Source organism: Klebsiella sp. GL120222-02, from assembly GCF_003097195.1.
GTDB lineage: Bacteria > Pseudomonadota > Gammaproteobacteria > Enterobacterales > Enterobacteriaceae > Klebsiella > Klebsiella variicola.
Map to the genome: position 1 here is coordinate 341,527 of NZ_QEQO01000003.1, position 56,469 is coordinate 397,995.

Genomic DNA, 56,469 nt, shown 5'->3' on the forward strand with positions numbered 1-56,469 from the left:
GTAGTGCCCCGGGCGGATCCTCCACGATCCGCCGCGACTTTATCACCAAAAACTATCGCAACAGACGAACCATAAATATGGTAAATTGCACTCCTTTTTTTTGGTTTACCGGTTGATAAAGTCGCATAATGTCTAAAATTTGGTCTAAAGAAGAAACTCTATGGAGTTTTGCCTTATATGGCACTGCAGTAGGCGCTGGGACGCTATTTCTACCGATCCAGCTGGGTTCGGCTGGCGCCATTGTCCTGTTCATCACCGCGCTGGTCGCCTGGCCGCTCACCTACTGGCCTCACAAAGCGCTAAGCCAGTTTATTCTCTCGGCCAATATCGCGCCGGGAACCGGGATCACCGGCGCAGTCAATCACTACTATGGTAAGAAAATCGGCAACCTGATCACCGGCCTCTATTTCCTCGCCTTCTTCGTCGTGGTGCTCATCTATGCCGTGGCCATCACCAACTCGCTGGCCGAGCAGGTGGCGCATCGTACGCCGGTGACCCCCACGCTGCGCGCGCTGCTGAGCCTGGGCGTTGTGCTGGTCCTCAACCTGATCTTCCTCATGGGTCGGCAGGTCACCATCAAGGTGATGGGCTTTCTGGTCTTCCCGCTTATCGCCTGCTTCCTGTTTCTCTCCCTCTATTTAATCCGCGACTGGCATCCTGAGCACCTCACCAGCCAGATGCAGTTCAGCACGCACACGCTCCATCAGATCTGGATCTCCATTCCCGTGATGGTTTTCGCTTTTAGCCATACGCCGATCATTTCTACTTTTGCTATCGACCAGCAGGAGAAACATGGCGACCTGGCCATGGGTAAATGCAAAAAAATCATGAAGGTGGCCTACACCATCATCTGCGCCAGCGTGCTGTTTTTCGTCTTCAGCTGTCTGCTGGCGATCCCGGCGACCTATATTGAAAGCGCCCGCGATCAGGGGGTGACCATCCTTTCCGCCCTGTCGATGGTGCCGGGCGCGCCCGGCTGGCTGGCGGTAACCGGCATCATCGTTGCCGTGGTCGCCATGTCGAAATCCTTCCTTGGCACCTACTTCGGGGTGATTGAAGGCGCCAGTGAAATCGTCAAGAGTTCGCTGGGGCTGGTCGGGGTGCGTAAGAGCCGCGCCTTCAACCGGGCGATGTCGATCCTGCTGGTCTCCGCCTTCACCTTTGCGGTGTGCTTTATCAACCCGAATGCCATTTCGATGATCTACGCCATCAGCGGGCCGCTTATCGCCATGATCCTGTTTATCATGCCCACGCTGTCCACCTGGCTTATTCCGGCGCTTAAACCGTACCGCTCGGTGGGTAACGCCATTACGCTGGTGGTCGGCCTGCTCTGCGTTTCAGTGATGTTCTTTGGCTAATCGCCTCTGGCGGCAGCGGCTTACCTGAGCCGCTGCCGCACATTCTGACAACATTCTCGCCCTTCCCTTTCCCCTGAGCGGATTACACTTACGGCTTAGCCACCGTAAGGAGAGTTCGTATGTCCAGTGTCACCTTATCCGGTCGCGGCACGCTCGGCGATCGCCAGGTTTATCGGTTGGGTTATGGCGCGATGCAGCTGGCCGGCCCCGGCGTCTTCGGCCCGCCGAAAGATCCCGAGGAGGCGGTGCGCGTCCTGCAGGCTGCCGTCGAGGCCGGGGTAAACCATATCGATACCTCTGATTTTTACGGTCCGCATGTGACCAATCAATTGATCCGCAAAGCGCTCCATCCCTATCCTGACGACCTGTGTATTGTCACCAAGGTTAGCGCCCGCCGCGACGAGAAGGGCAACTGGCTGCCGGCCATGTCGCCTGCCGAACTGACCCAGGCCGTCGAGGATAATTTGCGTAACCTGGGGCTCGACGTGCTGGAGGTGGTGAACCTGCGCAGTATGCTCAGCCCTCACGGCCCGGTGGAAGGCTCGCTGGAGGCGCCGCTCACTACCCTGCTGGAGCTCAAAGCGCGGGGATTGATCCGCCATATCGGCCTCAGCAACGTGACGGCAAAACAGGTCGCGGATGCGCAGAAAATGACGCCCATCGTCTGCGTGCAAAACCTCTATAACATTGCCCATCGCGCCGACGACGCGCTGGTCGATGCGCTCGCCGCGCAGCACATCGCGTGGGTGCCCTTCTTCCCGTTGGGTGGTTTTACGCCACTCCAGGCGCAGGAGCTGAACGAGGTCGCGGCCTCGCTTGAGGCGACGCCGATGCAGGTCGCCCTGGCCTGGCTGCTTCAGCGTTCGCCGAATATTCTGCTGATCCCCGGCACGTCTTCCCGCACGCATCTGGCGGAAAATATTGCCGCCGCGCAGCTGGCCCTGCCGGGCGACGCCCTGCGCATCCTCGATAATATCGCCACCCGCGCACGCCCCTGACCCGTGGGGAGAAATGGGGGGAACGACAGCTATCCTTAATATTTGCCTGGAAAAACCTCAACACTGCTGGCACTATAGATCTTACAAATGGGGTGTGATCGACGATCGTTTTCTCATTATCCCCGTTAATCAAACTACTGTTTTTATCCTTCGACCGGTCTCCAGCATGGAGGCCGTTGTCGTTTTTGTCATGACCAAAATTTGAAACTCTTGATTACAGGAAACACAATATCAAATTCCAAGTTTATACATATCAATCTGGCTGCAAAGATAGCCAATAACATCAAACGCTCATAAAAACATCTGATTAACCCAATCAGAATGTTGCTATTGCTATAAGAAAAATCAAACGCCTCACGACAACTATTTACAAGGGAAGCACATGACAGAGGGAACGATAAAGACCAGTAAGTATGAAATTATTGCTATTTTCAGAGAGGAGTTGCGCAAACGTACTGAAATTGAAATATTTTTTAACAACACGAGTATCGTAACCCAACTGACACGTGTGGATTTTGCCGAGTTCCATATTCAGACTCACCGCAAAATCCCGCCGGGGCATAAAATTCGCTTTCTCCTGCATAGTGATTCAGGGAAAATAGAGTTTAATGCACCCCTGACAAAACATGACAATAGCGGTGTGGATAAAGGTATCCGCTACGCCTTTTCTTTGCCTGAATGTCTGCAGGTCGTACAGCGCCGCCGCGATCCCCGTTTTCGTTTACGCCACGAACATGATTTTTATTGCCGCGGTCGCCATAAAAATGGCGAAAACTATCTTTTCGACATCAAAGACATTTCAGATGGCGGTTGCGCATTGATGACCAGGACGCCGAACCTGAAATTTCTCAGCCATAACGCCTTACTGAAAAATGCTGTACTGATGCTCGCGGAATATGGTGAGATCACCATTGACCTGGTGGTAAAGAATGTCATTGTTATCACCCTTGATGACGCCAATGAAGAGAGTGAAAGCTACTATCAGATATCCTGCCAGTTTAAGTTCCGCCATCTCGATGACCAGCGCAGAATAGAGAAGATACTGCTGGACCTGATCTTAGAAGCCAAGCGCAAAAAGAGAATCTGATACCCTTGGACAGTATATTGCTGTACACCAATGATAATCTCATTGGTCACTCAATCTATCACTACCTTATTGATAGCCATGAAAATATCACCCGTCTTGGTTATGGCGACGTTATCCATGAGAAACATCTACCTCTGGCTCAGACGGTTATTTTCAATTTAATTAATAAGGATATTTCTGCCATCAGAATCGTCGACCTGCTGAACGCGCTTCGCCTTTCTCTGCAGCGCTGCCAACAGCCGGTACTGGTGGTGAAAAGCGACATTGTCGCCCTGTGCAGAGAGTTGATAACTATTGATAATGCCATGATTATTAGCGAAAAATCTCCATTATCTCTTTTTTCCTCTATCGTCAAGCGCGCAGAGGGCGCCAGCGAACTGCCACCGCGAAGGTTGCGCAAACAGCTGTCGCCACGGGAGTGCCAGATCCTCGAACTGCTGATTGCCAACAATAATAACAAGCGTATTGCCGCCCTGCTCGGCATTGCCCATAAAACGGTTCACAGCCATCGTATCCATATCATGCAAAAGCTGGGCATTGATAATTCCCGCGCCATGAACCAGCGTATTGCCGCACTCCATCAATGTTAAATTATGCTCCAGTAAATCAATAGCGGATAAAGCGTACTTATTCGCTGTTGATTTACATTTCCTGCCATTCCCATTAACCATCAGGTAGCCTATAATTAGTGTATCCTCTGCCTATTGTCTGACTAACCTCGTGATGAGGGATAATGAACACTAAAATAACCGAAGACAACATTTTATCTCGTAATGATATCGCTGTACGCTACGTCTTTCAGAAAATGTTTTCCCCACAAGGTACCTTAGTCGCGGTTGAATGCCTGAGCCGCTTCGATAATCTTACCGTCTCTCCTGAGTATTTTTTTCGTCATGCTACCGCGGCGGTTCGTGAGCGTATTTTTCTCGAGCAACTGGCATTGATTGAAAAACATAAAGATTGGTTTTTACGCAACAACATTTCCGCCACCATTAACGTCGATGACCATATCCTGAATCTGCTGCGTCATAAGGAAATAAAAGATAAAATTGCCGCACTCGCCTGCGTCCATTTCGAAGTGACCGAAAACGCCGAGAACCTTCTCAATAATTCCCTGGCCGCCTGGCAAAACCCGCAAGATACCTCGCTGTGGCTCGATGACTTCGGCTCAGGCTATGCAGGGATTAACGCCATCAGAGGTTATCATTTTGACTATGTCAAAATTGATAAAGATTTTTTCTGGCATCTGATGCGCAAAGAGTCCGGTCGCCAGTTAATGGATGCCCTGGTGACCTTTTTATCCCGCAATCATCACAACGTGATTATTGAGGGGGTGGAAAGCGAAGACCATAAAAAATGGTTGCAGGGAATGGAGTGGTTTGCCATTCAGGGCCATTACTGGCAGGAAGTCAGTATTGAACAACTGGTTGCTGACGATATTACCCGATAAAAAAAGCCGGGGATTCTCCGGCTTTTTTGCATTGCTTAATTATAAACTAATTCCCACGTTGCCCAACTGGTAATCGGCCCACTGGTGGCGCTTTTTGGCGTTGGCGAAACGTAGCCCACGTAATAGGTGAACAGCCCACCGCTGACCGCGTTTTCCTGCAAATGCACCTGATTTTGCTGCGGGTCCGCCGGGACAATTTTATTACTTTTATCCAGCGTATTATTATCATTGGTCGACAGCGCCAGATAAATATTCTGCGCCCCATCTGGCAAGGTATTGGCCAGATATCCCGCATTCTCATTCCCGACCGCCGTCAGTAAAAAACCGTCAATCCAGCGAACGCTGACCCGTCGCACTTCGTCCTGCGAGGCGGCCCCACCGTCATGGCGCAACTGACAGTTTGACAGCGCCAGGGTAAATGGCTGCGGCTTCATAAACGCCCCGGCCCCGCGATCGTGCACTTCCGCCAGGCTGACCGGCGCCAGCCAGACGTTGCCATTGCCGGCATGCTGACCGCCATTCAGCGCGACGCTGCAGGAAATATCCGTCACCCGCCCGGCAAATTCGACCCGTCCGCGGTCATAATTGGTCTCGAAACCCCACGCCGAGGGGGCGGCGAGGCTGCCGCAGAATAGCAGCCACGCGATAGTGTGTTTCGGCAATCCCTTCATTCCCCCTCCCGTATTAATCGTACGTCAGGTTAAAGATCATATGCGACTCCACCTCGCCGGTGCTGGTCGTCGGGCCATACTGATAAAAGCGCGCGTGCAGCGGTATGGTGATGTAGCGGATCTCCTGATTATTCAAGCGGCCAACGGTGTATTTCTTATTAAACTGCAGCGGCGATCCATCCTTCAGTACCTGAATACCGACGCCTTTTGCCATACCGCTACCGGCCTTTTCATTGAGCAACGCGCCCATAGTCGCCGTCGTGCTGGTAGCCAACGTTCCGGAAAACGAGGTGCTGATGTTGGCATACCCGGTTTCGCTCAGGCCGCCGCTGCACTGCAGATCGATATTAAAATCTTTCCCGCCCGCGGTAGTGCCCACCCCTTTCAGGTCACTGCGCCGGATGGAGCCCACATCGACATTCATATTCTTCCCGCTCATCACCGTACAGGAGGGCGAGACCACGGTGATGGCGTTGGCGCTCAGATAGGTTTCGAGGATCGGGTTGCCGCCGCTCTCCCAGTCATAGGAGGTGTATTTTCCCGTCGCCAGGGTGCCGCTGCCGGTGGTTGCCGCAGTTTTGATTATCTCCAGGGTAAAGCGCGATCCCTCCAGCGAATAGTTGGTGGTACTCGATACCCGAGACGAAAAGACGTCGGGATAGACGATATTGACCGTCGCGCCGCCGCGGCTGAAACGCATGCCGATACCCGGCACGTTGGTGGAATAGATTTTATTCCCGAGGTCCATGGCCCCTGGCGCAACAATCTTCGCCGCGAAGCGGTTGGTGCCGGAGGTACAGCGATAGCTCGCGCCGCCGGGGGCGCTCATCGTCCAGTCGCGGGTGAGGATCACCGACCCCACCGGCAGATCCGGAGGCACCACCACCCTGCCCACCACCATGTCCAGCATCACCGTTGGCGAAGAAAGGCGCGTACAGACGGCCCAGGAGGAGGTGGTTCCCAGCGCCATTAAGACGATAAAAAGCGTTAGTAATTTCCTCAGCGACATACGCTATCCTTTGTTGTTTGCGGTCCCAGATCCACCGAACACTGCCCGCCGCTCCACTTCACAATCGCGCGTTTGGCATTCGCATCGCTGATAAACATCATGCTGCCCTGGCCGACAACGCCGATCTCCTTACCATCAGGAGAGAAAATACTCGCCGCAAACGGCAGCGGCTCATGGTTCGCCTGGCGCACCTGCAGCGTGAGGTTGTTCTGCACCGTGGTGCCGAACGCCACCTTAACCACGCTGCCTTCCCACGGCACAACCTGCGCCACGGTGCGATCGAAGGCGACATCGTCAAGGCTACCTTTCGGGTCGATCTCGACGGCGTTAATCCGGTACGGGCGCAGATACGGCAGGATGGCGTAACCATTGCTGTCCACACGGGTGCCCGGCGACCCCGGGAGCATGGCGCCGGCAGCATCTTTGGCTTCAATCAGCGCCATCGTCGAGCCGCTTTCCGGCGAGAGCACCACGCCGCCGCTATGGGCGATCATCGTCCCGCTGGCGCCCAGGCCGCTCTGACGATAGCCTTCGCCCTGGCTGTAGCTGCCGTTGAGCGTGGTCCATGGCGTACGGTAGCTGCCGTTGAGCGCCACGTCGTGCTGGCCTCCGGTGGCCGTGGTGGTCGACACGCCGTAGTTAAGGTTGTTTTCACTGTCCAGCGAACCGTTGATACCAATCTGCGAGCTGGCAAAGCGCGAGTTGTTGAACGAGGTGTTCGACGTCAGGTTGGCGGTGCGGTTATCGCCAAACCACAGCGGGTAGCTGAAGTTAAGTGAAATACGATCGTCGCGGCGATGACCGGAGCTGTCTGGCGTGTAAACGCGCTGCGCGCTCGCCGACCAGGAGAGACGACCAAATGAGTTGTTGTAGCTGACCTGATACTGCTTCTCGGTCCCGGAACGGTTCCAGTAATCGGAGATACGGCCACTCAGATAAAACCCGCCCCAGCCGTCCGGCAGGTTCTGGTTCACGGTGAAGGTCATGCCGTTTTTCTGCCGCCACAGGGTGTAGTTGCTGCGGCTGTTTTTTTCCTGATCGACGGCATACAGCGCGTCGTTGAGGTTGTAATAACCTTTCGTCGAGTAGCGATACGCCGCCAGCACGATGCTGGTCTGGGTATCGGTAAACATGCGGTTAAAGGTGGCGCGATAGCTCTGCCCCGAATCATCATGGGTATCACTCTTCAGCCGCGAATGGGTCACGTCAAAGGAGAGCGCGCCGATGCCGGTGTTCATCCCGGTCCCCACCAGGAAGGCCTGATAGTCGTCGAAACCCGTGACCCCGGTATAGCCGGTCAGCAGGTTGTTGATACCGTGCTGCCAGGTGGCCTGATAGAGCATCGGCTTGTTACGCAGAGAACTGTCGTCCACTTTACCGGCGGAGAGCGCGTAGCGGGTCATTCCCGGGCGCAACAGCTGGGCGACGGAAGCGTAAGGCACGCTAAACACTTCCACCGAACCATCCGCCTCTTTCACCGAGACCTCAAGGTCGCTGCCATAGCCGGAAGGATAGACATCCTGCAGGGTAAACGGCCCGGGCGGAACGGTGGTCTGATAGATAATGTTGCTGCCCTGGCGCACGGTGACGAGGGCGTTGCTCTGCGCCACGCCGCGAATTTCCGGGGCATACGAGCGCATGCCATCCGGGAACATATTGTCATCGGTGGAAAGGTTGACCCCACGCAGACCGATGGTGTCGAAAAATTCACCATTGGTAAAAATCTGCCCGCCGCTGACGATGGAGTTGAGCTGCGGAATGGGGCGCTGGAGATAGGTCTGGTTGCTGTTCCAGTGCGCTTTACCCTGCTGCTGTTGCCAGTTCAGGTTGCCGATGTGCTTCAGCAGCCAGCCGTCCCACGACAGGCCGGCGTTGACGCCAAGATAGGCGCTGCTGTTATCCGAGCCGCCGACCGAAGAGATGTGGCTGTTCCAGGCGTTGGCCATCCAGCCCAGATTGAGCGCAGTAATGCCTTTGTCCCAGAACTCCGGGCTGACATAGTTTTTCAGACGTTGATCTTCATAGATCTGCGGCACCGAAATGTTCAACCGCAGGGAGGACTGGACCAGGTTGTCTTTGACGTTTTCTTCGTTACGCCAGGATTTGAGGCTACCACAGTACCCCTCCTGTTCGCTGAGCTTTGGGTTAAGCTTTTCCGCCGCGATGCCGTACTGCGTCAGCATCGCTTTGGTGTAGCAAACGCCAAGGTTACCGTCTTTGTCGCGCGCGATGCGCAGGTCGTAGCGCCCTTTCCACTCGTCGTTGGTGTAGACGTCAAGGGAGTAAGTGCCTTCAGTAATCGCGCTGGTCGAAAAGCGAGACAGATCGACCTTCTCGCGGCTACCGACAATAAAGCCGTCGTTAAATTGATATACCGTTCCCGGGTTTTCCTGTCCGCTGGAAAATGGCGGAAAGCAGCACAGCGCGATGGCTATCGCGGTGCTTAATCTTCCCGGGCAGAATGACCTCTGCTTCATTAGCTTTTCCCTTATTTAACGGCCACTTTCACTGCGACATCGGCGCCATAGTCATTAATGTTGTTAACGGTCAGGGTTTCGCCGCGGTTGACGGCGGAGGAGAGTGCTACCGTCTGGCTGGACTGCGGCGCCAGCATCACGGTTTTGCTGTTCAGGGCTTTACCGCCGTCGCGGGAAATACGGCTGACGGTAATGTAGAACGGCGTCGGGTTATTGATGGCGAGACTGCTGCCGTTGGCAGTCAGCGTCAGCTTCTCGGCCGCCGCATCGCGGTTGCCCAGTCCGGCAGGGCGGTAAATAAATTTAAAGCGGGAACGGATCGCCAGCTGCAGCACGTTCTGGCCTTCATTTTTCTGATTGGCCACTACCGGTGGAATTTCCAGCAGATTCAGCCACCACAGTGTCTCTTTATCTTTCGCCAGACCGGCGCTGCTGCCGAGCTTAATACGCAGCGTCTGGCCACTTTTGGCGTCAACGCGCGAGATCGGCGGGGTGATAATAAACGGGGTGGTAATGGTATCCGGTGTGGCATCGGCATCGCCATTATCCAGCCAGGCCTGCGCCAGTGCCGGACGGTCGGCGTTATTTGAAAGCTGTACCGTTATTTCTTTTTCATTTCCTGGATAAATAAAGCGGGTACCGTTAACAATAATGTTGTTGGCATGGGCCGCAAAACTAAAAATGAAACAGAAAAAAAGGGCAATACGCTTCATGCTGACCTCAGAATAAAAATACAAGCGGCGGACATCGCCGCTTTATTATTGTTATTAACTGCCCCGGAGCGGGGCAGTTTTATTTTCTGGCGGAATTACTGATAGGTAATTTCGTAAGTCGCGTAGCTGTTGACCACACCGGTAGTTACTGTGGTCGGTGCGCTGGTCGCATAACCAACGTAGTAGGTGAAGCGCGCGCCATCGGCTACAGCAGCAGCATCGCCTTTTGCTTTCGGCTGAGTGCTGTCACCCGGGATGATTTTGTTGGTCAGCGCGGTGGCGTTGTCAGTAGACAGCACCAGCTGGATGTTCTGGGCACCGGAAGCTTCGGTGTTCGCCAGGTAACCCTGCTGTTTGCTGGTTGCGCCAGCCAGCAGGTTACCGCCGGTCCAGTTCACGCCCAGTTTGGTTACGTCATCCTGTTTGGTGCCGTCAGCAGCCTGGCAGTTAGAGACGTCAATGGTGAAAGATTTCGGTTTCAGATAAGTATCCGCTGCTGCCGCTTTAACTTCAGTCAGGGTTACCGGAGACAGGTAAACGTTCGCATCGCTGCCCTGGCCGTTAACAGAAACAGTACAGGATACATCGGTAACTTTACCGAAGAAATTAACCTGGCCGCCGCCAACATTGGTATCAGCTGCATGGGCAGCAGTCATGCCAAAAAACGCGGTTGCCATTGCTGCAGAGAGAAGAACCTTTTTCATTGCCATTTCCTTGTCAGAGTGAATTACGAATCAATGAGCACACTGTGAATTCGCATAGAACCAGAAACATCAGGCGATGCTGATTTATGCCACTGCTAATAGAATCTTCGACTGACCGGGAGCCGCAATATTTAAGGCGTCAGGTAACGAACTTAAAAATATCAGTTCGCTGGTGCTATCGGCGTCAAAGAATGCTATTTATTCGCCGACAAATATACATTTGTTCACGTTTCATTAAGTTATATAACAGATAACCATCAACTATTAATAAACAGTCATTGATAGATGAAAACGAGAGGGTGGTTGTTTACAGCGCAGCAAGCCTAACGCCAGTGCGAGAGAAAGTGACCGCAACAGCATGCAGAAAAAGCCCTCGGAAGGCCATCGCGATAAGTCTGAATCTGCCTTTGCGTTGGTGAAAACAGCACCAAACCATTCATACAACGAATGATGAAAGCATGAATGAGGCGCATTCCTCTCCCTGAACAAGGGCAGCCCATGTGATATCCCCTTCCAGAAACAAATCATTAATCCATTGTTTTTAAATTAAAAAATCGATAAACGTTCATATTTCCGCCATCAAACCGCCATAAAAATGTGATCTAAATCGCACTTTTTGCAACGCGCGTTATAGTTAGCAGACTTATTATAAGTCCATCGAAAGCAAACACGCTTTCCACCATAAAAGTTAAAAGGACAAACACCATGAAAAACGTAAAATTACTCGCCGCTGCCGGTATGCTCTCCCTGGTTTCTTTTGCTAGCTTCGCGCATCCGGTGAGCGTGACTGCCGACACCCTGGACAGCGCAGAAGCGAAAATCGCGACCATTGCGAAAGAACAAGGCGCTTCCTACCACATCACCGAAGCGTACACCGGCAACCAGGTCCATATGACCGCCGAGCTGTCTAAATAAGCGAATGGTTGCAGAGGGAGCTGCCGGACAGGCCGCCTGCGGGTGGCTGGTCTGGCTCCCGCCGCCCACCCCGCACGCAGCAATGTCGAGCCCCGTTATGGGGCTTTTTTCGTTTTTGCTCCCGCCGCCTGGCGCGCCAGCGCGCGCTGGATAGACAGCACGCTCGCCAGCACCACGATCAACCCCACCAGCGCCATCCCCTGGATCTTTTGTCCAAGGAAAATCCATCCCAGCACCACGGCGGTCACCGGGCTCAGCAGACTCATCGCCGACACCGCCACCGGCGAGAGGCGGCCAATCCCCCGGAACCACAGGCCATAGGCCAGCATGGCGCCCGCGACGCACAGCCACAGATAGCCTGCGACCTGCAGCGCTGTCACCTGATGCAGAGGGGGGTCAACGATCAGCGCCACCGGGGCCAGCACCACTCCCCCAATCGCCAGCTGCCAGCCGGTCAACGCGACAATCGGCAAGGAGAGCGCCCAGCGGCGGGAGAGCCAGGTGCCCAGCGCCATACTGATCGCGCCGAGAAACGCCGCGCCGATCCCCAGCGGGTCGAGGACGGTGTGCGGCGACAGCAGCAGCATGGCCATACCGAGTATACCGGCGATGGCGGAGAACACCGCCAGCCAGGGCGAGCGCTGCCGATCAACGCACCAGGCGAGGAGCATCACCAGCAGCGGCTGGATCGCGCCAATCACCGCCGCCAGTCCACCGGGTAAGCGATAGGCAGCGATAAACAGCAGCGCCTGGAAAGCGCCGATATTTAAAATGCCGGTAACGATAAGCTTTGCCCACTCGCCGCGCTGCGGGAAACGACGGCTCCAGATCAGCAGGGCGATGCCTGCCGGCAACACCCTCAGCAGCGCAGCGATAAATGGCCGATCGGGAGGAAGGAACTGGGAGGTGACGATATAGGTCGTCCCCCAGATAGCGGGCGCCAGCGCGGTGAGCAGTAAGTCGATCATCAGACTACGTGAGAGAAAAGCCATGATTTTATCTTCACTTCAAGCTAAATTGGTGACTGAAGTATGTACCGACAAGTATCTTGATATCAAGACAAGTGAGCACTGATGGACAAATCACCCGCGATCGACGCCGTGGATCGCATTCTCGCCCAGTGGCAGCGGGAGCGACCGGATCTGGACTGCAGCCCAATGGGACCGATAGGCCGCCTGAAACGATGCGCCATGCTGCTGGAGCCGCAGGTGGAAGTGGCCTTTACGCGCCACGATCTGGTGCGCTGGGAGTTTGATATGCTGGCGACACTGCGCCGCGCCGGCCCCCCTTTCACTCTTTCGCCGACCCAGCTCTTCTCCACGCTGATGATCACCTCCGGCACCATGACTCATCGCCTGAAGGCGCTGGAGAAACGCGGATTTATTACCCGCCTGCCGAACCCGGAGGATGCCCGCAGTATGCTGGTCGCCCTGACCCCTGTCGGGCGTGAGCGGATCGATGAGGCGGTGGAAACGCATGTCGATAATGAACGGCAGCTGCTGGCAGGACTCAGTGACAGCGAGCGCCTGCAACTGGATCAGGCGCTACGGGTATTGATGCACCTGCTGGAAAGTCGTTAACAGCCGGCGGCGATAAAGTCGCCGTTGGCGCTGATCGGCACCACGGTGAAAAACAACCCGGCGGCAAAGAGGATCAGCGCCAGCCCGCCGAGGATCTTCACCAGCGGCACCAGCCAGGGCCGCGGACGACTCCCCACCGTCAGCCTGTTGGCCATACGGTGACGGGCATAGTGCACCGTCAGTGACAGACCGAGGATCGAAAGTCCGGTGCCCAGCGCCATGGTCATCACCGCGGCGATGCCCCAGCTGACAATCCCCAGCGCGTTGGCGAACAGCAGGATCATGATTGCCCCGCTGCAGGGGCGGGCGCCGATGGCCAGCACCACGCCAAGGCGTGTTTTCCAGTCGGCGCCGTGCAGGTTGTGCCCCACGCCGTGGTGCCCGCAGCCGCACGAGGCATCATGCTGATGCACCGGCGTCATGGCGCGAATCACTCTCTTGCCCGGCCCCAGGTTCTGCAGCGCGCGAAAGATAATGTAAATTCCAAAGGCGCCGATGGTCAGGGCGCTGATCTTCTCAACGTACCAGCGGCTGGCGCTGAGATCGCCGGCGGCCAGATTCAGTCCTACCGCGAGAATAAAGACAAACAGGATGGCGCTGACGCCCTGCAACAGGCTGCCGAGAAAGGGCACCACCCGCGCCGCCGTCAGGCTCTCCGGGTTGGTGCTCAGGTAAGTCGTGACGATAAACTTGCCGTGACCCGGCCCGATGGCGTGCAGCACGCCGTAGAGAAAGGCGCCCACTAACAGCCAGACGCCGCCGCTGTACTGGTGATTATTCAGCAGCAGAAGGTACATCACCAGATAGCGATGCAGGGTAATTTGGGTAGCGAGGCACCACTGGAGAAAATCGCCCCAGTGGCTGTGCAACATGATGCCGGCCACCAGCAGAAGGAGCCCGCCGCTCCCGGCCGCCAGCAGGCGCCAGTCGCGCTGCGCAATCGGAGTATTCATCATTATGCCATTGCGTAAAGAGGTTATCTCACCGGACGGCGAACTCACGTCCGGCGAGCGGTCTGTCGGCCCTGTCGGCCAGGGAAAGCGGTATGCCCCCTGACAGATAGAGATAACATTAGCCTGGGCTGGCGTCGACAGGCAAAGCGGGGTTAGTTGTTGTTGACCACGATGATGACCCGGCTTTTCATCTCCCCGGTACGTATATTCTCGCCATACTTCATTGGCTTGATATTAAGGGTAATTGGGTTTTTGCCGTGCACGGCTTCCTGAGGCGTTTCGTACAGGTAGCCATTGTCATACTGGATATCCGCCCCGCTGGCATCCTGAATATGGAACCCGACCTCACCGGCGCCGGTGGCAGATAATTCCTCATCGTTGGCTAACACCTGGCCGTTTTTCAGTCCCGATGCGCTCCTGAACGAGTACTCAATCTTGCCCGGCGTCAGTTCCAGTACACCGGACTCTCCCTGGCGGCAGTCGATATAGATCACCTCCGGGCGGTACGCTACGGTTCCCTCTTTAATATCGATGAAATTATATTCACCCATGTTGATTTCCGTCGTCGGATTCTCAAAACCACAGGTCATCACGTTGATTTGCAAAATGATATGATAAATATAGGTAATGGGGATATCGGTGCACTCTTTATCCTTATTCTGACAATATCTTAGATTGAGTTTATAACTTACCGTAAAGGGCTGACCGGGGGTGATCACCGGCCTGCCTGCGACCTCTCCCTTACTGATGGCATAGCTAATCGAGGCGGTATCATTAAAAATGTCAGACAATTTATGGTGAATTTTTTCGGTCAAATCGGTGCCGGAAATATTATGCGGCGACAGGTCGAATTTAATTTTATATTTTTCGTGGCCCACCAGGAAATTATACTCGGTGCTGTGCTGCGCTTCTCCTGTCAGGGTAATCACGACGTTCTGTAATGACTGACAAACAAACAGCCAGTCATCATTGGTAAAGGTGCCTTCGCGTAACGCCAGAGTACCGGAGAGGGTGACGGGTTTGAAAATATAGGTACCGTACCCCTCAATCCCTTTCTGGATATGACTGGTGTTCAGGTCGCAGTTCCCCGCCCAGGCGCCAAAGGTACTGAAGGTGAATAGCAGAAACAGTAGCCATCTCATCGTAATATTCCTTTACCGGCAGACATAGGTCTGCTCTTCATCAATGGTTTGTTTAAAGGTGATCGTGCAGTACTGATTATTTGCTTTATCAACAGCCACTTTCAGCGTCGACGGAACAGTATCCGTGCGGATGTATAATAAGCTGCCCTGGCCCACGACCCCGACATTCTGCCCCCGGTTATCCTCGATTTCATAACCAAACGGCAGCGGCTCACCCGCGGCTTGTCGGGCATGAATCAACCACGGCTTACGCTGGTCGGTATCAAAGTGGCTGACCACCACAGCCCCCCGATACGGAGCCACCATTTTCCGGTTGCCTTTCAGTTCCGTCGTACTGTGGGAATCCGACACATCCAGCATCAGGGCGTTTTCACGGAACGGCGTGAGGTTGTCGTAGAGCACGATCCCTTTCCCGTTGGTGGTGCGGTATTTCTGACCATTGACATAAGCCCCCTCCAGCCCCGGCGCCTGCAAAATCGCGAAGGTGTCTGATAACCGATTCGCCAGGTTCACGCCCCCGGACCAGAGCACCATGCCCCCGGACAGGCTTCCGCTGGCCTGGGTGTAGTTTGACGACTGGCTGTAACTTCCGCTCAGTGTGGCCAGCGGGGCATTCCAGGTAAGGTTGGCCCCGGCAGCGGTTTCATTATTTTGCTGCTGATGACTGAGATTAACCCCGTAGCTGAACTGATCGCGCGAGCCGGCAATGCCGTTCAGTCCGGTGTTATTGGAGGCAAAGCCACTGTTATCGAAGGTGGTGGAGTTAGACAGATTCAACCGACGGCGCGGCGCGGTCAGGTCGTCCCCCCAACTGAACGGAATGGAGAAATAAAGATTAAATCGCTTATCCTGGTGATGATATTCGTCATAGGTTTGGCTAGCCGATAGCGTATAGGTCAGCCGCTGCCAGGTATTCGAGTAGCCGAGCTGATAATCTTTATTGCTGCCGCTTTTTCCCCAGTAGTCGCGCCACAGGGCGCTCAGGGAAATCGCGCCATAGCCCGCCGGAAGCGCCTGACTCAAACTGGCCGACAGGGAATTTTTCCTGCCGAAATCATATTGATAATAATCGGCAATATCGTAGACATCATTTTCGTCGCGGTGATAGTGGGTTCTGTTCTTCGCCCACACGTGATCGTTAAAGGTGCGGTAATCGCGGCTGGAATAGCGGTAGGCCGCGAGGCCAAAACGGGTCTGGGTTGGGGTGAGGAATTTACTGTAAGCCACCTGATAGCTTTGTCCATCATAGGTGCCGTTATCCTGCTCGCTGTGCGACTGGGTGGCATCGACGGAAATAGCGCCGAGCCAGGTATTCCAGCCCGTCCCGAGGGTAAAAGCCGAATAGTGATTCGACAGCATCGAACCACCATACAGCGTCAGCAGATTGTTCAGACCATACTGATAGGTCCCCTGGATAAAATCAGCCTGCCGATCGGCCCCCTCAATATGGCTGCGTCCGGCAGCAAGATCGTATTTCGAGACGCCTGCCTGCAGCATATTGGGAACGGAAGAAAAGGGAACCAGATAGCTGGTGACCGTCCCGTCTGCTTCTCTGATGCTCACTTCAAGATCGGCCCCGCCGCCGGCCATCTGTAAATCAGCGATGGCAAAGGGACCGGGCGGCACCTCTTTCTGATAAATGACAAAGCCATTTTGCTCAATGGTGACCAGGGCATTGCTTTGCGCAATCCCCTGGACGATCGGCGTAAAGTTGCGTCTGGAGTTGGGCAACATCTGCATATCGCGATATAAGCGCACCCCGCGAAAGCGCACAGTGTCGAATATATCTCCTGATGTGTACATATCGCCAGCGCGCAGCGTACTCTCTATCTCGCCGAAGCCTCGCTCCAGATAAAGGGTGTTACTTTTCCACTCACCGGCGCCAGAATCATTATTGTTATAGCTGGCGTCAGAGTGCAGTTGCCATCCCAGGAGATTTAAACCGCTGGTAAAACGGGCAAAGGTACTCTTGTTATTCCCGGCGCTTTTATAATCGCTGTAATACTGACTGGCATAATAGGACGTATAGAAGGCGTTGACCCCGCGGTCCCAGCTTTCCGGGGAAGCATAGCCCGCCTCCAGCTCATTAACAAACGCCTGCGGGACAGTGAGCTCGAGGGTCAGGGTGGAGATATCAAAATGATATTTCCCCCCCTGCACAGCCTCGCGTAGCGTGATGCATTGCGCCAGATCCTTTTTGTCCAGCCTCTCGGCTTTAATACCGAGCTGCTGCAGCTGGGAGTGTGACAAGCAGCTTTCCCCTGGCTGCTCCTTCACTGTCAGGTCATATTTCCCACGCCACTTGTTATTGACATACACATCCAGGTTATATTCACCCGCAATCGGTGCGTCATCTATAAACTGATAGTGACTGTCTTTGACCCCTTTCATCCCGCCGAACATAAAGTTGGTATCAAAGGTCTCTTCTGCCGCCAGGGCTTCAGCAAATAATGATGCAATAATTGCCAGGGCCAGTGATGTCATCCTTAACATAACCACCTCTTTTTATTTTACGCTGATGCTATCACTAATATAATTTCCATAATCATCAATAAGAGTTATTTTGTACTGTCTGGCAACGCTGCCGCTGAGGGTGATCATTTGCTGTGAAAATGGCGCCAGCATAATGGCCTTACTGTTTCCTTTCACATTATTCACTTTAATTTCAGGGATCGTAATCCAGTTTGCGCTGTTATTTTTAAGCAGTACATTTTTACCTTTTTGCTGCAGGTCTAAATGATGAAAACTGGCCTGCGTAACGCCAGCGACACCTTCCGGGCGATAAAACAACTTAATTCGATTTTGGATCGCAAATTTCACCACATTTTTACCATCATTCACGCTGGCATTGGGTGGGATATCGAGGACATTCAGATAAAATAAACTTTCCTGATTTTGCGGTAACGTATTGGATAATGCTTTTATTTTAAGCTGCTGACCGGTATTGGCTCTGACGCGCACCACCGGCGGTGAAATAAGAAAAGGTACGCGGATATTTTCCGGGGCAATGGAAGTATTACCGTCGTCGATCCACGCCTGTACCAGGGCGCCGCGATCGCCGCGATTCATTAACTGCACCATCACCTCATTTTTACCGGCCGGATAAATAACGCGCGTCCCATAGATCACAATACCCGCCTGCGCGGGGATAATGAAAAAGGTCAGTAGCAGCAGAATGAATCCTTTCATCTCTTTCACTCCATGTAAACAGAGACCCGGCGAACGCCCTGCGTCTCGCCGGGTGACAGCATCACTCGGTTACCACGGTCAGCGTAAGGGTTGACTCAACATCGCCCTGGGTGACTGCGTTACCTGCGGCCACCACCGCATACTGTGCTGAAAAATCAATGGTATATACACCGTTTTCATCAGGATCCCCATTAAGAGGAATCAGCGAGTTGGCGTTTAGTTCGGCGTCATTCGCTGTCACCACAAAGCCGACGCCGGATGCGCCACCCGCTACGGTATTTTTCGTAATGTTCGGGTAAGTGGTATCAAACTGGTTACGTGCCAGGCTGATTTTCGGCGCAGCACCGGTACATTTTAATTTTAATGGCACCGTGGTGCTGTTTTTAATGCCGGTATAGGTGGCGCCGGCACCCAGACTTGCAAGACTTTCCTGCCCGACCTGGTTCATCGTAATAGTGGTAGAGTTGTTGCCATCAAGAAACTGACACGTGGTTCCCACAACGCGTCCGGTGATAATAACTTCACCCTGGTCAGTATCCGCAAAAGCACCGGCACTCATAAATACGGTGGACAGGACTGCTGCAGCAACAGTTAAACGCTTCATAATATAGTTCCTTTTATTTGTTTATCCATTTAGCTTATGAGATGAGAAAAAACTCATGCGGTAAATATTGCACGCGACTTAATCATTCACAACAGACGTATTTAATTCACTTGACTAATATCAAGCCAAATAATTCATTATATCTACGACTCATCCAAAAGTTATGTTGCTTATATCGCATTAAAACACAATAAAAACATAGACATCAGAAACGACGAATTCATTTAATAAAAAACAACGTTATCGCTGGCAGCGACGCATTTTGTGCTATCCTCACTTAAGCTATATGATAATTTTATAATTACCTGCTAATTATTTATTGTGTTTATAAAAACAGAAGGCCATCTCCATGAAAAGAGGCTTACTTGCCCTGGTCTGCGTCGCGCTGCTGGCGCCATCGTTTTCGGCGCAGGCGACCTGGCGTGGCGACAAACGCCAGGACGCCCGCGATATCCGACAGGATAGCCGCGAGCAAGGTCGTGATACCAAGCAGGAATGCGTCCGCAATAACAATCAAAGCAACGCCAGCTGCCGTCACGATAAACGGGAAAACCGCCGCGAAGGTCGCCAGGAAGCACGTGACGAAAAATGGTGAAACTGAGGCTTCGGCGTCTTCAGGACGTCATTCCTCCCACCGCCGGAGCCTTTAACGTCCCCTCATACTTCAGTTGTCTGGCTGACATTTGTGGCATGCGCCTTATTCTTAGCATAGCGCAGAATATTCCCGCGCCCCCCTCAGACCGTATCCCGGTCCTCATCATATCCCCCTTTTTTCCAGCCCACTAATATCGCCGCCACTGGCGCTTACCGTGCCTGATACCACTCCACTTCGACCACATGCTTTAGATTAAACTGAATTACTGAAATACAGCGTAAAGTGCCCTCATACAGACAATGGCTATTATCCCCAGGCTTTTTGCAGTATGGTTTAATCACTGTTGTAGTTTTGCAGTGAATGCTATCCAGACGATGCAGAGTTGTATTCTGTCTGAGAAATTTCTCATGCTATTCCCGAAGGTTGTTGGCGCGGGAGGTTGGTTTGCTGGCGCAATGATGTCCAGCAGGCAGGCAATAAATCATGACGGCATTGATGGCCGCCTTGCCGCGGCCGGAAGCCCGCGCCTTCATCATCATGCGGGCATCATCAAGAGGATCAGGGATGTACAGAACGTGGAAACCACCAGGAAAGCGACGCCACTTCAACCCGCTAACCCTTTCTTTACCCTTCAGCTTGCGGCGCCTTATCGGTGGCGATGGAGATAGCCTATGATACCGCACGCTCACTCAGCGATAGCATTCAGATTTTGCCTTCACCAGGTGAAACGCTTTCGTATGAGATTAAAACGTTATCAGCACGCCGTTTCAAAATAAAAAGGCAGTCGAATTTAACAATGACCTGACGCAGGCCTGAAAAGAGAAAAATATGCCTGCAATAAAAGGGAAAACCATGACGAATAACGCCGATATAAAAAAAAGAAACTTCCTGACTCAGAATGAGATCGAGTCTTTACTTAAAGCCGCCGATACCGGTCTCTATGCCGCACGGAATTATTGCCTGACATTACTGTGCTTCATTCACGGTCTGCGAGCCAGCGAGATCTGCCGTCTACGAATATCGGATATCGACCTTGCTGCCCGCTGCGTTTACATCCATCGACTCAAAAAGGGATTTTCGACTACCCACCCGTTGCTGGAGAAAGAGATCCACGCCCTAAAGCGATGGCTGGCCATTCGCAGCAGCTGGCCGCAGGCAGCCAGCGAATGGCTGTTTCTCTCCCGCAAAGGTAATCCCCTTTCTCGCCAGCAGTTTTATCAGATTATCGCCTCATCAGGGGATCTGGCGGGATTACCGCTGGAGATCCACCCACACATGCTGCGTCACTCCTGTGGCTTTGCGCTGGCCAATATGGGGATCGATACCCGTTTGATCCAGGATTACCTTGGGCATCGCAATATCCGCCATACCGTCTGGTATACCGCCAGCAACGCGGGACGTTTCTATGGCATCTGGGACAATACGCGCGACAAACAGCGATCGTCTTTGATCCAATAACCTTGACGCCAAGGATGGCGTTGTCCCGCAACCTGCTCGCAAATTATAACATTTATTATCATTAACCCTGCGTTAATTATGATTACTGTTCCCGCAAGTTCTTATTTATTCCTGCCAGCTCCGCGTCAATTTAACCCTGCGTTCATTCTGGATTTGACCGAATTATTTATTGCTCGAGCAAAATTTCCGCACCGTTTTTTTAATGACAACATGCGCCAAAAAAAAATCCTTTTATTTTATGCACCTGGCGATAACATCTGGAGAGGCTATTGAGACAACGATTAAAATCTTTAAAATTAAGAATTATCGCCCGGCGATATTTTTAGTATCAGTCAATGTAATGTGCTATCTATTCGTGGTTAATCAACTTCACCCTACAACGTTTTAGCATTACGCATTCTTTTCGTCATGGCGTAAGGTTTCGCCGTGACGGTCATTCATCCTTTTTTCAGGAGCTAATATTGTGAACCGACGTCGTTTTCTTACCGCCAAAGAAGTTCAGGCAATGATGCAGGCCGCTCGCCAGGGCCCAACCGGTGAACGGGATTACTGCCTCATCCTGCTTGCCTTTCGCCACGGCATGCGCATCAGCGAACTGCTGGATCTGCACTATCACGATCTGGATCTGCATGAAGGACGGGTCAATGTGCGGCGGCTTAAGAACGGTTTTTCGACTATTCATCCGCTGCGCTTTGATGAGCGCGAGGCAATCGAACGCTGGAGTCAGGTCCGCGCCGGCTGGAAAGCGGCGGCAAAAACCGACGCGCTGTTTATCTCTCGTCGCGGTACGCCGCTCTCACGCCAGCAGGCATATCGTATTATTCGATCCGCCGGTGAAAATGCGGGCACCGTTACGCACACGCACCCTCATATGCTGCGTCACGCCTGCGGCTATGAACTGGCGGAAAGAGGTACAGATACCCGTTTGATACAGGATTATCTGGGACATCGTAATATTCGTCACACGGTACGCTACACTGCCAGCAATGCGGCGCGTTTTGCCGGGATTTGGGAAAGAAATAATCTTTTAGAGGAAAAAGGCCTGTCAAAGGAAAATGATTTAAGCGATTGATTTAATACAATAAAATCAATTGCTAACAGGTCAATTGGGGCCAAACTGTTTATATCATAAAAATGTTTTGTAATGTTTTGCAACTCACCGCGCTATATTTCTGCAGAAAAAATCATAGTTTATTGATTATTATATATTTTTAATCACGCAATCACTCACTTTTCTCCCACCATACTCCCGTTGCACCGGCGATCCTTCGCCAGCGCCATCGCTATTCCTTTTGCACTCCCGCCCACCACTCCAGATTATATACCCACAAAAAGCCAAATAAACAGAATTTAAAACCACAAATAAACCAGTCAAAAACCAAAAACAGATCATTTATCCCAACGAGTCAAAATGGCCCCAATTGTCTCATCAGTTGGGTAAAAACTGTGCAGAGCCGGCAGCCTGACTACTCGGCTGAAATCTGACATGCCTGGAAGGCACATCGGCTGCCAATCCGGTTCGTTATTTCGACATCGTTCAAAGGAAAACAGTATGAAAATCAAAACACTGGCAATGGTTGTTGTGTCAGCCCTGTCCCTGAGCTCCGCGGCGGCGCTGGCCGATACCACCACGGTCAACGGCGGGACAGTGCATTTTAAAGGGGAAGTCGTCAATGCGGCCTGTGCGGTAGATGCCGGCTCTATCGATCAAACCGTCCAGTTAGGTCAGGTGCGTTCCGCGAAACTTGCCACCGCAGGTAGCACCAGCTCCTCCGTCGGTTTCAACATTCAGCTGGATGACTGCGACACCACAGTGGCGACCAAAGCTTCTGTCGCTTTCTCCGGTACCGCTATCGACAGCAGCAACACCACCGTTCTGGCACTGCAAAACTCTGCCGCCGGCGGCGCAACCAACGTTGGCGTGCAGATCCTCGACAGCACCGGCACGCCGCTGGCGCTGGACGGGGCCACCTTCAGTGCCGCGACCACGCTGAATGACGGCACCAACATCATCCCGTTCCAGGCGCGTTACTACGCGACCGGCGCAGCGACCGCCGGTACGGCGAACGCGGATGCCACGTTCAAAGTGCAATACGAGTAAGGCCCGATCCACGCAGGGAGGCAATCAGGGCCAGGAGGGCCCGCTCTCTATTTCCAACTGGAGTGAAACGATGCAGGGAATGAAATCAGGTCTGCTGCTGCTACTACCCCCGCTGGCCCTGGCCGGTAATCAGTGGAACGTCACGCTGCCTGGGGGCAGCATGCGTTTTCAGGGCCTGATTATGGCGAGTTCCTGTCGCGTCGAAGCGGGCGATCGGCAGATGACGGTCAATCTGGGGCAGATCAGCAGTAACCGATTTCATGATGTCGGCGAAGACAGTAACCCGATCCCTTTCGCGATTCATTTACAGGATTGCAGTACCGCAGTCAGCCAGCATGTGGGGGTGGCATTTCACGGCGTGGCTGATGGTAAAAATCCCGATGTGCTCTCGGTGGGCGAAGGCCCGGGGATCGCCAGCGGGATTGGCATTGCGCTGTTCGACAGTCAGGGCCAGCAGCTGCCGCTCAATCGTCCGCCCGACCGCTGGGTGCCGCTCTACCGCGGACCGACGACGCTCAATTTTGTCGCCAAATATCGGGCGACCGGACGCCAGGTCACCGGCGGCGCGGCCAACGCCCAGGCCTGGTTCTCATTGACCTATCAGTAATTAATCCGCAGACAAACAGGACAACACGGTGAGCAGACAAGGAGATAACGTGAGAAAAATGGCAACGACGACACGCGGCATACTGGCGGGATGTTTACTTTTCGTCGCCGGTGCGTTGAGCGCCAGCGCGCAGGCGGGCGTCGCGCTGGGCGCGACCCGGGTTATCTACCCGGCGGGACAGAAGCAGGTCCAGCTCGCGGTGACCAATAATGACGACAACAGCACCTGGCTTATTCAGTCATGGGTGGAAAATGCCGATGGTCAGCGAGATGGCCGGTTTGTCATCACTCCCCCGCTGTTTGCCATGCAGGGCAAAAAAGAGAACACCCTGCGCATTATCGACGCCACCAATAACCAGCTGCCGCAGGATCGGGAAAGCCTGTTCTGGATGAACGTGAAGGCGATCCCCTCAATGGATAAATCCAAGCTCAGCGACAATACCCTGCAGCTGGCGATTATCAGCCGCATCAAGCTCTACTACCGTCCGGGAAAACTGGCACTGCCCCCGGATCAGGCGGCGGAAAAGCTGACCTTTAGCCGCAGCGGATCGTCGCTGACGCTGACGAACCCCACCCCTTATTACCTGACGGTGACCGAACTGAACGCCGGGACGCGCATTCTGGAAAACGCCCTCGTGCCGCCGATGGGCAAAACCAGCGTCAAGCTGCCCGCGGATGCCGGGAGCACCATCACCTATCGCACGATTAACGATTACGGCGCGCTGACGCCGAAAATGAATGGCGTACTGCGTTAACCCAGAGTACCCCGCCGCGCGGGCCACGCTGCGCATGACCAGAAGCACTGACAGCCGGGCAACGTCGGACCGGAGGGATTATGTCACATCGAAAATATGGACTGGACCATTGGGGTTGCCGAAGCGCCCGGCGCCTGATTACGCCGGCGCTGACGCTGTGGCTCTGCTCACAGCCGTTTGCCGCGCGGGCGGACCTCTATTTTAACCCCCGCTTCTTAGCTGACGATCCGGCGGCGGTGGCTGACCTGTCGGGATTTGAAAAAGGCCAGGAGGTGCCTCCAGGCACCTATCGCGTCGATATTTATCTCAACAATGGTTTTATGACCACCCGGGACGTCACTTTCCAGGCCGACGCGCAGGGCCATGGCTTGTCGCCCTGTCTGACGCGCGGCCAGCTGGCGAGCATGGGCGTGGATACCGGTCGGGTGCCGGGCATGGCGACGCTGGACAGCGCAGCCTGCGTGCCGCTAACGACGCTTATCAGCGAAGCCACTACACGCTTCGACGTCGGCCAACAGCGTCTGTATCTCACCGTGCCTCAGGCATTTATGGGCACCCGCGCGCGCGGCTATATTCCGCCGGAGCTGTGGGATAACGGTATCACCGCCGGGCTGATTAACTATAACTTCACGGGCAATAACGTCCATAACACCACGGGTGGCAGCAGCCGTTACGCCTATCTGAATCTGCAGAGCGGCCTGAACGTTGGCGCCTGGCGTCTGCGCGATAACAGCACGTGGAGCTACAGTAGCGGCAGCGGCAGCGCTTCCTCCAGTGAAAACCGCTGGCAGCACGTTAACAGCTGGCTTGAGCGGGACATCACGCCTCTGCGTTCGCGGTTGACCCTCGGGGACAGCTATACCAACGGCGATGTCTTCGACGGGATCAACTTCCGCGGCGCCCAGCTGGCCTCGGACGACAATATGCTACCGGACAGCCAGAAAGGCTTCGCGCCGGTGATCCACGGGATCGCCCGCGGCACGGCGCAGGTGTCAATCAAACAAAACGGCTATGAAATCTACCAGAGCACAGTGCCGCCGGGGCCGTTTACCATCGACGATCTCTACGCCGCGGGCAATGGCGGCGATCTGCAGGTCACGATTAAAGAAGCGGATGGCTCCCGCCAGGTCTTCAGCGTGCCCTGGTCAACGGTGCCGGTGCTGCAGCGTGAAGGCCATACCCGCTTCGCCCTCACCGCCGGGGAGTACCGCAGCGGCAACAGCCAACAGGAAACGCCCGATTTTTTCCAGAGCACGGCCATGCATGGCCTGCCGGCCGGCTGGACCCTGTACGGCGGCACTCAGCTGGCGGACCGCTATCGCGCCTTTAACCTTGGGGTGGGGAAAAACATGGGCTATTTCGGCGCCCTGTCGCTGGATATCACCCAGGCCAACGCCACGCTGGCGGACGACAGCGAGCATCAGGGACAGTCGGTGCGTTTCCTCTATAACAAATCCCTGGATGAGACCGGGACTAACCTGCAGCTGGTGGGCTACCGCTACTCCACCCGCGGCTACTATAACTTTGCCGATACCACCTACCGCCGGATGAGCGGCTACAGTGTGGAAACTCAGGACGGCGTTATCCAGGTGAAACCCAAATTTACCGACTACTACAATCTGGCTTACAGCAAGCGCGGCAAGGTGCAACTGAGCGTGACCCAGCAGTTGGGGCGCACCGCCACCCTCTATCTCAGCGGCAGCCACCAGACCTACTGGGGCACCGACGATGCCGATGAGCAGCTGCAGGCCGGCCTCAACGCCGCCGTAGACGATATCAACTGGTCGCTAAGTTACAGCCTGACCAAAAACGCCTGGCAGCAAGGGCGCGATCAGATGCTGGCGGTCAACGTCAATATCCCCTTCAGCCACTGGCTGCGTTCCGATAGCCGCTCAGTCTGGCGGCACGCCAGCGCCAGCTACAGCCTGTCGCACGATCTCAATGGCCGCATGACTAACCTGGCGGGCCTGTACGGCACCCTGCTGGAAGACAACAACCTCAGCTATAGCGTGCAGACCGGCTATGCGGGCGGCGGCAACGGCGACAGCGGGAGCACAGGCTATACGGCGCTCAACTACCGCGGCGGCTACGGCAACGCCAACGTCGGCTACAGCCGCAGCGACGGCTTTAAACAGCTCTACTACGGGGTCAGCGGCGGCGTGCTGGCGCACGCCAACGGCATCACCCTGAGCCAGCCGTTGAACGATACCGTGGTGCTGGTGAAAGCCCCCGGCGCCGGCGGCGTGAAGGTGGAAAACCAGACCGGGGTACGCACCGACTGGCGCGGGTATGCCGTCCTGCCCTATGCCACCGAGTATCGCGAAAACCGGATCGCGCTGGACACCAACACCCTGGCAGACAATGTCGACCTTGATGATGCAGTGGTCAGCGTGGTGCCGACCCATGGGGCGATCGTCCGCGCCAACTTTAACGCGCAGGTGGGAATGAAGATCCTGATGACGCTGACCCATCGCGGCAAACCGGTGCCGTTTGGCGCCCTCGCCACCGGCGACAGCAACCAGAGCGGCAGCATCGTCGCGGATAACGGCCAGGTCTACCTGAGCGGGATGCCGCTGGCGGGCAAGGTGCGAGTGAAATGGGGCGATGGCCCGGACGCTCAGTGCGTGGCCGATTATCGTCTGCCGCCGGAGAGTCAGCAGCAGGCGCTCAGCCAGCTGTCGGCCGCGTGCCGCTAAGGAGATCATGATGAAAACACTGCAGTATCTGCTGGGCGCCCTGCTCACCCTGGTGACGCCGTTTGCCTTCGCTGCCGATAGCACGATCACCATCAGCGGCTATGTGCGCGACAACGCCTGCGCAGTGGCCGGCGAGTCGAAGGATTTCACCGTCGATTTTCAGGACAACGCCGCGAAGCAGTTTTATGCCGTCGGGGCGACGACGCCGCCGGTGCCGTTCCGCATCGTGCTGTCGCCCTGTGGCACTTCCGTCACCGCGGTGAAGGTCGGTTTCACCGGCGTGGCGGACAGCGTCAACACCAGCCTGTTAAAACTCGATGCCGGCGCCTCGGCGGCGGCGGGAATTGGGGTGGAAATTCTCGATCAGCAGCAGTCCCGGCTGCCGGTCAATGCGCCGTCGTCAGCCATGTCCTGGACCACGCTGACGCCGGGCCAGACCAACATTCTCAACTTTTACGCCCGTCTGATGGCCACTCAGGTGCCCGTCACCGCCGGGCATGTCAATGCGACAGCGACATTCACGCTGGAATTTCAGTAAGCGGAGGCTGAAATGAAATGGACCCACGTGGGCTGGCTGCTGGCCGGCCTGTTAACCGCGAGCGCTTCCCTGCGGGCGGCCGACGTCACCCTCACCGTCAACGGGAAGGTGGTGGCCAGACCCTGCACGGTTTCCACCGTCAATGCCACCGTCGAGCTGGGCGATCTCTATACCTTTAGCCTGATCGGCGCGGGCTCGGCATCGGCCTGGCACAGCGTGGCGCTGGATCTCAGTAACTGCCCCGTGGGTACTTCACGGGTGAAGGCCACCTTCAGCGGGACGGCGGACAGCACCGGCTATTACAAAAACCAGGGAACGGCGGGCAATATTCAGCTCGAACTGCAGAGCGAGAACGGCACCACGCTGAACAATGGCAGCAGCCAGTCGGTACAGGTGGATGAGGCCAGCCAGTCCGCTCGCTTCCCGCTGCAGGTTAGAGCCCTGTCCGTTAACGGCGGCGCCACGCAAGGCACCATTCAGGCGGTGATTAACGTCACCTATACCTACGCCTGAGCCAGGAGAGCATTATGATGAAAAAAATTATCCCCCTGTTCACCACCCTGCTGCTGTTGGGCTGGTCGATGAACGCCTGGTCCTTTGCCTGCAAAACGGCCACCGGGGCGACGATCCCCATCGGCGGCGGGTCAGCCAACGTCTACGTAAATCTGACACCGGCGGTTAACGTCGGGCAAAACCTGGTGGTCGACCTCTCCACGCAGATTTTTTGCCATAACGACTATCCGGAAACGATCACTGACTACGTCACCCTGCAGCGCGGATCCGCCTACGGCGGCGTGCTGTCGAGTTTCTCCGGCACCGTGAAATATAACGGCACCTCTTACCCCTTCCCGACCACCACGGAAACGGCGCGGGTGGTTTACGATTCACGGACCGATAAGCCCTGGCCCACCGTCCTGTATCTGACGCCGGTCAGCACCGCCGGTGGGGTGGCGATCACCGCAGGATCGTTAATCGCGGTGCTGATCCTGCATCAGACCAACAACTACAATAGCGACTCCTTCCAGTTCATCTGGAACATTTACGCCAACAACGACGTGGTGGTCCCCACCGGCGGCTGCGATGTCTCCGCCCGCGATGTCACCGTCACCCTCCCCGACTACCCGGGATCGATGGCCGTGCCGCTCACCGTGCACTGCGCGCAAAGCCAGCAGCTGGGGTATTACCTCTCCGGCACCACCGCGGATAGCGCCAACGCGATCTTCACCAATACCGCCTCCGCCTCACCGGCGCAGGGGATAGGCGTTCAGCTGACCCGCAACGGCAGCGCCGTGCCGGCGAACAGCACGGTCTCGCTGGGCACCGTCAGTACCTCGCCAGTTAATCTCGGTCTGACGGCAACCTATGCCCGGACCACAGGCCAGGTCACTGCCGGCAACGTGCAGTCGATCATCGGCATCACCTTTGTCTATCAATGATGACCGACTATATCCTCTCACCCTGCTCGCTGGCCGCCCGCGGGTTGAGCCAGCTGATGGTGAACGCCGCGAAGCGGCCCGTTGAGCTGCCGGTCGAGGGCGTGTCCTTGCGGGAGCTGACCGCCGTGAAGCGGATCGTGGTGTTTCTCCCTGACGATCCCCTGTGGATGCTCACCACGCTGCGCCAGGCGGCAAGGCTGCTCGACCAGGCCTTGCAGCCGTTACCGATGTTGATTCTGAGCCGCAGCCCGGCCATCTGGCTGTGGCAAACGCTGCTTTATCAGGTGAGCCATCCGGATCGTCTGCGCAACGTCCATACCGCCCCCGCCGATCTGTCCTGCACGGAGCTGGCCGATCGGCTGGAGAACGCACCGCGACTTGAGCGGCTTGCCAGTGAAGCCGCCCTGCTCAACGACAAACGAGCCGCCGGATTGAGCCATGCCGAGTTCAAAGTGATCCTCGCCCTGCTGCAAGGGCAGACGATAGGCGAGCAGGCCCGGCGTCTCCGATTGAGCCAAAAAACGCTCTACACCCAGCGGCTGGCCGGGGTGAAAAAGCTGGTGGAATATCACCCGCATCTGGCCCCCCGCTTTCCGCGTACGCTGCTACCGCGCTCATCCGCCAGCTCACTGTCGGCGTTTGAACAGGAATGGGTACAAGCGATCCACGATCGCCAGGTCTTCCCGGTTTTTCAACCTATCGTCGATAGTCGCTCACAGCTACAGGGGGTGGAGATCCTGATCCGCTGGCGCCACCGCGGCCAGGTTCTCCATCCGCAGGCTTTTTTGCCGCAGTTCCGCGCCGACTACGCCTGGCTGCTGCTCACGGCCTTTGTCCTGCAGGAGGCCGTGCAGAATATTAATGAGCATCCGGGTACTTTCTATTTTTCGGTCAATATTCCTTCCTCGCTCGCCGCCAGCGATAGCCTGCTGCGGATGGTGGAAGCCGCTCGCCAGCAGCTCCGGCAGCCAGAGGGCGTGGAAAGGCTGGTGCTGGAATATGCTGAAACCATCGATTTTCGCCGTCAGAGCCGATCCACCGCCCAGGTGGAGGAACTGCAACGTGCTGGCGTGCGGGTGATGCTGGACGACTGCTTTTCTCAGGGGAGCGTCATCTTTCCGGCGCGTCGCCTGCACTTCAATGCCTATAAACTGGATATGAGTATCGTCAACGACGCTCAGCACGATCAGAAGGCGCTTGCGCTGATAAAAAGCCTGGCCTACTACTGCCAGTTGAGCGGCAGCCGCTGCGTGGCGGAAGGGGTGGATTCGCTGGCGAAGTTTACGCAGTTAAAATCGCTGGGTATTGACCGTTTCCAGGGCTATCTGTTTTCACCGCCGATGCGGCGCGAGCATCTCCCGGATCTGATCCGCCGCTTTTCCCATCAGCGCGATCCGGCGGATCGTTGATGGCGCGAGAAAAGCGCACCGGTTGGCACCGGTGCCGGTACGTCAGGCGCGAATATCGTCGTATTCGCGGGTGTTATCGAATTCATGTTTGGCAAACGGGCAGAGAGGGATGATCTTCCGCTGCTCCTGGCGCATTTTTTCCACCACCTTCGCCACCAGCTGTTTCCCCACGCCCTGGCCTTTCAGGCTGGGATCAACATCGGTATGTTCGATAATGCTGAGGTGGTCGCCGGTGGGAACAAAAACAATTTCCGCCACCTGGTTTCCCTGCGCGTCGTTAACATAAAACTTGTTGTGCCCTTCCAGTATTTCCATCTTCTCCTCGCTTATTTATGACGATAGTGCAGGGCGCCGCTCGGGCAGGTATCGATCACTTTTACCACCGTCGCCACATCCACTTCATCCGGGATAATCCACGGTTTACGCTTCAGGTTAAAAAGCTTCGCGCTGCCGCGCACGCAGTTCCCCGAATGCTGACAGATCGCCGTATTAAAGTAGACGTCGATTTTCTCTCCGGTGTAGGCCCGGTAGCCCGCTTCCAGTAATTCCTTATCCATGACATTGCCTCGTTCTTTTTTTATGTTTCAGGCTAAGCATAGTCCTACACGTCGCGGCTGACTACGCGTAAGCGTGGGAATTGGCGCCTCACATCATGCTTTCCCATCGGGTAAGGATCCCGCAGTCGGCGATCCGTTGACTTTCATTCCCGCAACGAGGCGATTACACTCATCACACACTGGTATGATCACTCAGGGATGCTCTATTGAATCATATTGCCACCATCGCCCGCCCGGCGCGGTTACTGCTCGTCTTGCCGCTTTCCGGCTGCTCACTTTCGCCCGCGATCCCGGTATTGGGCGCCGCGTTCCCCGGCTGGTTTTTCTGCTTATTGGGCGGTGCGTTTTTACTGATCCCCTGCCATATCCTGATTACCCGTAAAGGCTGGCAGCCGCGCTTTTCTCCTCTGGTCTTCAGCTATGTCGCGCTGATGTTCCTGTTCGCCACGCTGCTGTGGTTTCTGTTTTTTGTTCACTGATCGCTTATGACAACTTCCCGCACTCCCCTGTTACGCAAAAAGTGGCCTCTGCTGGCGCTGGTCCTTGCCGCTATCCTGGCGCTGATCCTGGTTATCTGGCAGTTGCAAACCTCGCCGGAGACCAATGACGCCTATGTCTATGCCGATACCATCGATGTGGTGCCCGAGGTCAGCGGACGCATCGTGGAGATGCCCATTCGCGATAACCAGCGGGTGAAAAAAGGCGATCTGCTGTTCCGCATCGACCCCCGTCCCTATCAGGCGATGCTCGATGACGCGAAAGCGCGGCTGACGACCCTCGACGCGCAGATCATGCTGACCCAGCGCACCATCAAAGCGCAGGAGTATAACGCCCAGTCGGTGGCGGCCGCCGTCGAGCGCGCCAGAGCGCTGGTCAAGCAGACCACCTCCACGCGCACCCGCCTTGAGCCGCTGGTGCCGCAGGGGTTTGCCTCCCAGGAAGATCTCGATCAGGCGCGCACCGCTGAGAAAGCGGCGCGGGCGGAGCTGGAGGCCACGCTGCTGCAGGCCAGACAGGCCTCGGCGGCCGTGACCGGCGTGGATGCTATGGTGGCGCAACGCGCCGGGATCCTGGCGCAAATCGCCCTCGCCGAACTGCATCTGGAATTTACCGAAGTGCGTGCGCCCTTCAACGGCGTGGTGGTGGCGCTGAAAACCACCGTCGGCCAGTACGCCTCGGCGCTGAAGCCGGTCTTTACCCTGCTGGATGACGACCGCTGGTATGTGATCGCTAACTTCCGCGAGACCGATCTGAACAACGTGCGCCCCGGCGTGGCGGCGCGGATCACCGTGATGACCAACCACAACCGGACCTTTAACGGGGTGGTCGATTCGGTCGGCTCCGGGGTCCTGCCCGAAGGCGGGAGCGTCATCGAAGGGCTGCCGCTGATCCAAAAAAGCATTAACTGGGTTCACGTCTCGCAGCGCTTCCCGGTGAAAATCGCCGTCAGCGATCCCGATCCGGCGCTGTTCCGCATGGGCGCCTCGGCCAGCGCCGTGCTGCAGCCGTAGCCGGGGGACGCGATGTTTCCTCTCGCCCATTTTTTACGCCAGGAGCTGCGCGACGCGCCGGGACGCGCCAGCTACACGCTGCGCCTGACGCTGAGCTGCGCGGTGCTCATCACCCTGTTTATGACTCTGCAGATCCCCTTCCTGGCCGTTGCGCTGATCGTCGTGTTCTACGTTAGCCAGCCTAACGTGTTGATGATAAAGCTGGTCAGCGTGGTCTTTTTTGTCACCGTCACCGTGGCGCTCGGCGGCGTGCTGCTGATCATCAAGTGGACCTATGACTACCCGCTGATCCGCCTGGCGGCCTCCGTGGCGCTCTTTTTCTGCGCCATCTACCTGATGCGGGTGCTGGGTAAGCTGGGACTGGCTTTTTTCGTGGTGGCGCTGGCGGTGATTTACGCTCAGACCTTCCCGTCAATGACCAGTCAGAGCGAGATCCTGGTGCGGCTGCTGCTCTGGCTGTGGGTGGCGATTAACACCGCGATCCTCGTCACTTTGCTGGTCAACGCCTGTTTTCAGCAGGCCTTTCCCGGCAACCAGTTTAAGGCGCGCCTGGCGGGGATGCTGCACGAGGTCGCCCGGCGGCTGACGGCTCCTGGCGATGAAGCGCCACCGACCTTCGGCGAGACCGCCGCGCAGTTCAACCAGCTGCAGTCGCTGTTCGCCCAGGCCAGCCGGGCCACGCCGGAGATAGCCGCCGAACCGCAGGCCTGGCGCTCGCGGCTGGCCGCCACCCTGCGCTGCTATCAGCTGGCGGCGCTGCTGCAAGCAGACGAGGCAGATAGCGAAGATCGCCAGCAGCTGTCGCAGGCGGTACTGAAGCTGAAGAGTGCCCTCAGCGAGGAACAGTTTGACGGTGCCATTCCTCCCCTGGCGCTCAGCGGTCGTGGCATTAATCACGCGGTTCTGCAGGAGATGGCTACCCTCCTGCAGCAGCTGGCGCAGGGTGAGCCCGTCGCCCTGCCGCAGGGTGAGGTGGAGAAGGCGCCCCTGCTGGCGCCGGACGCCTGGCGCAACCCGGCTTATCTCCATTTTGCGCTCAAGACCCTGCTGGCGACGCTAATCTGCTATGTCTTCTATACCGCTGCCGACTGGCAAGGGCTGCACACCATTATGCTGAGCTGCGTCATTGTCGCCCAGCCCGGGCTGGGCGCCACGATGCAAAAGACATGGCTGCGTATCGGCGGGGCGCTGCTCGCCACCCTGCTGGCGCTGCTGTTAATCGTCTTTGTTCAGCCCTGGACCGATTCGCTGTCGGGCCTGCTGGCGATGTCTCTGCCGGTGCTGGCGCTGGCGGCGTGGATTGCCGCCGGCTCGGAGCGTATCGCCTACGCCGGGATCCAGATTGGTTTCACCTTTGCGCTGGCCTTCCTCAGCTGGTTTGGCCCGCTGACGAACCTCACCGAGCTGCGGGATCGGGTGCTCGGCATCCTGCTCGGGGTGCTGGTCTCCTCCATTGTCCATTTGTATCTCTGGCCGGACAGCGAAGCACCGCAGCTGAAATCCCGTCTTGCGGCGCTTTATCGCCGGCTGGCGGACTGTCTCGCCGCTCCGAAGGAGGCGGTGCCGCTGGCTCCCCTGTTTGTCGCCTTCACCGACAGCGAAGCGCTGCTCCATCGGGTTCGCGCTGAACCGCTGGGCACCTGGGCCCATCCCTGGCCCCAGGCGAAAGGCTGGCCGATGCGCGCCACCCTCGCCCAGGCCGAGGAGATCGCCCGCCTCAGCGAAGGCTACCGGCTCAACGCCGCGCCGGGAGACCCGACGCTGGCCCGCTGCGCCGAACAGCTGCGGCGCTACGCCGAACGTATCGAACAGGAGGCGGCAGCGCCTGACGGGACGCTGGCCGCCGATCTCCGCAACCCCTTTGGCCCGGCGCTGGCTACCGCGCTGGCCGCCCTGCCCGACTGGGGCCCGACACCGATAGCGACTGAGCAACAGGCTAAAACGTCATGATGATGCTTCCTTTCCCCGCGCGATTGCGGGTCACTCTCTTTACCCTGACCCTGACGCTGACGCTGCTCAGCGGCTGCGCGCTGATCCAGGATGAGCCTTCCCAGGTCGCCATCGTCAATCCGCAGCAGGCCCAGCTGGCGCAGGTGATCCACCTGGCGAACAGCGACTGGCCGGCAGCCCGCTGGTGGGAGGCCTATGATGATCCTCAGCTCAACCTGCTGATCAACCGGGCGCTGCAGAACTCGCCGACCATGCAGGCCGCCCGACTGCGTATCTCCCAGTCGCAGTCCACGGTGGAGCTCGCCCGCTCGGCGATGGGCCTGCAGGCCACCGCCGTCGCGGCGCAAAACCGCCTGCGGATCACCGACAAATCCTTTAGCTGGCCCTACTCGTACTCCCTGCCGGTGGATAAGAACGGTCCCTGGTATACGCTGAATACCGTTGGCGTCGGGGCGCAGCTGAATATCGATCTCTGGGGAGCCGATCGCGCCCGGGTCGCCGCCGCCATTGGCGAGAAAAACGCCCGGCTGGCGGAGACCGCCGGCATTGAGCTCGACATCGCCAGCAGCGTGGCGCAGCTCTATTTCGCCATGCAGGCGACGTTCCAGAAAATCGCGCTGCTGCAGGAGCTGGAGGGCATTGCCCAGTTCTCGGTGGCAGCCCACGAACACCGGACCCAACGCGGTGTGGAGGATAGTGTGGATGTGGCCAACGCCCGGGCTGAGCAGCTTGCCGCTCGCCAGCAGATCATTAGCGCCGAGGGAACGCTGACCCTGTATCGTGAAACCCTGCGGGCGCTGATCGGCGCCGATGCGCAGAGCATGCCGGCCATCCATCCGGTGGCGCTGCCGGCGCTCCAGGAGACGCTGCCATCGTCGCTCTCTTTCGAGCTGCTGGCCCGCCGTCCGGACCTGCAGGCGCTGCGCGGCTACGTGACTGCCTCCCTGAGCCAGGTCGATGCGGCGAAAGCGGCCTTCTATCCTCATTTTGATATCAAAGCGTTCTGGGGATATAACGCCCTGAGCGTCGGGGATCTGTTTAAGTCCTCTTTCCAGCAGATCAACCTGCTGCCCGGGCTGTATCTGCCAATCTTCGACGGCGGTCGTCTGAACGCTAATCTGCAGTCGGTGCGCACCGCCAGCAACATCCTGATCAAACAGTACAACCAGGCGGTGCTGGACGCGGTGCGCGATGTCGCCATCAGCTCCAGCCAGCTTAACGATCTGAACCAACAGCGCGCGCTGCAGCAGCTAAAGGTCACCGCGGCGCAGACCACTACCGACAGCGCTCGCGCCCATTATCAGCGCGGCCTGCTCAGCCGCTACGCCGCCGAAGAAGCTCGCCGGGCGGTCCTCGCCCAGCAGCTGTTGCTGCTGGACATTGAGGCCCAGCGGCTAAGCACCGACATTACCCTGATCAAAGCCCTGGGCGGCGGCTATCGCGGGCAGTAACAAAAATGCCTTCCCGGATGGGGAAGGCATTTAACAGAAGAGGCGGGGTGGCTGCGCGGCGATTACACCAGGGCGCGCAGCTCCTCCTGCATATAGGTGGAAAAGAATTCCGGATGCTTGATGACCATCCGCTCGCCGGCGGCGATCCGTTCAGCCCAATCCGCCACTTTGTCGGTAAACCCGGCGCTCCAGCCCTGCTGCTGCCCGCGTTCAGCGACGTCGGCCGGGGTGGCGGGCACGCCCAGCTCTTTCAAATATTTGAGAATTCCCTTCGCGGTACTTTCATCCATAGACTGTGGTACTGGCTCAGACGTATTCATACCACCGATGAAATCCAATGCTTTATCAATGACTGCTGGCATAGGTGTGTCCTTATATTAACCACATAGTAAACCTGACTACACTATGGACCGGAAAGTGACGTGATTTCAAAGAACACGCTCACGTTATGGGACATCGCGCATTGTGAAAAAGGGATTTTGTTCTGCTGAGGCGGGTTTCGTACAAAAATAAGCCGGCCCCGTAGGGCCGGCCTGAGGATCGCGTCAGGCGTTGCTGACGGATGTTTGCCCGGCGCTGGACCGACTGTTCTCCAGCATCCGGCGGACCGGGACAATCAGCACGGCCAGCACGGCGGCGCAGATCAGCAATGCGATGGAGCAGCGGGCGAAGAGGTCCGGCAGCAGCGACAGCTGATCGGCCTTCACGTGACCGCCAATCAGGCCCGCCGCCAGGTTACCCAGCGCGCTGGCGCAGAACCACAGGCCCATCATCTGGCCGCGCATTCTCTCCGGCGCCAGCAAAGTCATGGTCGCCAGACCAATCGGACTCAGGCACAGCTCACCGAGGGTCAGCATCAGGATGCTGCCCACCAGCCACAGCGGCGACACACCGGCCCCGCCGTTGCTCAGGACGTTCTGCGCCGCCAGCATCATCAGGCCAAAGCCCGCCGCTGCGCACAGGATGCCAATCACGAATTTGGTCATACTGCCCGGACGCACGTTTTTACGCGCCAGCGCAGGCCACGCCCAGCTGAATACCGGCGCGAGCAGAATGATAAACAAGGCGTTAATCGACTGGAACCAGACCGCGGGGATCTCAAAGTCGCCGATCATCCGGTTGGTGTAGTCGTTAGCAAACAGGTTAAAGGAGGTCGGTTTCTGTTCAAACGCGGACCAGAAAAAGGCCGCCGAGACCAGCAAAATAAAGCACACCAGCAGGCGCGCCCGCTCTTTACGGTTCAGCCCAGCGAAGACGAACAGCCAGATGAAATAGAGCGCCACGGAGGCGGCAATCACATAGACCAGCACGCTGGCCACCGCCACCGGGTTAATCACGATCGTGCCCAGGCTAATCAGCGTGACCAGCACCGCCACCCCCAGGGCCAGGGCCAGCAACCACGCTCCGACGCCATTCTTTTTCGCCACCGGGCTGTTCCAGGTGGAATCGAGGCCGACCTCCGCGTCATAGCGCTTCATCGACGGCACGGCAAAGACGCGGAAAATGACCAGCGCTACCAGCATCCCGATCCCCCCGATGCCGAAGCCCCAGTGCCAGCCATGGGATTTAATCAACCAGCCGGAGATCAAGGGCGCGATAAACGAGCCGATGTTGATCCCCATGTAGAACAGCGAAAAACCGCCGTCGCGGCGCGCGTCGCCTTTTTTATACAGGGTGCCGACCATCACCGAGATACAGGTTTTAAACAACCCGGAACCGAGGACGATAAACATCAGACCGATAAAGAACAGGTCGTTGCCCAGCCATGCCGACAGGGCGATCGACAGGTGCCCCAGGGCGATCAGGATAGAGCCGTACCAGACGGCCCGCTGCTGGCCAAGCCAGTTATCCGCCAGCCAGCCGCCCGGCAGCGCGGCCAGATACATACTGCCAGCAAAAATCCCGACAATCGCCGAGGCGTTCTCCCGCGCCAGTCCCATCCCGCCGTCGTACACCGTCGCCGCCATAAACAGGATCAGTAAGGGACGGATGCCGTAAAACGAGAAGCGCTCCCACATTTCGGTGAAGAACAGGGAGCCCAGCGGATAAGGATGGCCGAAAAAGGTACGGCTTTCGTTTTTATTAACAGAGGAATGCATAAATTCTCCAGGTAAGGTGCGCCGCAGCGCAAGTTAACCGTATAAAGCGGGCTGACGATTTATAATTTGTTTGCATTAACATCAAACGCGAGCATTTTTAACCATTTGATAACCACACAATGGTTTTGTCCAGCCCCTTACCTTCCCTTTTTAGATGAAAAGTCGACAAACATCTAGTTTTACAGATTTAACGTTCATAAAAAGATAAACAGCATTGACTTTATATTAGTGCAGAAAATCCGATTATTTTTATTAAAAAACAGAAAGTTAACGCTAAGGCGAGGATCTATAGCGGCTCAGTTCGGCTGCCAGGATAACGACAGAAAAAGTAAGGAAAACAGGTGGAATGATGTAGAAACCACGCTAAGTGGCAATATTTCTCTATCAGGGACTATCCTGGCCCACGGTGTTTGTCGCGGAGGATGACGGGAGGGGAAGTGAGGCAGCCGGGAGTCAAAGCCGGCGCCTTTCGCGAGTTATTTCACACGCTGCCCTGCGGCATCAATGACTGGCTCACCGTCTTCCTTCACGAACGCGCCTTTTTGCGACGCCGTCAGGATCTCCAGCACCACCTCTGAGGGGCGGCAGAGTCGGGTGCCCCGCGGCGTTGTCACGATCGGACGGTTAATCAGGATCGGATGCTGAAGCATAAAGTCGATTAACTGATCGTCAGTAAACCGGTCTTCCGCCAGCCCCAGCGCGTCGTAGGGTTCAACGTTTTTCCGTAGCAGGGCACGTACCGGGATCGCCATCGCGGCGATCAGCTGGCGCAGCTCATCGCGCGATGGCGGCGTCTCCAGATAATAGATAATGGTGGGCTCAGCGCCGCTGTTGCGGATCAGCGCCAGGGTATTACGCGAAGTGCCGCAGTCAGGGTTATGGTAAATGGTGATGCTCATAGTACGTTCTCATGGCTGGTTGAAGGAGAGACGCAGCGCCAGCGCGGCCAGCGTCACAAGCAGCACCGGCAGGGTCATGGTAATGCCACAGCGGAAATAATACCCCCAACCGATGGTGATGTGCTTCTGCGCCAGCACATGCAGCCAGAGCAGCGTGGCCAGGCTACCAATTGGCGTGATCTTGGGCCCCAGATCGCAGCCGATGACGTTGGCATAAATCATGGCCTCTTTGATCGTCCCTGTTGCCGCGCTGCCATCAATCGACAGGGCGCCGACCAGTACGCTGGGCATATTATTCATTATTGAAGAGAGGAAGGCCGACAGGATACCGGTGCCCAGCGTCGCGGCCCAGAGCCCGCGCTCCGCCAGCATGTTCAGCACCGTGGTCAGATAATCCGTTAACCCGGCGTTTCGCAGGCCATACACCACCAGATACATTCCCAGCGAGAAGATCACGATCTGCCACGGGGCGCCGCGCAGCACCTTGCCGGTGTTAATCACCCGCCCGCGCTTCGCGACAGCAAACAGGATCCCCGCTCCCGGCGCCGCGATGGCGCTGACCGGGATCCCCTGCGGGTCAAGAACGAAAAAGCCGACCAGCAACAGCAGCAGCACGCCCCAGCCGGTGCGGAACGTCGCCGGATCTTTTATCGCCGTGACCGGCGCTTTCAGTAACGCCATATCCCAGGCCGGCGGGATATCCCGGCGAAAGAACAGATGCAGCATCGCCAGGGTGGTGAGGATCGCCGCGAGATCGACCGGCACCATCACCGAAGCGTACTCCCTGAAGCCGATGGCAAAGAAATCTGCCGAAACGATATTCACCAGATTCGACACCACCAGCGGCAGGCTGGCGGTATCGGCAATAAATCCGGCGGCCATGACAAAGGCCAGCATCGTTCCCTTGCTGAATCCCAGCGCTCGCAGCATGGCAATCACGATGGGGGTGAGGATCAGCGCCGCGCCGTCGTTGGCAAACAGCGCCGCCACCGCGGCGCCGAGCAGGATAATCCAGGTAAATAGCAGACGACCCCGCCCTCTTCCCCAGCGGGAAACGTGCAGAGCGGCCCATTCAAAAAAGCCAGACTCATCAAGCAGCAGGCTGATAATGATAACGGCGATAAAGGTGGCGGTCGCATTCCAGACGATATGCCACACCACCGGGATATCGGCTAGTTGTACTCCACCGGTGGCCAGCGCCAGCGCCGCGCCAAAGGCCGCGCTCCAGCCGATCCCTAAACCCCGCGGCTGCCAGATCACCAGCACCAGGGTCAGGACAAAAATCGCGCCTGCCAGCAACATGATTACCCCCGTCAATCACATTCGAAAAAACAGATATGTTTAGATAAAATTTTTACTGACAACCCGCCCCGTCAGCCAGTCTGCAAACCATCATCCGCACATCGTCCTGCTGACTGAGCCAGGCCTGCTCAATCACCTGCGCCGCCCAGGCCGGCATCTGCGGAGAGAGGCGGTAATGGACCCATTTACCCTGTTTACGATCCAGCAGCAGCCCGCTTTCCCGCAGCATCGCCAGATGGCGGGAGATCTTGGGCTGGGACTGGGCGAGCGCCGTACAGAGATCGCAAACACACAGCTCTCCACGCGCCTTGAGCAGCAATACGATCCCCAGCCGGGTTTCATCGGCGAGGTTTTTGAACAGTTGCAGGGGCAATAAAGACATGATTTCTCCTCAAGCGTGACGGACAGCATACGGAACCACCAATAAAGATCAATATACATTCGTAAAAACATATGTGTTATTTCACGCCTGCGATAAGCCCCCGTTGAGTGGCTACATGCCCTCCCTTGCGCAATAGCACGGAAAAATACCGCGCTTTCTTTTATCCCTCATCGAAATGTGTCAGGCTGGCGATCCCATCGGATTGACAGGGTTTTCAGGATGAGTACGCTTTATGTGGTTGTTTTAACGTATATAAAACCGCTCGAAGAGGTGGACGACGCCATTCCCGCCCACGTCGAATGGCTCAAAAAAGGCTATGCTGACGGCCTCTTTCTCGCCTCCGGCCGCCGCCTTCCCCGCACCGGCGGGGTGATTCTGGCGAAATGCGCCAGCCGGGAAATGCTGGAATCGCGTCTGAGTCAGGATCCCTTCCAGCAGTTGGGTCTCGCCCGTACCGAGATTATTCCCTTTGAGGCCAGCATGGCGTCACCCGTACTGCAGTCGCTGTTATAAGCGTATCCCGGAGGAAAAATGCAGCCGTCCTTTCACTGGATCAATGAACCTGCCGAGTGGCGCCGCGATACTGACGGCCTGACGGTGGTCACCGATAAGCATACCGACTTCTGGCGCCATACCTGGTATGGCTTCGAGCGTTTCTCTGGGCATCTTTATGCTACTGAGGTGGAAGGTGATTTTACCCTGCAGGCAAAAATATGTGCCGATTTCACCACGCTTTACGACCAGGCTGGACTAATGATGATGGCGGACGAGCAGACCTGGCTGAAGGCGGGGATTGAATTCAATGACGATGCCCCGGCCATCGGCAGCGTACTGACGCTAACCCACTCCGACTGGGCCACCGGGCTTTTTCCCGGCGACCCGCGCACCTTCTGGCTGCGGCTGACCCGCAAGGGCGATGCGTTAAGGCTGCAGTATTCGACCGACGGCGAGCGCTGGCCGCTGCTGCGGCTCGGCTACTTTCCGCCAGGCCCGGTGAAAGCGGGCGTCATGTGCTGCTCACCGGAGCGCGGGGGACTGGCGGTTGAGTTTCAGGATATTCAGCTTTCCCCGCCATCAGACAAAGCGCTGCACGATCTGAGCTGAACGCTAGCGGGAAGACCCGACTTTCTCTGCATCCTGAGGGCCAGGATTGCAGGGTTCGCGGGTGCCGGGCAGGTAAAAATGGCCGTGCTTATCGGGATCGGTGCCGCCCGGGCACCCTGCCCGACCCGAGGAATTATCGCTATCGCCGCCGTTCGAACCGTTGCCGCCGTCGGCGCCAGCTATTACCGACTGCCCGTTATGGCCACCGTGAACGCCCTGCGCTGCACTGGCCGAAAACGCCACCAGCGCGAACATACAGACCATGAAGCGTCTGCCCATTGCTGCCTCTCCCTTATTGATATTCCCCGTCCATCGCGTTGACGATGGGATGAGCCGTTGCACGGCAAAATGCACCGCGATAAAAACGCGTTATCCGCAGGGAGTATAGGGTTAAGGCTGAGAGAAAGACAGGGCCGGTGCCTTCAGACATTTCGCACGCAAATAACCTCTATTCCGCGGTATGTGCTATCAGAAAATCAATCAGGGCTTTCACCCTTTTCGTTCTGCCCGCGTTTTTCGGGTAATAGAGATAAACCGGCGGATAGGTTTTCCAGTAGTCCTCCATCACCGGTAGAAACTGTTCACGATCGGGCTGTAGCCGCCAGATGGGTTCAAACAAGCGGCCAATCCCCAGTCCATGGCGGATACCGTCGGCCATGACGTCAATATCATTGCTGATTAACTGTCCGGGCATCTCGACGGTGAGCTGCTCGCCGTGGTCATTGAGGATCAGCGGCAGGATGCGGTTGTTGGTAATAAAGCGATAGCCAATCAGCCGGTGATGGTTGAGATCGGCGGGCACCGCAGGCACGCCATATTCGGCCAGATAGGCTGAGGAGGCATATAACCCTTCCCGAAACGGCTTCATTAACGGGCGGGCGACCACTCCGCCTTCGAGAATATCGCCAAAGCGGATCCCCAGGTCGAATCGTTCTTCAATAATATTGACGGTACCGTCATAGACCGATATTTCCAGCTGGATCCCCGGATATTGCTGACAAAATGCCGCCATCGCCGGTTTCAAAATAAGCAGGTAGGCAAAGCGCGAGAGGGTTATTCTCACTGCTCCGGAGGGTTCCTGATTCTGGTCGCGGAGGCTCTCCAGCGATGTTTCCAGAACCTCCACCGCCGCCGCAGTCTGCTCCAGCAGCTGTTGCCCGGTTTCTGTCAACTCGATTCGCCGGGTAGTGCGCACAAAAAGCGGATGACCAATGTGCTCTTCCAGCAGCTTGAGCGCATTACTGACCGACGGCGGTGTGATTTCTAATTTCCTTGCGGCGGCCGAGATAGTGCCTTCGCGCGCAATGCTCTGAAAAATGCGTATCTGATTATAAAGCGCGTTATTCATAGCATCTCCTTAAGCCAACCTCGCCTGATTATTAAGTACAGGCTAAATTTTCTTAAGTCAATGACCGCCTAATCTTCGCCACCAGGGGCTCGTATACTTTTGTCTCTTCCCGCTGATAACGACTTTCCGGAGACAACGATGCGAATTTTATGTCTGGATATTCCCGCGCCCGGCGCGACGCTGGAACACTATGCGCCGCACCTTACCGCGGAAGCCCTGCATGCCTGGGGACTGTATAAGTCTGGCTTTATCCGCGACATCTATTTCCGTCAGGACCGACCCGGCGTCGCTATTTTCCTCGAATGCGACACCGTGGAAGAGGCGAATAACGTCATGGCCGAATTTCCGCTGGCAAAAGCGGGTTTATTAACCTTCGAGTGTATTCCACTCGGCTCGTTTATTAGCTGGGAAAATCTCTTCTCAGCCGAATTTAAACATCAGGAGTAACGATGGGAACGCCTCATATCCTTATCGTTTCCGGACATCCGGACCTCAACCATTCCATCGCCAACGCCACCATCCTCGACGAAGTGGAGACCGCCCTGCCCGACGCGGAAATCCGCCGTCTGGACAGGCTCTATCCGCACGGCAACATCAACATCAGCGCAGAGCAGGAAAGCCTGCTCAGGGCCGATGTGATTGTCTGGCAGTTTCCTTTTTCCTGGTATGGGCTGCCCGGGTTAATGAAACAGTGGCTGGACGAGGTCTTTGTTCACGGCTTCGCGCATGGCTCAACGGCGAAACTGGGTGGTAAAAAGCTCCTTCTTTCTTTCACTACCGGGGCACCGCAGGCGCTCTACACCACTGACGGTTTCTTTGGCCACGCCATTGAAGAGTATCTCCTCCCCTTCGAGACCACGGCCAGGCTGTGCAATCTTGAGCTGCTGGCGCCGGTTTATACCTGCGGCATCAGCTACGCCGACCGGGATGCCGACAAAATCGCCCAGCAAAAAGCACGTGCCCGGGAGCACGCGGCCAGACTGATCGCGCAGCTGAAAACTCTGGTGGAATAACCCAAAGGGAGAAAATAACGATGCAGTATACCCGGCTCGGTAAAAGTGACTTACTGGTCTCCCGCATCTGCATGGGATGTATGGGGTTTGGCGATCCGTTGACGGGCCAGCATCGCTGGACGCTGGACGAAACAGCAAGCCGGGACATCATTCGCTACGGCCTCGAAAAGGGCATCAATTTTTACGATACCGCCATCGCCTATCAGAACGGCTCCAGTGAGCGGTACGTTGGCCGGGCGCTGCGGGAGATGGCAAAACGCGAGGAGGTGGTGCTGGCCACCAAGTTTCTGCCACGAACCGCTGCCCAGATAGCCGAGGGGATCAGCGGAAAAGAGGCGATAGCCCGCTCGCTTGACCAGAGTCTGCGAAACCTCGGGATGGACTACATCGACCTCTACATCTACCACATCTGGGATCACAACACCCCGGTTATCGACGTGCTGGAGGCGCTGCACACCGCCGTGACCGCCGGCAAGGTGCGCGCGATTGGCATTTCCAATTGCTATGCCTGGCAGCTGGCGAAGGCGAACGCCCTTGCCGAACGCGAAGGGCTGACGCCCTTTGTCTCCATGCAAAGCCATTACAACCTGATTATGCGTGAAGACGAACGAGAACTCTTCGGGCTGTGCGCAGAAGATAATATCGCCATGACCCCCTATAGCGCGCTGGCCAGCGGCCGTCTCTCCCGCTTAGAAGGCCACACACGGCGAACGGTGGAAGATGATTATGCCCGGGGGAAATACGACGGCACGGCAGAGCAGGATCGGATCATTATTGCGCGCGTCGCCGAACTTGCCGAACGGCATCAGGTCTCCATGACCGAAATCTCGCTGGCCTGGTTGCTGACTAAAGTCACCGCCCCGGTGGTCGGCGCCACGCAAAAGCACCATGTTGACGGTGCGGTCAGCGCCGTGAACCTGCGGCTCAGTTCTGAGGAGATCCGCTATCTGGAAGAGGCCTACCAGCCGCACGTTCTCACAGGCGTGATGGCGCAAAACACGCCGCAAGCCAAAGACCATCCTCAGGTGTGGACGCGGTAACCCTCTGTCCTGTTCAGCAGGGAGAATAAAACATGAAAAACGTGATTGCCGCGGCAGCCTTGTCGCTTGTGCTGTCTGATTTTGCTTATGCCAACGAACAAAGAGATGAAGCTATGATGAAAATTACCCCCTCCACCCTTGTGGACGCTGATATTCAAGCGGTCTCCCCGGCGCTGGCGCGCTTTGGTCGAGAAGCAATTACTGAAGATCTGTGGACACGCGAAGCCCTCTCGCCCAGGGACCGCAGCATCGTGACTGTGGCCATGCTGATTGCCCGCAACCAGCCAGGCGAGCTGAAGCACTATATTGAAGTCGCTCTCGATAGCGGCGTGACGCCAGCGGAAGTATCAGAGATCATTACCCATCTGGCGTTCTACTCAGGTTGGCCCAATGCAATGTCAGCCGTCAGCGTGACCAAAGCGATCTTTGCAGCCCGCGGCATCACGGCAGAGGCCCTGCCCGCCGCCTCGCCAACGCTGCTGCCACTCAATGAACAGGTAGAGAAACAGCGTGCAGAGACCGTGGAAAAAAATGTCGGCCCCATTTCGCCTGGCCTGGTTAAATTTACCGCCGACCCGCTGTTTCTCGACCTCTGGCAACGGCCCGCGCTTACGCCCCGCGACAGAAGTCTGGTGACGGTCAGCGCGTTAATCGCCGCCGGACAGAGCGCGCAGATTGGCTACCACCTGAACAGAGCCATGGATAATGGGCTTTCGGCTGAAGAGGCCGGAGAAGTAGTCGCCCAGGCGGCGTTCTACGCGGGATGGCCAAATGCGTTTACCGCCGCCCCGGTGGTCGGCGAGGTATTGCGATCGCGCGAAAGCAAAACTGAATAAAAAAGAATAAAGGACAGGGAAGCTGTCCTTTATTTATCGTTAACTGTTAATTTAAAGGTACCAGGAGGGCTTTCGATTAGGTCTCGCGGAAAGAACATAAACGGTCTATCGAAGTATGGAGACTTCGATAGTGAGTCTGTTCACATCGCTCATTGAGAAAATTTCCGTTCCGTATGCCGTCATGAGTCTCATCCTTTGAAAGCAGCGATCGCTGTGGCGAGACGGTAGCGCGGACATGTCTATTTGGTCAGAGATGGACATCTCAATTTAGCTACTACACCGCTACTTCGCTTTATTTTTTATATTAAATATCAATAATTTGAATTATTCATTTAATATAAATTGATGTTATAGCAATCGCTATACAGGCTCCTTAGTCATGACTGACCTCCCCACACCGCATATCGCAAGAATTTGCTCTCTCAGCCAGCGGTGACCGGGGTCGCGTTCCATTCTTGGGTGCCACATCTGCGATACCGTAATACGACGGCTTTTGAACGGCAGCTCGAAAACATGTACCTGGTCCGTTACCTGCTGATTGAGTAAATAGAGTGCGGGTATCATGGCGATAAGATCCGATTCCAGCGCCACGGACAGGGCTGTCGGAAATCCCGGTACGACGCTCGCAATTTTACGTTTTGTCCCCAGTTCGGCCAGCGCATCGTCGACGGATCCGTGCAACGCGCCATCGGGTGACGCTACCACATGGCCCCAGGCGACATAATCACCCACGCCTATTTCTGCCTGCTTAGCCAGCGGGTGCCCTTTACGCACGACGCCAACAAACCGATCCTCAAACAGTCGTTGCAGCCGTATTTCTGGCCCCATATTACTCTGAACGCCAATCTCCAGATCAACCAGCCCTTCCCGAAGATAGCGCGACGTTTTTTCCGGCTTAGGCGCGAAGCGTATACAGACATCCGGCGCGGCGTCGGCAACCGCTGCTATGAGCGCAGGCCCAAACGCCACCACAAAGCCATCGTTTGCCCTGATGGTAAAAAGACGCGCCAGACTTCTCGCGCAGAACGTTTCCGTTGAGGGCTGCAATACTGCCCTGGCCTCGTGCACTGCACGCCTGGCGCGATCCCGGGTCGCTTCGGCCCACGGGGTCAGTACCATGTTACGCCCGGCGCGCACCAGGATCGGGTCTCCTGTGACATCGCGTAACCTGCTTAATGTCCGGCTCATGGCCGAGGTGCTGAGGTTCAGACGACGTGCCGCACCTGCGACACTCGCTTCACTCAGCAATATGTCGAGTGCTACCAGCAAATTAAAATCGGGATCAGACATTACCCTTCCTCCCAGCACATTAAGATAAGGCGTTTGATGCAACAATAAAGTGAAAGTAGTGCGCCTTCCGCCCAGTAAAAGCCATCTTTATAGTTTTGTCATCCATACACTCTTCTCAGAGGACAAATGATGACGCTCTTTTCCAGCCAACCCGGCGACGAAGGACTGCCTGGCCCGGCGCGCGCACGGGTGATGGCCGCAATAATGACCACCACCTTAATGGGCGTGTTTGATGGCACCATGATCAACATTGCCCTGCCCTCAATGGCTCAGGAGATGCAGGTACCTGCCAGTATTGCCGTCTGGTTCGCCAACGGGTATCTGCTGGCGGCTGCGATGACGCTGGCGATATTCGCGGCGCTTGCGGCCCGTCTGGGTTATCGCCCCGTATTTCTGGCGGGCCTGACGACCTTTACCCTGACATCACTGGGTTGCGCGCTGGCGAATAAGCCCGAAGTGCTTATCGGTATGCGCGTGCTTCAGGGGATCGGCGGCGCGGCGACGCTGAGTATTGCCCCCGCAATACTCAGGTCCGTATTTCCCGGACGATTACTTGGCCGCATTCTGGGATTCCATGCCCTGCTCATTGCCTCCAGCTCCGCTATCGGCCCGGTATTGGGCGGTACGATCCTTCACACCCTGAGCTGGCAATGGCTGTTTGCGATAAACGTTCTTCCCGGCACCCTCGCCTTACTGCTGGCGGTCAGAGCGCTGCCGCGGGATGCGATCCGTATGCAGGCGCCCTTCGACACCGTGGGCGCCATATTGTCGGCGCTGCTGTTGGGTTCGACGATCATGGCGGCGAACAGCCTACAGAACGCTACTTCTCAATTCGGCAGCCTTTGCTGGATGGCTCTCGCTGCGCTGAGCGGCATGGCTTTTATCTGGCAAATCCGCCGCACGGATCATCCCTTACTGCCGCCGACCATGTTTAAAAATGAACGTTTTACCCTCGCGGCCTTCACGTCGATGATTGCTTTTGTTAGCCAGGGGATCACCTTTATTGCGCTGCCCTTCCTGTTTCAGAGCGAATACGGCTACAGTCCGGTAGTGTCTGCCCTGCTGTTTACGCCGTGGCCGTTAGGGATCGTGCTGATTGCGCCGCATGCAGGCCGTTGGGCGGACACGATATCAGCCCCGGCGATATCCACCCTGGGGCTGGTGATTTTTGTCGTCGGTTTGATCCTGCTGGCGACGTTACCCGCCGGCCCTTCAATGTGGGATATCTGCCTGCGAAGTCTGGTGTGCGGAATAGGGTTTGGCTGCTTTCAGAGTCCTAATAACCGGGAAATGCTCTCAAACGTTATTCGTGAGCACGCGAGTTATGCGTCCGGTGTTTTATCCATTATGCGCACTTTCGGGCAGTGCCTGGGAGCCGCCGCCGTAGCCGTTCTGCTGGCAGCAGATGAAAGGTCAATTCATGTTGCGCTGTGGAGCGCTGCCGCGGCCTCTGCGGTATCGGTCGTCGTCAGCGCGAGCCGGTTGCGTAAAATTACTCATCCTGCGGAAACAGGATAAATGCGAAAATATCACTAAACGCGACGACTCCAGCGCCAGCAGCGCAAAACGCTGATCCCGCAACCAAAGTGGAGTCCTCCGTCGGAGTTCAATAGACTAACAGCATGCTATAACCGCTTATTTATCAAGGGAGAAGTGAGTTTAGAAGACGTCAGGAGACTGGAGTTTGGAGTTTGGAGTTTGGAGCGGGCGAAGGGAATCGAACCCTCGTATAGAGCTTGGGAAGCTCTCGTTCTACCATTGAACTACGCCCGCGAAGAGGTGCGAGAAGCATTATAGCCCTTACGCACCCTGTGACAAGCCTGCCAGATGCTGACTGGCGATAAAATAACCTTTTAGCACTTAGGTTTACTGCCCTGCGGCGGCAGATAGCGCAGCGGATCGATGGCCGTGGCCCGATAGCGGATCTGGAAATGCAGGCGCACAGAGTCGGCATCCGTACTGCCCATCGTGGCAATTTGCTGGCCGGCCTTCACGCTCTGGCCATTATTCACCATCAGCTTATCGTTGTGGGCGTAGGCGGTGATGTAATCCTCGCTGTGCTTAATCATGATCAGGTTGCCATAGCCGCGCAGCTGGTTGCCGACATACACCACCTTGCCCGCCCCGGCGGCATACACCGGCTGCCCGCGGGTCCCGGCAATATCAATGCCCTTATTGCCGCCATCGGCGGTGGAATAAGGCAGGACCACTTTGCCACTGGTCGGCCAGCGCCAGCAGCGCTGTCCCACCGGCGGCCAGGAGGATTGAGGTACCGCAGATGAAGGGGTGACCGCCGCAGTGCGCGTAGAGGAAGATTTTTTCTTCGTCGTCTTTGACGCGCCGCTGCCGTTGAGCTTCAGCTTCTGCCCCACCTCAATGGTGTAAGGCGGCGAGATGTTATTCAGACGAGCCAGATCGCGAACGCTGGTGCCGGTGGTGCGCGAGATGCCGTACAGGGTATCGCCACGTTTGACGGTATAGGTGGCACCGGAGTCGGAGGTGCTGGAGCAACCGGCCAGCACCAGGCTTGTCGCCAGCATCAGTGTCATATAAAAGCGTTTCATCATCAGGCATCCTGCACTTAACACAACCACTTACCTCGCAATCAGGGCGAATATCATACCAGCCCGCGGCGCAGGGCGTCATCCCTGAAGGCTAACAGATGCCCCTCTGGCATCACGTTCGGCCAGCGACGAAAAGATTCACGTTCATACCGCACGTCGTGGAGGGCACGCCCCGCAGTCCCAGGCTGCCGCTCGCAGACCAGCCTCCAGGGCTTGTTTTGGTAATGCCTTTCTCCCATTTATGGGCTACCCTAGTGGCCTGAGTACATGACCCGGCGGGTTTGTGCCGGGTCATTTTTTATTTTCAGGAGTCGTCATGGCCGGGGAACACGTCATTTTACTGGATGAGCAGGATCAACCTGCCGGTATGCTGGAGAAGTATGCCGCCCACACGCTTGATACCCCTTTACATCTCGCGTTTTCCTGCTGGTTGTTTAATCAGCAGGGTCAGTTTCTGGTCACCCGTCGTTCGCTGGGCAAAAAAGCCTGGCCCGGGGTGTGGACTAACTCGGTCTGCGGACACCCCCAGCAGGGCGAGACCTTCGAGCAGGCCGTCACGCGCCGCTGCCGCTTCGAGCTCGGCGTGGAGATCGCCGATATCGCGCCGGTTCACCCGGCCTTCCGCTACCGGGCGGTCGCCCCCAACGGCATTGTTGAGAACGAAGTGTGCCCGGTGTATGCCGCACGCGTGGTCAGCCAAGTGCAGCTTAACGACGATGAAGTCATGGATTATCAGTGGGTTGACCTGGAAACGATGTTAAGCGCGCTGGCCGCCACGCCGTGGGCGTTTAGCCCGTGGATGGTACTGGAAGCGGAAAACCAGGACGCCCGCCAGGCGCTGATCGATTTCGTTGCGCGTCTGCGCGGGTAAGCTGACTATTCTCCAGGCCAGGCGCAGCCCTGTGCCTGTCATTAATGCCTGGCGGCGCTACGCTTGCACAGGCCTACGGTTCTGCGCCATTGCGTAGCCCGGATAAGGCATTTACGCCGCTATCCGGGATCCCCCGGCTTGCGCTGCGCCGGGCTACGTCAGGCTTCGGCCCTCATATCAGACATAAAAAAACCCGGCAAGCCGGGTTTTTTGTATTTCGCGAAGGGCGATTATTTCTGCGGACGCATCGCCGGGAACAGGATCACGTCGCGGATGGTGTGGCTGTTAGTGAACAGCATGACCATACGGTCGATACCGATACCCAGACCAGCGGTCGGCGGCAGGCCGTGTTCCAGCGCGGTGACGTAGTCTTCGTCGTAGAACATCGCTTCGTCGTCGCCGGCGGCTTTCGCATCAACCTGATCCTGGAATCGCTGCGCCTGATCTTCAGCGTCGTTCAGCTCGCTAAAGCCGTTACCGATTTCACGGCCGCCGATAAAGAACTCGAAACGGTCGGTGATTTCCGGATTCACGTCGTTACGGCGCGCCAGCGGAGAAACTTCCGCCGGGTATTCGGTGATGAAGGTCGGCTGAATCAGATGCGCTTCCGCCACTTCTTCGAAGATCTCGGTCACGATACGGCCCAGACCCCAGCTCTTCTCAACTTTTATGCCGATGGACTCAGCGATCGCTTTCGCGGAATCGAAGTTATCCAGATCCGCCATCTCGGTTTCCGGACGGTATTTCTTGATCGCTTCGCGCATGGTCAGTTTTTCAAACGGCTTGCCGAAGTCGAACACCTGGTCGCCGTAAGGCACTTCAGTGTTGCCGAGGATGTCCTGCGCCAGGGTGCGGAACAGGGATTCGGTCAGCTCGATCAGATCTTTGTAATCCGCGTATGCCATATAGAGTTCCATCATGGTGAACTCTGGGTTATGACGAACGGAGATCCCTTCGTTACGGAAGTTACGGTTGATCTCGAAGACGCGTTCGAAGCCGCCAACCACCAGACGCTTGAGGTACAGTTCCGGCGCGATACGCAGGTACATGTCCAGATCCAGCGCATTGTGATGGGTGATGAACGGACGCGCGGAAGCGCCGCCCGGGATCACCTGCATCATCGGGGTTTCCACTTCCATAAAGCCGCGGCCAACCATGAACTGACGAATACCCGCCAGGATCTGCGAACGCACTTTGAAAGTGTTGCGAGATTCATCGTTGGAGATCAGATCGAGGTAACGCTGACGATAGCGCGCTTCCTGATCCTGCAGGCCGTGGAATTTGTCCGGCAGCGGACGCAGGGCTTTGGTCAGCAGACGCAGCTCGGTGCAGTGGATGGACAGCTCGCCGGTTTTAGTCTTGAACAGCTTACCGCGGGCGGCGATGATGTCGCCAAGATCCCATTTTTTGAACTGGTCGTTATAAACGCCTTCCGCCAGGTCATCACGCGCGACGTATAGCTGAATGCGGCCGCCAACGTCCTGCAGGGTAACGAAAGACGCTTTACCCATAATACGACGGGTCATCATGCGGCCAGCAACGGCCACTTCAACGTTCAGCGCTTCCAGCTCTTCGTTTTCTTTCGCATCGAAGTCAGCGTGCAGTTGGTCAGAGGTATGGTCACGACGGAAATCGTTCGGGAAAGCGACGCCCTGCTCACGCAGCGCGGCCAGCTTCTCACGGCGGGTTTTCAGTTCATTATTAAGGTCAATTGCCGCGTCAGCGCCCTGTGCTTGTTGTTCAGACATGTTGGTTCCTCATAACCCTGCTTTCAAACTTGCTTCGATAAATTGGTCCAGGCTGCCGTCGAGCACCGCCTGAGTGTTGCGGGTTTCCACCCCGGTACGCAGATCTTTAATACGCGAGTCGTCCAGCACGTAAGAGCGGATCTGGCTGCCCCAGCCGATGTCGGACTTGTTGTCTTCCATCGCCTGCTTCTCGGCATTTTTCTTCTGCATCTCCAGCTCATAAAGCTTCGCTTTCATCTGCTTCATGGCCTGGTCTTTGTTCTTGTGCTGCGAACGGTCGTTCTGGCACTGCGTCACCAACCCGGTCGGGATGTGGGTAATACGCACCGCGGATTCCGTACGGTTAACGTGCTGTCCACCGGCGCCGGATGCGCGATAAACGTCGATACGCAGATCGGCCGGGTTAATTTCGATATCGATATCGTCATCCACTTCCGGATAAACGAACGCCGAGCTAAAGGAGGTATGACGACGGCCACCGGAATCGAACGGGCTCTTACGCACCAGGCGGTGAACGCCGGTTTCCGTACGCAGCCAGCCGTAGGCGTAATCGCCAATGATTTTGATGGTCACGGATTTAATGCCCGCGACTTCACCTTCGGATTCTTCGATGATTTCGGTCTTAAAGCCGCGGGCTTCCGCCCAGCGCAGGTACATGCGCATCAGCATGCTGGCCCAGTCCTGGGCTTCGGTGCCGCCGGAACCGGCCTGAATATCGAGGTAGCAGTCGGCGCTGTCGTATTCGCCGGAGAACATGCGGCGGAACTCAAGCTGTGCCAGCTTCTCTTCCAGCCCGTCCAGCTCAGCAACCGCTTCGTTGAAGGTCTCTTCGTCTTCGGCTTCAACCGCCAGCTCCAGCAGACCAGCCACGTCTTCCAGCCCCTGGGACATCTGATCCAGGGTATCCACAATGGCTTCCAGGGAAGAACGCTCTTTACCCAGCGCCTGGGCGCGTTCAGGTTCGTTCCAGACGTCCGGCTGTTCCAGCTCGGCGTTTACTTCTTCGAGACGCTCTTTCTTGGCATCGTAGTCAAAGATACCCCCTAAGAACGTCGGAGCGCTCCGTGAGGTCCTGAATGCGGTTTTTTACCGGATTTATTTCAAACATGGTCGGTTTCTTTTAATGGATTTGTCAAAATGCGGTGATAAGAGCGGAATTCTACCGGATTCGCGCCCTTATTCATACACTGTTGTCAATTTGGCCAGAGGTGATCGATGATCAGCTGCAGGCTGCGGTTGCCGCGGAACTCGTTGATGTCGAGCTTGTAGGCTAACTGCACTTCGCGCACGCCGTTGTCCGGCCAAATGGAAGTATCAACGTTGAAAGCAATACCGTCCAGCAGCGGGCCGCCGCCAACCGGTTCGACCATCACTTTCAGGTGACGCTCGCCTACCAGCCGCTGCTGCAGCAGGCGAAAACGGCCATCAAACAACGGTTCCGGGAACATCTGCCCCCATGGTCCGGCATCGCGCAGCATCTGCGCCACTTCCATGCTCATCTCCGTCGCCGCCAGCGGGCCGTCGGAGACCACCTCGCCCTGCAATAATGCGGGATCCAGCCACTCGGTCACCAGTTCGCCGAAGCGCTGTTGAAACTCCTCAAAGCGCGCCTCTTCCAGCGATAAACCCGCCGCCATAGCATGGCCGCCGAACTTCAGGATCAGTCCCGGATAGAGCGTATCCAGGCGCTCCAGCGCATCGCGCATGTGCAGCCCCTGAATAGAGCGGCCGGAACCTTTCAGCGTGCCGTCGCCGGTCGGCGCAAAAGCGATAACCGGGCGATGGAAGCGCTCCTTAATGCGTGATGCCAGAATGCCGACCACCCCCTGATGCCACTGCGGATGGTACATCGCCAGCCCGCCAGGCAGGGTGTCGCTGCTGCGTTCCAGTTGCTGACACAGGGTCAACGCTTCGGCCTGCATCCCCTGTTCAATCTCTTTACGCGTCTGGTTGAGCGCATCAAGCTCATTGGCTAACACGCGCGCTTCGCCGATGTTATCGCACAGCAGCAGCGCCACGCCGACGGACATATCATCCAGCCGCCCCGCCGCATTGAGGCGCGGCCCAAGGGCGAAACCGAGGTCGCTGGCCGCCAGTTTTTGCGGGTCACGGTTGGCAATTTCCAGCAGCGCTTTAATGCCTGGCCGACATTTGCCGGCGCGAATGCGGCTTAACCCCTGCCAGGTCAGGATGCGGTTGTTGGCATCCAGCGGCACGACGTCCGCGACGGTGCCCAGCGCCACCAGATCCAGCAGCTCGGCAAGGTTCGGCGCGGCTATGCCGCGGGCGTCGAACCAGCCTTTATCGCGCAGGAAAGTACGCAGCGCCAGCATCAGATAAAACGCCACCCCCACCCCGGCCAGTGATTTCGACGGGAAGTCACAATCGCGCAGGTTAGGGTTAACGATGGCCTCGGCCGCCGGTAGCGTCTCGCCCGGCAGGTGGTGATCGGTCACCAGCACCGGAATGCCCAACGCATGGGCGTGATCGACACCGGCATGTGACGAAATGCCGTTATCAACGGTCATGATCATCTGCGCGCCGCGAGCGTGCGCCTGATCGACCACTTCCGGGCTTAAACCGTAGCCGTCTTCAAAACGGTTGGGCACCAGATAGGAGACGTTACCGTAGCCCAGCGCGCGTAGCGCCAGCACGCTAAGGGCGGTACTGGTGGCGCCGTCGGCATCAAAATCGCCGACCACCACAATATGTAACCCTTTCTCGAAAGCGTCGTGCAGCATCTCAACCGCTTTTTCAACGCCGGTGAGCTGCGTCCACGGCAGCATGCCTTTGACGCTGCGCTCCAGCTCCTGCGCGCTGCGCACGCCGCGGCTGGCATACAGCCGCTGCAGCAGCGGCGGCAGGTCGGCAGGGAGATCGACGCCGTCAACCGCCTCACGGCGGCGTAGTTGTATCTGTTGTTTCACGCGAATCAGTTACCGCTTGTCTGTTTTTTATGCTCGTCGAGGAACGCTTTCAGCTCTTTCGGCCCCTGATAGCCCGGCAACACCATACCGTTGCTGAGAACCATCGCCGGGGTGCCGTTGACGCCCATCTGCACGCCGAGGGTGTAATGTTTGGCGATATCCACATTGCAGCTTGCCGGCTGCACGCCTTTGCCGTTCATGGCGTCATCCAGCGCTTTGTTGCGATCTTTCGCACACCAGATGGCCTTCATGTCCTGCTCGGCCTGGCTCTGCAGCCCCTGGCGCGGGAAGGCCAGATAGCGCACGGTAATGCCCAGTGCGTTGTAGTCGCTCATCTGCTCGTGCAGTTTATGGCAGTAGCCGCAGGTGATGTCGGTAAAGACGGTAATGACGTGCTGCTCCTTCGGCGCTTTATAGACAATCATCTCGTTGCTCAGTGCGTTCAGCTTACCGACCAGCAACTGGTTGGTGACGTTGACCGGCTGCGCGCCGCTCACATCGTACATCGGCCCCTGGATGATGTGTTTGCCATCGTCGGTAACGTACAGGACGCCGCTGTCGGTCAGCACCGTGCTCATCCCGGAAACCGGCGACGGTTGAATATCAGTACTCTGCACACCCAGCTTCGCCAGCGACTGTTTGATCGCCGCGCTATCGGCATGCGCCGCGCCGGAAAGCGAGGCTGCCAGCAGAGTGAACATCAATAAACCTTTTTTCATACTCAGTCCTTTTGTTCAGCACTCACGCCCGCGGGTGGTGCTGTTGATGAAGTTGTCGCAGACGCTCGGTCGCCACGTGGGTGTAGATCTGCGTGGTGGAGAGATCGCTGTGTCCTAACAGCATCTGCACCACGCGCAGGTCGGCGCCGTGATTGAGCAAATGCGTGGCGAAGGCATGGCGTAATACGTGCGGGGAGAGTTTCGCGCTGTCGATCCCCGCCAGGACGGCATAGTGTTTAATGCGGTGCCAGAAGGTCTGACGCGTCATCTGCTGTGCGCGCTGGCTGGGAAATAAGACATCCGACGCCACGCCATTCAGTAGCCACGGGCGACCATATTCGAGGTAATTTTCTACCCACATTACCGCCTCTTCGCCCAGCGGCACCAGACGTTCTTTGTTGCCTTTACCAATGA

The 56,469-nt window shown here is 56.7% G+C and carries 59 protein-coding genes and 1 tRNA gene (2 of these 60 cut by a window edge); 31 read left to right on the forward strand and 29 right to left on the reverse strand.

Features of this window, described 5'->3' with window-relative positions:
• The 6 genes from N438_RS11565 to N438_RS11590 all read left to right on the forward strand — a co-directional run.
• Positions 1-4: the final stretch of a multidrug/biocide efflux PACE transporter gene (locus tag N438_RS11565; RefSeq protein WP_008806359.1), read on the forward strand. 458 nt of this gene lie to the left of the window's left edge; the window shows 4 of its 462 coding nt (coding positions 459-462); the start codon falls outside the window, past its left edge; its stop codon occupies positions 2-4.
• A gap of 124 nt (positions 5-128) precedes the next feature.
• Positions 129-1,358, forward strand: a complete 1,230-nt coding sequence (locus N438_RS11570) for an amino acid permease (protein WP_008806360.1) — start codon at positions 129-131, stop codon at positions 1,356-1,358.
• A gap of 119 nt (positions 1,359-1,477) precedes the next feature.
• Positions 1,478-2,356 (forward strand): aldo/keto reductase family oxidoreductase, encoded by an 879-nt coding sequence (locus N438_RS11575; protein ID WP_012540635.1) that lies wholly within the window; start codon positions 1,478-1,480, stop codon positions 2,354-2,356.
• Between the two features lie 382 nt (positions 2,357-2,738).
• A complete protein-coding gene (gene mrkH / locus N438_RS11580; RefSeq protein WP_008806362.1) occupies positions 2,739-3,443 on the forward strand; it encodes a transcriptional activator MrkH in 705 nt (234 codons plus the stop codon).
• A gap of 17 nt (positions 3,444-3,460) precedes the next feature.
• Positions 3,461-4,033, forward strand: coding sequence for a LuxR C-terminal-related transcriptional regulator (locus N438_RS11585; RefSeq protein WP_022064922.1), 573 nt, complete (start codon positions 3,461-3,463; stop codon positions 4,031-4,033).
• A gap of 143 nt (positions 4,034-4,176) precedes the next feature.
• Positions 4,177-4,893 carry an EAL domain-containing protein gene (locus N438_RS11590; protein WP_022064923.1) on the forward strand — a complete coding sequence of 239 codons (717 nt, stop codon included), beginning with the start codon at positions 4,177-4,179 and terminating at the stop codon, positions 4,891-4,893.
• A 35-nt stretch (positions 4,894-4,928) separates the two neighbouring features.
• Here N438_RS11590 and mrkF read toward each other — a convergent pair whose 3' ends face one another.
• From mrkF to mrkA, 5 genes are all read right to left on the reverse strand, one after another.
• On the reverse strand, positions 4,929-5,564 hold the full coding sequence (gene mrkF / locus N438_RS11595) for a type 3 fimbria minor subunit MrkF (RefSeq protein WP_012540633.1): 636 nt from the start codon (positions 5,562-5,564) through the stop codon (positions 4,929-4,931).
• 13 nt (positions 5,565-5,577) lie between these two features.
• The gene (gene mrkD, locus N438_RS11600) at positions 5,578-6,573 is read right to left on the reverse strand and encodes a type 3 fimbria adhesin subunit MrkD (protein WP_043876100.1); all 996 of its coding nucleotides are present in this window, start codon (positions 6,571-6,573) and stop codon (positions 5,578-5,580) included.
• The gene (mrkC, locus tag N438_RS11605; RefSeq protein WP_070612773.1) at positions 6,564-9,050 is read right to left on the reverse strand and encodes a type 3 fimbria usher protein MrkC; all 2,487 of its coding nucleotides are present in this window, start codon (positions 9,048-9,050) and stop codon (positions 6,564-6,566) included. Before mrkC ends, mrkD begins: the two co-directional genes overlap by 10 nt.
• An 11-nt stretch (positions 9,051-9,061) precedes the next feature.
• Positions 9,062-9,763 (reverse strand): type 3 fimbria chaperone MrkB, encoded by a 702-nt coding sequence (mrkB, locus tag N438_RS11610; protein WP_012967265.1) that lies wholly within the window; start codon positions 9,761-9,763, stop codon positions 9,062-9,064.
• A 95-nt stretch (positions 9,764-9,858) separates the two neighbouring features.
• A complete protein-coding gene (gene mrkA, locus N438_RS11615) occupies positions 9,859-10,467 on the reverse strand; it encodes a type 3 fimbria major subunit MrkA (protein ID WP_008806369.1) in 609 nt (202 codons plus the stop codon).
• 705 nt (positions 10,468-11,172) lie between these two features.
• Between mrkA and N438_RS11620 the strand changes: the two genes are divergently transcribed.
• The gene (locus N438_RS11620; protein WP_002916131.1) at positions 11,173-11,382 is read left to right on the forward strand and encodes a DUF1471 domain-containing protein; all 210 of its coding nucleotides are present in this window, start codon (positions 11,173-11,175) and stop codon (positions 11,380-11,382) included.
• Between the two features lie 95 nt (positions 11,383-11,477).
• On the opposite strand, the gene N438_RS11625 is transcribed toward N438_RS11620, so the two are convergent.
• Positions 11,478-12,374 carry an EamA family transporter gene (locus tag N438_RS11625; RefSeq protein ID WP_012540631.1) on the reverse strand — a complete coding sequence of 299 codons (897 nt, stop codon included), beginning with the start codon at positions 12,372-12,374 and terminating at the stop codon, positions 11,478-11,480.
• 81 nt (positions 12,375-12,455) lie between these two features.
• On the opposite strand from N438_RS11625, the gene N438_RS11630 reads away from it, so the two are divergent.
• The gene (locus N438_RS11630; protein WP_012540630.1) at positions 12,456-12,962 is read left to right on the forward strand and encodes a MarR family transcriptional regulator; all 507 of its coding nucleotides are present in this window, start codon (positions 12,456-12,458) and stop codon (positions 12,960-12,962) included.
• Here N438_RS11630 and N438_RS11635 read toward each other — a convergent pair.
• From N438_RS11635 to yehD, 5 genes are all read right to left on the reverse strand, one after another.
• A complete protein-coding gene (locus N438_RS11635; protein ID WP_060619876.1) occupies positions 12,959-13,915 on the reverse strand; it encodes a nickel/cobalt transporter in 957 nt (318 codons plus the stop codon). The two genes, N438_RS11630 and N438_RS11635, sit on opposite strands and share 4 nt — an antisense overlap.
• 152 nt (positions 13,916-14,067) lie before the next feature.
• Positions 14,068-15,057, reverse strand: a complete 990-nt coding sequence (locus tag N438_RS11640; RefSeq protein WP_116696304.1) for a fimbrial protein — start codon at positions 15,055-15,057, stop codon at positions 14,068-14,070.
• A 12-nt stretch (positions 15,058-15,069) separates the two neighbouring features.
• Positions 15,070-17,550, reverse strand: a complete 2,481-nt coding sequence (locus N438_RS11645) for a fimbrial biogenesis outer membrane usher protein (protein ID WP_116696305.1) — start codon at positions 17,548-17,550, stop codon at positions 15,070-15,072.
• A 12-nt stretch (positions 17,551-17,562) separates the two neighbouring features.
• Entirely contained in the window at positions 17,563-18,246 is a 684-nt protein-coding gene (locus N438_RS11650; protein ID WP_012540626.1) for a fimbria/pilus periplasmic chaperone, read from the reverse strand.
• 61 nt (positions 18,247-18,307) lie between these two features.
• Complete coding sequence (yehD, locus tag N438_RS11655; protein WP_008806376.1) at positions 18,308-18,850, reverse strand: fimbrial protein YehD; 543 nt, start codon at positions 18,848-18,850, stop codon at positions 18,308-18,310.
• A gap of 349 nt (positions 18,851-19,199) precedes the next feature.
• Between yehD and N438_RS11660 the strand changes: the two genes are divergently transcribed.
• A complete protein-coding gene (locus N438_RS11660; RefSeq protein ID WP_008806377.1) occupies positions 19,200-19,445 on the forward strand; it encodes a hypothetical protein in 246 nt (81 codons plus the stop codon).
• A gap of 410 nt (positions 19,446-19,855) precedes the next feature.
• Here the strand turns inward: N438_RS11660 and N438_RS27980 are convergent, their stop codons facing one another.
• Positions 19,856-20,053 carry a hypothetical protein gene (locus N438_RS27980; RefSeq protein ID WP_153242724.1) on the reverse strand — a complete coding sequence of 66 codons (198 nt, stop codon included), beginning with the start codon at positions 20,051-20,053 and terminating at the stop codon, positions 19,856-19,858.
• A 244-nt stretch (positions 20,054-20,297) separates the two neighbouring features.
• Here N438_RS27980 and fimB point away from each other — a divergent pair, with 244 nt between their 5' ends.
• The 10 genes from fimB (at position 20,298) to N438_RS11720 (ending at position 30,444) form a co-directional block, all read left to right on the forward strand.
• Positions 20,298-20,903 (forward strand): type 1 fimbria switch DNA invertase FimB, encoded by a 606-nt coding sequence (gene fimB / locus N438_RS11675; RefSeq protein WP_012967261.1) that lies wholly within the window; start codon positions 20,298-20,300, stop codon positions 20,901-20,903.
• A gap of 463 nt (positions 20,904-21,366) precedes the next feature.
• Entirely contained in the window at positions 21,367-21,975 is a 609-nt protein-coding gene (fimE, locus tag N438_RS11680; protein WP_012540621.1) for a type 1 fimbria switch DNA invertase FimE, read from the forward strand.
• A gap of 480 nt (positions 21,976-22,455) precedes the next feature.
• A complete protein-coding gene (gene fimA / locus N438_RS11685; RefSeq protein WP_008806380.1) occupies positions 22,456-23,004 on the forward strand; it encodes a type 1 fimbrial major subunit FimA in 549 nt (182 codons plus the stop codon).
• Between the two features lie 70 nt (positions 23,005-23,074).
• Complete coding sequence (locus tag N438_RS11690; protein ID WP_012967260.1) at positions 23,075-23,611, forward strand: fimbrial protein; 537 nt, start codon at positions 23,075-23,077, stop codon at positions 23,609-23,611.
• Positions 23,612-23,660: 49 nt separating this feature from the next.
• Complete coding sequence (locus tag N438_RS11695) at positions 23,661-24,365, forward strand: fimbria/pilus periplasmic chaperone (protein ID WP_012540619.1); 705 nt, start codon at positions 23,661-23,663, stop codon at positions 24,363-24,365.
• Positions 24,366-24,445: 80 nt separating this feature from the next.
• Positions 24,446-27,061 (forward strand): fimbrial biogenesis usher protein, encoded by a 2,616-nt coding sequence (locus N438_RS11700; protein WP_008806383.1) that lies wholly within the window; start codon positions 24,446-24,448, stop codon positions 27,059-27,061.
• A 10-nt stretch (positions 27,062-27,071) separates the two neighbouring features.
• Positions 27,072-27,599 carry a fimbrial protein gene (locus tag N438_RS11705; RefSeq protein ID WP_116696306.1) on the forward strand — a complete coding sequence of 176 codons (528 nt, stop codon included), beginning with the start codon at positions 27,072-27,074 and terminating at the stop codon, positions 27,597-27,599.
• Positions 27,600-27,626: 27 nt separating this feature from the next.
• Complete coding sequence (locus N438_RS11710) at positions 27,627-28,112, forward strand: fimbrial protein (RefSeq protein ID WP_162542786.1); 486 nt, start codon at positions 27,627-27,629, stop codon at positions 28,110-28,112.
• A 17-nt stretch (positions 28,113-28,129) separates the two neighbouring features.
• A complete protein-coding gene (locus N438_RS11715; RefSeq protein WP_012540615.1) occupies positions 28,130-29,035 on the forward strand; it encodes a fimbrial protein in 906 nt (301 codons plus the stop codon).
• Positions 29,032-30,444: a cyclic diguanylate phosphodiesterase gene (locus N438_RS11720; RefSeq protein WP_023323248.1), complete on the forward strand. Its 1,413-nt coding sequence runs from the start codon at positions 29,032-29,034 to the stop codon at positions 30,442-30,444. The genes N438_RS11715 and N438_RS11720 overlap by 4 nt, the downstream gene beginning before the upstream one ends.
• Positions 30,445-30,486: 42 nt before the next feature.
• On the opposite strand, the gene N438_RS11725 is transcribed toward N438_RS11720, so the two are convergent.
• Positions 30,487-30,759, reverse strand: coding sequence for a GNAT family N-acetyltransferase (locus N438_RS11725; RefSeq protein WP_008806388.1), 273 nt, complete (start codon positions 30,757-30,759; stop codon positions 30,487-30,489).
• A gap of 11 nt (positions 30,760-30,770) precedes the next feature.
• A complete protein-coding gene (gene yjdI / locus N438_RS11730; protein WP_012540613.1) occupies positions 30,771-31,001 on the reverse strand; it encodes a 4Fe-4S mono-cluster protein YjdI in 231 nt (76 codons plus the stop codon).
• A gap of 206 nt (positions 31,002-31,207) precedes the next feature.
• Here yjdI and N438_RS11735 point away from each other — a divergent pair, with 206 nt between their 5' ends.
• The 4 genes from N438_RS11735 to N438_RS11750 are packed head-to-tail and all read left to right on the forward strand — an operon-like array spanning position 31,208 to position 35,913.
• Positions 31,208-31,480 (forward strand): YtcA family lipoprotein, encoded by a 273-nt coding sequence (locus tag N438_RS11735; protein WP_008806389.1) that lies wholly within the window; start codon positions 31,208-31,210, stop codon positions 31,478-31,480.
• A 6-nt stretch (positions 31,481-31,486) separates the two neighbouring features.
• Positions 31,487-32,512: a multidrug transporter subunit MdtN gene (gene mdtN / locus N438_RS11740; RefSeq protein ID WP_008806390.1), complete on the forward strand. Its 1,026-nt coding sequence runs from the start codon at positions 31,487-31,489 to the stop codon at positions 32,510-32,512.
• Positions 32,513-32,524: 12 nt separating this feature from the next.
• Entirely contained in the window at positions 32,525-34,462 is a 1,938-nt protein-coding gene (gene mdtO / locus N438_RS11745) for a multidrug efflux transporter permease subunit MdtO (RefSeq protein WP_022064930.1), read from the forward strand.
• Positions 34,459-35,913 (forward strand): MdtP family multidrug efflux transporter outer membrane subunit, encoded by a 1,455-nt coding sequence (locus N438_RS11750; RefSeq protein ID WP_116696307.1) that lies wholly within the window; start codon positions 34,459-34,461, stop codon positions 35,911-35,913. Before mdtO ends, N438_RS11750 begins: the two co-directional genes overlap by 4 nt.
• A gap of 62 nt (positions 35,914-35,975) precedes the next feature.
• On the opposite strand, the gene N438_RS11755 is transcribed toward N438_RS11750, so the two are convergent.
• From N438_RS11755 to N438_RS11775, 5 genes are all read right to left on the reverse strand, one after another.
• The gene (locus N438_RS11755) at positions 35,976-36,275 is read right to left on the reverse strand and encodes a DUF1889 family protein (RefSeq protein WP_008806393.1); all 300 of its coding nucleotides are present in this window, start codon (positions 36,273-36,275) and stop codon (positions 35,976-35,978) included.
• Positions 36,276-36,458: 183 nt separating this feature from the next.
• Complete coding sequence (locus N438_RS11760) at positions 36,459-38,012, reverse strand: peptide MFS transporter (RefSeq protein WP_008806394.1); 1,554 nt, start codon at positions 38,010-38,012, stop codon at positions 36,459-36,461.
• 476 nt (positions 38,013-38,488) lie between these two features.
• Positions 38,489-38,911 (reverse strand): glutaredoxin-dependent arsenate reductase, encoded by a 423-nt coding sequence (gene arsC / locus N438_RS11765; RefSeq protein ID WP_008806395.1) that lies wholly within the window; start codon positions 38,909-38,911, stop codon positions 38,489-38,491.
• A gap of 9 nt (positions 38,912-38,920) precedes the next feature.
• Complete coding sequence (locus tag N438_RS11770; RefSeq protein WP_016161792.1) at positions 38,921-40,213, reverse strand: arsenic transporter; 1,293 nt, start codon at positions 40,211-40,213, stop codon at positions 38,921-38,923.
• A 52-nt stretch (positions 40,214-40,265) separates the two neighbouring features.
• Entirely contained in the window at positions 40,266-40,595 is a 330-nt protein-coding gene (locus tag N438_RS11775) for a metalloregulator ArsR/SmtB family transcription factor (protein ID WP_008806397.1), read from the reverse strand.
• A 219-nt stretch (positions 40,596-40,814) separates the two neighbouring features.
• On the opposite strand from N438_RS11775, the gene N438_RS11780 reads away from it, so the two are divergent.
• Both N438_RS11780 and N438_RS11785 read left to right on the forward strand, forming a co-directional pair.
• Entirely contained in the window at positions 40,815-41,108 is a 294-nt protein-coding gene (locus N438_RS11780) for a YciI family protein (RefSeq protein ID WP_008806398.1), read from the forward strand.
• 18 nt (positions 41,109-41,126) lie between these two features.
• Positions 41,127-41,699 (forward strand): DUF1349 domain-containing protein, encoded by a 573-nt coding sequence (locus tag N438_RS11785; RefSeq protein ID WP_012540607.1) that lies wholly within the window; start codon positions 41,127-41,129, stop codon positions 41,697-41,699.
• Positions 41,700-41,702: 3 nt separating this feature from the next.
• On the opposite strand, the gene N438_RS11790 is transcribed toward N438_RS11785, so the two are convergent.
• Both N438_RS11790 and N438_RS11795 read right to left on the reverse strand, forming a co-directional pair.
• The gene (locus N438_RS11790; protein WP_008806400.1) at positions 41,703-41,978 is read right to left on the reverse strand and encodes a hypothetical protein; all 276 of its coding nucleotides are present in this window, start codon (positions 41,976-41,978) and stop codon (positions 41,703-41,705) included.
• Positions 41,979-42,147: 169 nt separating this feature from the next.
• Positions 42,148-43,047, reverse strand: a complete 900-nt coding sequence (locus N438_RS11795) for a LysR family transcriptional regulator (protein WP_012540606.1) — start codon at positions 43,045-43,047, stop codon at positions 42,148-42,150.
• 138 nt (positions 43,048-43,185) lie between these two features.
• On the opposite strand from N438_RS11795, the gene N438_RS11800 reads away from it, so the two are divergent.
• Genes N438_RS11800 through N438_RS11815 form a run of 4 tightly spaced genes read left to right on the forward strand, consistent with a single transcriptional unit; the run spans position 43,186 to position 45,936 of the window.
• Positions 43,186-43,494 carry a superoxide dismutase gene (locus N438_RS11800; RefSeq protein ID WP_004151785.1) on the forward strand — a complete coding sequence of 103 codons (309 nt, stop codon included), beginning with the start codon at positions 43,186-43,188 and terminating at the stop codon, positions 43,492-43,494.
• Between the two features lie 2 nt (positions 43,495-43,496).
• A complete protein-coding gene (locus N438_RS11805) occupies positions 43,497-44,060 on the forward strand; it encodes an NAD(P)H-dependent oxidoreductase (RefSeq protein WP_022064931.1) in 564 nt (187 codons plus the stop codon).
• 20 nt (positions 44,061-44,080) lie between these two features.
• The gene (locus N438_RS11810; RefSeq protein ID WP_038421781.1) at positions 44,081-45,100 is read left to right on the forward strand and encodes an aldo/keto reductase; all 1,020 of its coding nucleotides are present in this window, start codon (positions 44,081-44,083) and stop codon (positions 45,098-45,100) included.
• Between the two features lie 32 nt (positions 45,101-45,132).
• Positions 45,133-45,936, forward strand: a complete 804-nt coding sequence (locus N438_RS11815; protein WP_064166670.1) for a carboxymuconolactone decarboxylase family protein — start codon at positions 45,133-45,135, stop codon at positions 45,934-45,936.
• Positions 45,937-46,296: 360 nt separating this feature from the next.
• On the opposite strand, the gene N438_RS11820 is transcribed toward N438_RS11815, so the two are convergent.
• Complete coding sequence (locus N438_RS11820) at positions 46,297-47,226, reverse strand: LysR family transcriptional regulator (protein ID WP_008806405.1); 930 nt, start codon at positions 47,224-47,226, stop codon at positions 46,297-46,299.
• Positions 47,227-47,355: 129 nt separating this feature from the next.
• On the opposite strand from N438_RS11820, the gene N438_RS11825 reads away from it, so the two are divergent.
• Complete coding sequence (locus N438_RS11825; RefSeq protein WP_080923504.1) at positions 47,356-48,744, forward strand: MFS transporter; 1,389 nt, start codon at positions 47,356-47,358, stop codon at positions 48,742-48,744.
• A 181-nt stretch (positions 48,745-48,925) separates the two neighbouring features.
• On the opposite strand, the gene N438_RS11830 is transcribed toward N438_RS11825, so the two are convergent.
• Positions 48,926-48,999, reverse strand: a tRNA-Gly gene (locus N438_RS11830).
• A gap of 80 nt (positions 49,000-49,079) precedes the next feature.
• Complete coding sequence (actS, locus tag N438_RS11835) at positions 49,080-49,793, reverse strand: amidase activator ActS (RefSeq protein WP_016161813.1); 714 nt, start codon at positions 49,791-49,793, stop codon at positions 49,080-49,082.
• A gap of 313 nt (positions 49,794-50,106) precedes the next feature.
• Here actS and idi point away from each other — a divergent pair, with 313 nt between their 5' ends.
• Positions 50,107-50,661, forward strand: a complete 555-nt coding sequence (gene idi, locus N438_RS11840) for an isopentenyl-diphosphate Delta-isomerase (protein ID WP_016161814.1) — start codon at positions 50,107-50,109, stop codon at positions 50,659-50,661.
• A gap of 230 nt (positions 50,662-50,891) precedes the next feature.
• On the opposite strand, the gene lysS is transcribed toward idi, so the two are convergent.
• The 5 genes from lysS to xerD all read right to left on the reverse strand — a co-directional run.
• Positions 50,892-52,409, reverse strand: a complete 1,518-nt coding sequence (gene lysS, locus N438_RS11845; RefSeq protein ID WP_008806422.1) for a lysine--tRNA ligase — start codon at positions 52,407-52,409, stop codon at positions 50,892-50,894.
• Positions 52,410-52,418: 9 nt separating this feature from the next.
• A protein-coding gene (gene prfB, locus N438_RS11850; RefSeq protein WP_012540595.1) for a peptide chain release factor 2 occupies positions 52,419-53,517 on the reverse strand; the annotation gives its coding sequence in 2 pieces (ribosomal slippage) (positions 52,419-53,441 and positions 53,443-53,517; 1,098 coding nt in all).
• Positions 53,518-53,602: 85 nt separating this feature from the next.
• Positions 53,603-55,336: a single-stranded-DNA-specific exonuclease RecJ gene (gene recJ, locus N438_RS11855; protein ID WP_032736401.1), complete on the reverse strand. Its 1,734-nt coding sequence runs from the start codon at positions 55,334-55,336 to the stop codon at positions 53,603-53,605.
• Between the two features lie 5 nt (positions 55,337-55,341).
• Positions 55,342-56,055: a bifunctional protein-disulfide isomerase/oxidoreductase DsbC gene (gene dsbC / locus N438_RS11860; protein ID WP_008806425.1), complete on the reverse strand. Its 714-nt coding sequence runs from the start codon at positions 56,053-56,055 to the stop codon at positions 55,342-55,344.
• Between the two features lie 22 nt (positions 56,056-56,077).
• On the reverse strand, positions 56,078-56,469 hold the end of the coding sequence (gene xerD, locus N438_RS11865; RefSeq protein ID WP_008806426.1) for a site-specific tyrosine recombinase XerD. 505 nt of this gene lie beyond the right edge of the window; 392 of the gene's 897 nt are visible here — the last part of the coding sequence; the start codon falls outside the window, past its right edge; the stop codon is at positions 56,078-56,080.

What these genes read in the sequence shown, in the direction of transcription:
- N438_RS11815 (WP_064166670.1), top strand. Translation starts at nt 45,133, where the DNA reads ATGAAAAACGTGATTGCCGCGGCAGCCTTGTCGCTTGTGCTGTCTGAT.
- fimA (WP_008806380.1), top strand. Translation starts at nt 22,456, where the DNA reads ATGAAAATCAAAACACTGGCAATGGTTGTTGTGTCAGCCCTGTCCCTG.
- N438_RS11640 (WP_116696304.1), bottom strand. Translation starts at nt 15,057, where the DNA reads ATGAGATGGCTACTGTTTCTGCTATTCACCTTCAGTACCTTTGGCGCC.
- yehD (WP_008806376.1), bottom strand. Translation starts at nt 18,850, where the DNA reads ATGAAGCGTTTAACTGTTGCTGCAGCAGTCCTGTCCACCGTATTTATG.
- yjdI (WP_012540613.1), bottom strand. Translation starts at nt 31,001, where the DNA reads ATGGATAAGGAATTACTGGAAGCGGGCTACCGGGCCTACACCGGAGAG.
- N438_RS11805 (WP_022064931.1), top strand. Translation starts at nt 43,497, where the DNA reads ATGGGAACGCCTCATATCCTTATCGTTTCCGGACATCCGGACCTCAAC.
- mrkF (WP_012540633.1), bottom strand. Translation starts at nt 5,564, where the DNA reads ATGAAGGGATTGCCGAAACACACTATCGCGTGGCTGCTATTCTGCGGC.
- N438_RS11775 (WP_008806397.1), bottom strand. Translation starts at nt 40,595, where the DNA reads ATGTCTTTATTGCCCCTGCAACTGTTCAAAAACCTCGCCGATGAAACC.
- mdtO (WP_022064930.1), top strand. Translation starts at nt 32,525, where the DNA reads ATGTTTCCTCTCGCCCATTTTTTACGCCAGGAGCTGCGCGACGCGCCG.
- N438_RS11810 (WP_038421781.1), top strand. Translation starts at nt 44,081, where the DNA reads ATGCAGTATACCCGGCTCGGTAAAAGTGACTTACTGGTCTCCCGCATC.
- N438_RS11620 (WP_002916131.1), top strand. Translation starts at nt 11,173, where the DNA reads ATGAAAAACGTAAAATTACTCGCCGCTGCCGGTATGCTCTCCCTGGTT.
- N438_RS11575 (WP_012540635.1), top strand. Translation starts at nt 1,478, where the DNA reads ATGTCCAGTGTCACCTTATCCGGTCGCGGCACGCTCGGCGATCGCCAG.
- N438_RS11780 (WP_008806398.1), top strand. Translation starts at nt 40,815, where the DNA reads ATGAGTACGCTTTATGTGGTTGTTTTAACGTATATAAAACCGCTCGAA.
- N438_RS11700 (WP_008806383.1), top strand. Translation starts at nt 24,446, where the DNA reads ATGTCACATCGAAAATATGGACTGGACCATTGGGGTTGCCGAAGCGCC.
- N438_RS11570 (WP_008806360.1), top strand. Translation starts at nt 129, where the DNA reads ATGTCTAAAATTTGGTCTAAAGAAGAAACTCTATGGAGTTTTGCCTTA.
- N438_RS11715 (WP_012540615.1), top strand. Translation starts at nt 28,130, where the DNA reads ATGAAAAAAATTATCCCCCTGTTCACCACCCTGCTGCTGTTGGGCTGG.
- mdtN (WP_008806390.1), top strand. Translation starts at nt 31,487, where the DNA reads ATGACAACTTCCCGCACTCCCCTGTTACGCAAAAAGTGGCCTCTGCTG.
- N438_RS11820 (WP_008806405.1), bottom strand. Translation starts at nt 47,226, where the DNA reads ATGTCTGATCCCGATTTTAATTTGCTGGTAGCACTCGACATATTGCTG.
- mrkD (WP_043876100.1), bottom strand. Translation starts at nt 6,573, where the DNA reads ATGTCGCTGAGGAAATTACTAACGCTTTTTATCGTCTTAATGGCGCTG.
- N438_RS11825 (WP_080923504.1), top strand. Translation starts at nt 47,356, where the DNA reads ATGACGCTCTTTTCCAGCCAACCCGGCGACGAAGGACTGCCTGGCCCG.
- N438_RS11650 (WP_012540626.1), bottom strand. Translation starts at nt 18,246, where the DNA reads ATGAAAGGATTCATTCTGCTGCTACTGACCTTTTTCATTATCCCCGCG.
- N438_RS11590 (WP_022064923.1), top strand. Translation starts at nt 4,177, where the DNA reads ATGAACACTAAAATAACCGAAGACAACATTTTATCTCGTAATGATATC.
- N438_RS11635 (WP_060619876.1), bottom strand. Translation starts at nt 13,915, where the DNA reads ATGAATACTCCGATTGCGCAGCGCGACTGGCGCCTGCTGGCGGCCGGG.
- N438_RS11720 (WP_023323248.1), top strand. Translation starts at nt 29,032, where the DNA reads ATGATGACCGACTATATCCTCTCACCCTGCTCGCTGGCCGCCCGCGGG.
- N438_RS11790 (WP_008806400.1), bottom strand. Translation starts at nt 41,978, where the DNA reads ATGGGCAGACGCTTCATGGTCTGTATGTTCGCGCTGGTGGCGTTTTCG.
- lysS (WP_008806422.1), bottom strand. Translation starts at nt 52,409, where the DNA reads ATGTCTGAACAACAAGCACAGGGCGCTGACGCGGCAATTGACCTTAAT.
- N438_RS11785 (WP_012540607.1), top strand. Translation starts at nt 41,127, where the DNA reads ATGCAGCCGTCCTTTCACTGGATCAATGAACCTGCCGAGTGGCGCCGC.
- N438_RS11645 (WP_116696305.1), bottom strand. Translation starts at nt 17,550, where the DNA reads ATGTTAAGGATGACATCACTGGCCCTGGCAATTATTGCATCATTATTT.
- mrkH (WP_008806362.1), top strand. Translation starts at nt 2,739, where the DNA reads ATGACAGAGGGAACGATAAAGACCAGTAAGTATGAAATTATTGCTATT.
- N438_RS11690 (WP_012967260.1), top strand. Translation starts at nt 23,075, where the DNA reads ATGCAGGGAATGAAATCAGGTCTGCTGCTGCTACTACCCCCGCTGGCC.
- N438_RS11705 (WP_116696306.1), top strand. Translation starts at nt 27,072, where the DNA reads ATGAAAACACTGCAGTATCTGCTGGGCGCCCTGCTCACCCTGGTGACG.
- N438_RS11800 (WP_004151785.1), top strand. Translation starts at nt 43,186, where the DNA reads ATGCGAATTTTATGTCTGGATATTCCCGCGCCCGGCGCGACGCTGGAA.
- mrkB (WP_012967265.1), bottom strand. Translation starts at nt 9,763, where the DNA reads ATGAAGCGTATTGCCCTTTTTTTCTGTTTCATTTTTAGTTTTGCGGCC.
- N438_RS11660 (WP_008806377.1), top strand. Translation starts at nt 19,200, where the DNA reads ATGAAAAGAGGCTTACTTGCCCTGGTCTGCGTCGCGCTGCTGGCGCCA.
- N438_RS11750 (WP_116696307.1), top strand. Translation starts at nt 34,459, where the DNA reads ATGATGATGCTTCCTTTCCCCGCGCGATTGCGGGTCACTCTCTTTACC.
- dsbC (WP_008806425.1), bottom strand. Translation starts at nt 56,055, where the DNA reads ATGAAAAAAGGTTTATTGATGTTCACTCTGCTGGCAGCCTCGCTTTCC.
- N438_RS11755 (WP_008806393.1), bottom strand. Translation starts at nt 36,275, where the DNA reads ATGCCAGCAGTCATTGATAAAGCATTGGATTTCATCGGTGGTATGAAT.
- mrkA (WP_008806369.1), bottom strand. Translation starts at nt 10,467, where the DNA reads ATGAAAAAGGTTCTTCTCTCTGCAGCAATGGCAACCGCGTTTTTTGGC.
- idi (WP_016161814.1), top strand. Translation starts at nt 50,107, where the DNA reads ATGGCCGGGGAACACGTCATTTTACTGGATGAGCAGGATCAACCTGCC.
- arsC (WP_008806395.1), bottom strand. Translation starts at nt 38,911, where the DNA reads ATGAGCATCACCATTTACCATAACCCTGACTGCGGCACTTCGCGTAAT.
- N438_RS11760 (WP_008806394.1), bottom strand. Translation starts at nt 38,012, where the DNA reads ATGCATTCCTCTGTTAATAAAAACGAAAGCCGTACCTTTTTCGGCCAT.
- N438_RS11770 (WP_016161792.1), bottom strand. Translation starts at nt 40,213, where the DNA reads ATGTTGCTGGCAGGCGCGATTTTTGTCCTGACCCTGGTGCTGGTGATC.
- N438_RS11630 (WP_012540630.1), top strand. Translation starts at nt 12,456, where the DNA reads ATGGACAAATCACCCGCGATCGACGCCGTGGATCGCATTCTCGCCCAG.
- N438_RS11795 (WP_012540606.1), bottom strand. Translation starts at nt 43,047, where the DNA reads ATGAATAACGCGCTTTATAATCAGATACGCATTTTTCAGAGCATTGCG.
- N438_RS11625 (WP_012540631.1), bottom strand. Translation starts at nt 12,374, where the DNA reads ATGGCTTTTCTCTCACGTAGTCTGATGATCGACTTACTGCTCACCGCG.
- actS (WP_016161813.1), bottom strand. Translation starts at nt 49,793, where the DNA reads ATGATGAAACGCTTTTATATGACACTGATGCTGGCGACAAGCCTGGTG.
- mrkC (WP_070612773.1), bottom strand. Translation starts at nt 9,050, where the DNA reads ATGAAGCAGAGGTCATTCTGCCCGGGAAGATTAAGCACCGCGATAGCC.
- N438_RS11725 (WP_008806388.1), bottom strand. Translation starts at nt 30,759, where the DNA reads ATGGAAATACTGGAAGGGCACAACAAGTTTTATGTTAACGACGCGCAG.
- fimB (WP_012967261.1), top strand. Translation starts at nt 20,298, where the DNA reads ATGACGAATAACGCCGATATAAAAAAAAGAAACTTCCTGACTCAGAAT.